Source organism: Pseudomonas sp. B19(2017) (genome assembly GCF_002113165.1).
Lineage (GTDB): Bacteria > Pseudomonadota > Gammaproteobacteria > Pseudomonadales > Pseudomonadaceae > Aquipseudomonas.
Genome location: NZ_NEJR01000013.1, coordinates 115,343 through 159,849, shown reverse-complemented (window position 1 = coordinate 159,849; position 44,507 = coordinate 115,343). Strand labels below are relative to the sequence as shown.

General features: G+C 63.2%; 41 protein-coding genes (1 of these 41 cut by a window edge). 21 read left to right on the top strand and 20 right to left on the bottom strand.

All coding sequences use genetic code 11. From position 1 onward, the window contains the following. Nucleotides 1-445: 445 nt before the first annotated feature. On the bottom strand, nt 446-1,645 hold the full coding sequence (gene tyrS, locus CAF70_RS18290) for a tyrosine--tRNA ligase (protein ID WP_085626280.1): 1,200 nt from the start codon (nt 1,643-1,645) through the stop codon (nt 446-448). A 213-nt stretch (nt 1,646-1,858) separates the two neighbouring features. Between tyrS and CAF70_RS18285 the strand changes: the two genes are divergently transcribed. Together CAF70_RS18285 and CAF70_RS18280 are read left to right on the top strand one after the other, a co-directional pair. Further along, complete coding sequence (locus tag CAF70_RS18285) at nt 1,859-3,280, top strand: peptidoglycan DD-metalloendopeptidase family protein (protein ID WP_085626279.1); 1,422 nt, start codon at nt 1,859-1,861, stop codon at nt 3,278-3,280. 4 nt (nt 3,281-3,284) lie between these two features. After that, a complete protein-coding gene (locus CAF70_RS18280) occupies nt 3,285-4,376 on the top strand; it encodes an anhydro-N-acetylmuramic acid kinase (protein WP_085626278.1) in 1,092 nt (363 codons plus the stop codon). A 59-nt stretch (nt 4,377-4,435) separates the two neighbouring features. Here CAF70_RS18280 and erpA read toward each other — a convergent pair whose 3' ends face one another. Both erpA and argC read right to left on the bottom strand, forming a co-directional pair. Beyond that, nucleotides 4,436-4,786, bottom strand: coding sequence for an iron-sulfur cluster insertion protein ErpA (gene erpA / locus CAF70_RS18275; protein ID WP_015268740.1), 351 nt, complete (start codon nt 4,784-4,786; stop codon nt 4,436-4,438). 146 nt (nt 4,787-4,932) lie between these two features. Next, nucleotides 4,933-5,967 (bottom strand): N-acetyl-gamma-glutamyl-phosphate reductase, encoded by a 1,035-nt coding sequence (argC, locus tag CAF70_RS18270; protein WP_025337480.1) that lies wholly within the window; start codon nt 5,965-5,967, stop codon nt 4,933-4,935. Between the two features lie 142 nt (nt 5,968-6,109). Here argC and hemJ point away from each other — a divergent pair, with 142 nt between their 5' ends. The 6 genes from hemJ (at nt 6,110) to CAF70_RS18240 (ending at nt 10,536) form a co-directional block, all read left to right on the top strand. Next, on the top strand, nt 6,110-6,535 hold the full coding sequence (gene hemJ / locus CAF70_RS18265) for a protoporphyrinogen oxidase HemJ (RefSeq protein ID WP_003258833.1): 426 nt from the start codon (nt 6,110-6,112) through the stop codon (nt 6,533-6,535). A gap of 28 nt (nt 6,536-6,563) precedes the next feature. After that, complete coding sequence (locus CAF70_RS18260; protein ID WP_085626277.1) at nt 6,564-7,520, top strand: nitronate monooxygenase family protein; 957 nt, start codon at nt 6,564-6,566, stop codon at nt 7,518-7,520. Between the two features lie 67 nt (nt 7,521-7,587). Further along, complete coding sequence (locus CAF70_RS18255; protein ID WP_085626276.1) at nt 7,588-8,370, top strand: SDR family oxidoreductase; 783 nt, start codon at nt 7,588-7,590, stop codon at nt 8,368-8,370. 63 nt (nt 8,371-8,433) lie between these two features. Beyond that, entirely contained in the window at nt 8,434-8,772 is a 339-nt protein-coding gene (locus CAF70_RS18250) for a histidine triad nucleotide-binding protein (RefSeq protein ID WP_012316537.1), read from the top strand. A 65-nt stretch (nt 8,773-8,837) separates the two neighbouring features. Further along, nucleotides 8,838-9,485, top strand: a complete 648-nt coding sequence (gene coq7, locus CAF70_RS18245; protein WP_003258825.1) for a 2-polyprenyl-3-methyl-6-methoxy-1,4-benzoquinone monooxygenase — start codon at nt 8,838-8,840, stop codon at nt 9,483-9,485. A gap of 10 nt (nt 9,486-9,495) precedes the next feature. Continuing rightward, on the top strand, nt 9,496-10,536 hold the full coding sequence (locus tag CAF70_RS18240; protein WP_085626275.1) for a DUF2157 domain-containing protein: 1,041 nt from the start codon (nt 9,496-9,498) through the stop codon (nt 10,534-10,536). Between the two features lie 138 nt (nt 10,537-10,674). Here CAF70_RS18240 and CAF70_RS18235 read toward each other — a convergent pair whose 3' ends face one another. After that, nucleotides 10,675-11,097, bottom strand: coding sequence for an OsmC family protein (locus CAF70_RS18235; protein ID WP_004376171.1), 423 nt, complete (start codon nt 11,095-11,097; stop codon nt 10,675-10,677). Nucleotides 11,098-11,288: 191 nt separating this feature from the next. Here CAF70_RS18235 and crp point away from each other — a divergent pair, with 191 nt between their 5' ends. Then, nucleotides 11,289-11,933 (top strand): cAMP-activated global transcriptional regulator CRP, encoded by a 645-nt coding sequence (crp, locus tag CAF70_RS18230; RefSeq protein ID WP_085626281.1) that lies wholly within the window; start codon nt 11,289-11,291, stop codon nt 11,931-11,933. Here the strand turns inward: crp and CAF70_RS18225 are convergent. From CAF70_RS18225 to CAF70_RS18210, 4 genes are all read right to left on the bottom strand, one after another. Further along, the gene (locus CAF70_RS18225; protein ID WP_085626274.1) at nt 11,930-12,634 is read right to left on the bottom strand and encodes a lipoate--protein ligase family protein; all 705 of its coding nucleotides are present in this window, start codon (nt 12,632-12,634) and stop codon (nt 11,930-11,932) included. The genes crp and CAF70_RS18225 overlap by 4 nt on opposite strands. A 163-nt stretch (nt 12,635-12,797) precedes the next feature. After that, the gene (gene trpC / locus CAF70_RS18220) at nt 12,798-13,631 is read right to left on the bottom strand and encodes an indole-3-glycerol phosphate synthase TrpC (RefSeq protein ID WP_085626273.1); all 834 of its coding nucleotides are present in this window, start codon (nt 13,629-13,631) and stop codon (nt 12,798-12,800) included. Continuing rightward, nucleotides 13,628-14,677: an anthranilate phosphoribosyltransferase gene (gene trpD, locus CAF70_RS18215; protein ID WP_085626272.1), complete on the bottom strand. Its 1,050-nt coding sequence runs from the start codon at nt 14,675-14,677 to the stop codon at nt 13,628-13,630. The genes trpC and trpD overlap by 4 nt, the downstream gene beginning before the upstream one ends. Before the next feature lie 9 nt (nt 14,678-14,686). Further along, a complete protein-coding gene (locus tag CAF70_RS18210; RefSeq protein WP_085626271.1) occupies nt 14,687-15,280 on the bottom strand; it encodes an aminodeoxychorismate/anthranilate synthase component II in 594 nt (197 codons plus the stop codon). Between the two features lie 369 nt (nt 15,281-15,649). Here CAF70_RS18210 and estP point away from each other — a divergent pair, with 369 nt between their 5' ends. Further along, nucleotides 15,650-17,530 carry an esterase EstP gene (gene estP, locus CAF70_RS18205; RefSeq protein ID WP_085626270.1) on the top strand — a complete coding sequence of 627 codons (1,881 nt, stop codon included), beginning with the start codon at nt 15,650-15,652 and terminating at the stop codon, nt 17,528-17,530. 133 nt (nt 17,531-17,663) lie between these two features. Here estP and trpE read toward each other — a convergent pair whose 3' ends face one another. The 9 genes from trpE to CAF70_RS18160 all read right to left on the bottom strand — a co-directional run bounded on the left by trpE (nt 17,664) and on the right by CAF70_RS18160 (nt 28,743). Then, the gene (gene trpE, locus CAF70_RS18200) at nt 17,664-19,145 is read right to left on the bottom strand and encodes an anthranilate synthase component I (protein WP_061550910.1); all 1,482 of its coding nucleotides are present in this window, start codon (nt 19,143-19,145) and stop codon (nt 17,664-17,666) included. A 69-nt stretch (nt 19,146-19,214) separates the two neighbouring features. Continuing rightward, complete coding sequence (locus CAF70_RS18195) at nt 19,215-20,033, bottom strand: phosphoglycolate phosphatase (RefSeq protein WP_085626269.1); 819 nt, start codon at nt 20,031-20,033, stop codon at nt 19,215-19,217. Next, nucleotides 20,030-20,704 carry a ribulose-phosphate 3-epimerase gene (gene rpe, locus CAF70_RS18190; RefSeq protein WP_085626268.1) on the bottom strand — a complete coding sequence of 225 codons (675 nt, stop codon included), beginning with the start codon at nt 20,702-20,704 and terminating at the stop codon, nt 20,030-20,032. Before rpe ends, CAF70_RS18195 begins: the two co-directional genes overlap by 4 nt. 218 nt (nt 20,705-20,922) lie before the next feature. Then, nucleotides 20,923-21,750, bottom strand: coding sequence for an ABC transporter permease (locus CAF70_RS18185; RefSeq protein WP_085626267.1), 828 nt, complete (start codon nt 21,748-21,750; stop codon nt 20,923-20,925). Nucleotides 21,751-21,761: 11 nt separating this feature from the next. Beyond that, nucleotides 21,762-23,009, bottom strand: coding sequence for an ABC transporter permease (locus tag CAF70_RS18180; protein WP_085626266.1), 1,248 nt, complete (start codon nt 23,007-23,009; stop codon nt 21,762-21,764). A 212-nt stretch (nt 23,010-23,221) separates the two neighbouring features. Then, nucleotides 23,222-24,256, bottom strand: a complete 1,035-nt coding sequence (locus tag CAF70_RS18175; RefSeq protein ID WP_085626265.1) for an ABC transporter substrate-binding protein — start codon at nt 24,254-24,256, stop codon at nt 23,222-23,224. 40 nt (nt 24,257-24,296) lie between these two features. After that, nucleotides 24,297-25,421, bottom strand: a complete 1,125-nt coding sequence (locus CAF70_RS18170; protein ID WP_085626264.1) for an ABC transporter ATP-binding protein — start codon at nt 25,419-25,421, stop codon at nt 24,297-24,299. Between the two features lie 294 nt (nt 25,422-25,715). Further along, entirely contained in the window at nt 25,716-26,348 is a 633-nt protein-coding gene (locus tag CAF70_RS18165) for a response regulator transcription factor (protein WP_170929296.1), read from the bottom strand. 7 nt (nt 26,349-26,355) lie between these two features. Beyond that, complete coding sequence (locus CAF70_RS18160) at nt 26,356-28,743, bottom strand: PAS domain S-box protein (protein ID WP_085626263.1); 2,388 nt, start codon at nt 28,741-28,743, stop codon at nt 26,356-26,358. 94 nt (nt 28,744-28,837) lie between these two features. Between CAF70_RS18160 and CAF70_RS18155 the strand changes: the two genes are divergently transcribed. Then, the gene (locus CAF70_RS18155) at nt 28,838-29,836 is read left to right on the top strand and encodes an alpha/beta hydrolase family protein (protein ID WP_085626262.1); all 999 of its coding nucleotides are present in this window, start codon (nt 28,838-28,840) and stop codon (nt 29,834-29,836) included. Nucleotides 29,837-29,944: 108 nt separating this feature from the next. Here the strand turns inward: CAF70_RS18155 and CAF70_RS18150 are convergent, their stop codons facing one another. Genes CAF70_RS18150 through CAF70_RS18140 form a run of 3 tightly spaced genes read right to left on the bottom strand, consistent with a single transcriptional unit; the run spans nt 29,945 to nt 32,398 of the window. Continuing rightward, the gene (locus tag CAF70_RS18150; protein WP_085626261.1) at nt 29,945-30,709 is read right to left on the bottom strand and encodes a TerB family tellurite resistance protein; all 765 of its coding nucleotides are present in this window, start codon (nt 30,707-30,709) and stop codon (nt 29,945-29,947) included. 1 nt (nt 30,710) lies between these two features. After that, nucleotides 30,711-31,382 carry an N-acetylmuramate alpha-1-phosphate uridylyltransferase MurU gene (gene murU / locus CAF70_RS18145; RefSeq protein WP_085626260.1) on the bottom strand — a complete coding sequence of 224 codons (672 nt, stop codon included), beginning with the start codon at nt 31,380-31,382 and terminating at the stop codon, nt 30,711-30,713. Next, entirely contained in the window at nt 31,379-32,398 is a 1,020-nt protein-coding gene (locus tag CAF70_RS18140) for an aminoglycoside phosphotransferase family protein (protein WP_085626259.1), read from the bottom strand. The genes murU and CAF70_RS18140 overlap by 4 nt, the downstream gene beginning before the upstream one ends. 130 nt (nt 32,399-32,528) lie before the next feature. On the opposite strand from CAF70_RS18140, the gene CAF70_RS18135 reads away from it, so the two are divergent. From CAF70_RS18135 to CAF70_RS18090, 10 genes are all read left to right on the top strand, one after another. Further along, complete coding sequence (locus tag CAF70_RS18135; protein WP_085626258.1) at nt 32,529-35,330, top strand: LPS-assembly protein LptD; 2,802 nt, start codon at nt 32,529-32,531, stop codon at nt 35,328-35,330. After that, a complete protein-coding gene (gene surA, locus CAF70_RS18130) occupies nt 35,311-36,630 on the top strand; it encodes a peptidylprolyl isomerase SurA (RefSeq protein ID WP_085626257.1) in 1,320 nt (439 codons plus the stop codon). Before CAF70_RS18135 ends, surA begins: the two co-directional genes overlap by 20 nt. Next, nucleotides 36,627-37,616, top strand: a complete 990-nt coding sequence (gene pdxA, locus CAF70_RS18125; RefSeq protein WP_085626256.1) for a 4-hydroxythreonine-4-phosphate dehydrogenase PdxA — start codon at nt 36,627-36,629, stop codon at nt 37,614-37,616. The genes surA and pdxA overlap by 4 nt, the downstream gene beginning before the upstream one ends. Then, the gene (rsmA, locus tag CAF70_RS18120) at nt 37,613-38,416 is read left to right on the top strand and encodes a 16S rRNA (adenine(1518)-N(6)/adenine(1519)-N(6))-dimethyltransferase RsmA (protein WP_085626255.1); all 804 of its coding nucleotides are present in this window, start codon (nt 37,613-37,615) and stop codon (nt 38,414-38,416) included. Before pdxA ends, rsmA begins: the two co-directional genes overlap by 4 nt. A gap of 206 nt (nt 38,417-38,622) precedes the next feature. After that, nucleotides 38,623-39,003, top strand: coding sequence for a Co2+/Mg2+ efflux protein ApaG (gene apaG, locus CAF70_RS18115; protein ID WP_012270198.1), 381 nt, complete (start codon nt 38,623-38,625; stop codon nt 39,001-39,003). After that, the gene (locus tag CAF70_RS18110) at nt 39,003-39,869 is read left to right on the top strand and encodes a symmetrical bis(5'-nucleosyl)-tetraphosphatase (RefSeq protein ID WP_085626254.1); all 867 of its coding nucleotides are present in this window, start codon (nt 39,003-39,005) and stop codon (nt 39,867-39,869) included. Before apaG ends, CAF70_RS18110 begins: the two co-directional genes overlap by 1 nt. Before the next feature lie 14 nt (nt 39,870-39,883). Beyond that, on the top strand, nt 39,884-40,216 hold the full coding sequence (glpE, locus tag CAF70_RS18105) for a thiosulfate sulfurtransferase GlpE (RefSeq protein ID WP_085626253.1): 333 nt from the start codon (nt 39,884-39,886) through the stop codon (nt 40,214-40,216). Between the two features lie 282 nt (nt 40,217-40,498). Then, on the top strand, nt 40,499-42,421 hold the full coding sequence (locus CAF70_RS18100; RefSeq protein ID WP_015268718.1) for a PrkA family serine protein kinase: 1,923 nt from the start codon (nt 40,499-40,501) through the stop codon (nt 42,419-42,421). Between the two features lie 130 nt (nt 42,422-42,551). After that, entirely contained in the window at nt 42,552-43,823 is a 1,272-nt protein-coding gene (locus CAF70_RS18095) for a YeaH/YhbH family protein (protein WP_013970586.1), read from the top strand. Beyond that, nucleotides 43,820-44,507, top strand: the 5' end (the start) of a protein-coding gene (locus CAF70_RS18090; RefSeq protein WP_085626252.1) for a SpoVR family protein. 881 nt of this gene lie beyond the right edge of the window; only the first 688 of its 1,569 coding nucleotides appear in the window; its start codon is at nt 43,820-43,822; its stop codon lies beyond the right edge, outside the window. The genes CAF70_RS18095 and CAF70_RS18090 overlap by 4 nt, the downstream gene beginning before the upstream one ends.

The following is a 44,507-nucleotide window of genomic DNA, read 5'->3' as shown; positions in this document are numbered from 1 at the left end:
CTTCAAACACTTGACTCGCTGCGATCTCTCGTAGCGGGAGGCGAATCATACAGCGTTTAGAAGCGCTGTCAACCACCATCTCAACCGCTGTCGATCATTCGATCGTAGCCCTTACAACTTCGCCTTGACTATCTAACTCATTGAATCTCAAGGAGTTTTTCGTTCCGGCGTCGCTGGAAGTGGGGCGCATTATAAGGGGATTCAGAAGGGGGTCAAGGGTTAATTTCATTTATTTGAAATACTCCAGGCGAAGACCTTATCAAGGCCATCAGGTGCTCGCCATAACACTTTCAGCGCCTACGGCAGGCACATCACAAAGCCAATACCATCTCAAGACAGGCCCATAGCCGCCCTGACGCACCCGACAACCAAAAGCCAAAACCCAAAAACAAAACGGGGAGGCCTACCGGCCTCCCCGCTTCCATATAGCTACACCCGCCGACTATCACTCAGCCTTGAGGGTAACCCGGGCAAACGACTTCTTGCCCGCCTGGCACACATGCGTCGCACCCAGCGCAAACACGAAATCGCGATCAACCACCGCACCATCAACCTTGACCGCACCGCCGCTCAGCAAATCCCGCGCCTGCGCCGAGTTCTTCACCAGGCCAGCCCGGTTCAACACGGCAGCAATCGGCAGGTTTTCCGCCGCAGCCACTTCGACTTCCGGCAGGTCTTCCGGCAGCTCGCCTTCCTTCATACGGTTACCTGCGGCGCGGTGAGCATTGGCCGCAGCCTCTTCACCATGGAAGCGTGCAACGATCTCTTCAGCCAGCTTGATCTTGATGTCGCGAGGGTTGGCACCATTGGCAACATCGGCACGGAACTGCTCGATCTCTTCCATCGAACGGAAGCTCAGCAGCTCGAAGTAGCGCCACATCAGGGTATCCGGGATCGATACCAGCTTGCTGTACATCACCCCTGGTGCTTCCTGGATACCAACATAGTTACCCAGCGACTTGGACATCTTCTTCACGCCGTCGAGCCCTTCGAGCAGCGGCATGGTCACGATGTTCTGCGCTTCCTGGCCATAGGCACGCTGCAGCTCACGCCCCATCAGCAGATTGAACTTCTGATCGGTCCCCCCCAACTCGACATCCGCCTTGAGCGCCACCGAGTCATAGCCCTGCACCAGCGGGTAGAGGAACTCGTGGATCGCGATCGGCTGGTTGGTGGTGTAGCGCTTGTCGAAGTCATCACGCTCGAGCATGCGCGCCACGGTGTACTGCGACGCCAGGCGAATGAAGTCGGCCGGGGTCAGCTTGTCCATCCAGGTGGAGTTGAAGGCGACCTCGGTCTTGGCCGGGTCGAGGATCTTGAACACCTGCTGCTTGTAGGTCTCGGCGTTATCCAGCACCTGCTCGCGGGTCAGCGGCGGGCGCGTCGCGCTCTTGCCGCTCGGGTCGCCGATCATGCCGGTGAAGTCACCGATCAGGAAGATGACCTGGTGCCCCAGATCCTGGAACTGGCGCAGCTTGTTGATCAGCACCGTGTGCCCAAGGTGCAGGTCAGGCGCGGTCGGGTCGAAGCCGGCCTTGATGCGCAGAGGCTGGCCGCGCTTGAGCTTCTCCACCAGTTCCGACTCGACCAGTACTTCTTCCGCACCGCGCTTGATAAGCGCCAGCTGCTCTTCAACCGACTTCATAGACAAACCCGCAAGGCTCAGATTCAGGGGGAGCCAACCATACAAGATCGGCCGTCAATTACAAGTTTCGCAAAGGAATGTGACCCGAACGCAGGCTTGCGGCGTCTACGCGCCCTTGCGTGAAAATGGATTTGGTTATATTTTATACAGTTATTTCATCTTCATCATGTCATTCATCTTTTCCATTTCACTTTTTTCAAAGTCACCTTGCCCATGACCAACGAACCGCCTAAAGCGCCCCCGCTTTATCCGAAAAGCCATCTGTTGGCCGCCAGCGGCATCGCCGCCCTGCTCAGCCTGGCCCTGCTGGTGTTCCCCTCCAGCGAAGTGGAAGCCAAGAAAACCACCCTCAACCTCGAGCTGGAAAGCCCTGCCGAACAGTTGAAGGACGAATCCCGCGCTGCACCCCTGGTGCAGGCCGAAGGTGAGCAAGGCTCGCCATTCGCCCAGATCGAAGACGCCGCCCCCGAAACCCAGAAGGTCGAGCAGGAAGCCCCTGCCGCTGCACCGGTCGTCGAAGCCGCCAAGGCGCCCAGCCACCGCGAAGTCACCGTGGCCCGTGGCGATACCCTTTCGACCCTGTTCGCCAAGGTCGGCCTGCCGACCAATGCGGTGCACGACCTGCTGGCCAGCAACAAGCAGGCCAAGCAGTTCAGCCAGCTCAAGCATGGCCAGGTGCTGCAGTTCGAGCTCGACAAGGACGGCCAGCTGGCCAGCCTGCATAGCAAGGTCAGCAACCTCGAAACCATTCGCCTGACCAAGACCGACAAGGGCTATACCTTCAACCGCGAAATCAGCAAGCCGTTAGTACGTACCGCCTACGCCCACGGCGTGATCAAAAGTTCGCTGTCGGCCTCGGCCCAGCGCGCCGGTCTGTCCCACAGCATGACCATGGACATGGCCCGCGTGCTGGGTTACGACATCGATTTCGCCCAGGATATTCGCCCGGGCGATGAATTCGACGTGGTCTATGAGCAGAAGGTGATGGACGGCAAGGTCGTCGGTACCGGCAACATCCTGTCCGCGCGCTTCACCAACCGCGGCAAGACCTACACCGCCGTGCGTTATACCAACAAGCAGGGCAACACCAGCTACTACACCGCCGATGGCAACAGCCTGCGCAAGGCATTCATCCGTACCCCGGTCGATTTCGCCCGCATCAGCTCGCGTTTCTCCGCCGGCCGCAAGCACCCGATCCTGAACAAGATCCGTGCCCATAAAGGTGTCGACTACGCCGCCCCACGCGGCACGCCGATCAAGGCAGCCGGTGACGGCCGCATCGAGCTGGCCGGGCGCCGCGGTGGTTATGGCAACACAGTGATCATCCAGCACGGCAACCGCTACAAGACGCTGTACGGCCACATGCAGGGCTTTGCCAAGGGCATCAAGACCGGCAGCTCGGTCAAGCAGGGCCAGATCATCGGCTATATCGGCACTACCGGCCTGTCCACCGGCCCGCACTTGCACTACGAGTTCCAGGTCAACGGTGTGCACGTTGACCCGCTGAGCCAGAAGGTGCCGATGGCCGACCCGATCGCCAGAAACGAGCGTCAGCGTTTCCTGCAGCAGAGCCAGCCCCTGATCGCCCGCATGGATCAGGAAAAGGCCACCCTGCTCGCAGCGAACAAGCGCTAAGCCCATGGCGCTCTACCTGGGGGTGATGTCCGGCACCAGCCTCGATGGCCTGGACATTGCCCTGATCGATCAAGGCGAGCAGCTCGAACTGCTCGCCACCCATTACCTGCCCATGCCCGGCGACCTGCGCCGGGACCTGCTAAGCCTTTGCAGCAGCGGCCCTGACGAGATCGCCCGCGCCGCACTGGCAGAAAACCGCTGGGCCAGCCTGGCAGGCGAAGGCATCCGCCAGCTGCTGGCAAAGCAAGGGCTGCAGGCCGATGCCATTCGCGCCATCGGCAGCCACGGCCAGACCATCCGCCACGAACCCGCACGCGGTTTTACCGTGCAGATCGGCAACCCTGCGCTGTTGGCCGAGCTTACCGGCATCAGCGTGGTCGCTGACTTCCGCCGTCGCGATGTGGCGGCCGGTGGCCAAGGCGCGCCACTGGTGCCGGCCTTCCATGAAACCCTGTTCAGCCACCTCGGCCAGCGCCTGGCCATCCTCAACGTGGGCGGTTTCAGCAACCTCAGCCTGATCGAACACGACAAGCCAGTCCACGGCTTCGACTGCGGCCCGGGCAACGTGCTGCTGGACGCCTGGATCGAGCGCAAGCGCGGCCAGGCCTACGATGCGGATGGGGCCTGGGCTGCCTCGGGTGTGGTGCTGCCCGAATTGCTCAGCGCACTGCTAGCCGATCCGTTCTTCGCCGGTAGCGGCCCGAAGAGCACCGGCCGCGAAGTGTTCAACCTGGCTTGGCTGGATAGCCACCTGGCCCGCCTGCCCGCTTATCACGATGAGGATGTGCAGGCGACATTGCTGGAGCTGACCGCACGCAGCATCATCGACTCACTGCGCAATGCCCAGCAAGGCACCGAAGCCCTGCTGGTCTGCGGTGGCGGCGCGCGCAACGGCGCCCTCATGGCACGCCTCGGCCAGTTACTGCCCGACGCCCGTGTCGCCAGCACAGGCGCCCATGGTGTTGACCCGGACTGGGTCGAAGCCATGGCCTTCGCCTGGCTGGCCCACTGTTGCCTGGAAGGCATCGCCGCCAACCGCCCAAGCGTGACAGCGGCCAAGGGCCTGCGCGTACTCGGCGCAATCTACCCGGCCTGAGCACTACCCCGGAACGCAAAACGCCGCGCAATTGCGCGGCGTTTTCGTATGGCCAGGCCTCAGATCGAGAACGAGGAACCGCAGCCGCAGGTGGTAGCAGCATTCGGGTTCTTGATCACGAAGCGCGAACCTTCCAGGCCTTCCTGGTAATCCACTTCGGCGCCAGCCAGGTATTGGAAGCTCATCGGGTCAACCACTAGGGAAACACCCTCGCGCTCTACGATGGTATCGTCTTCGGCTACGTCTTCATCGAAGGTGAAGCCGTACTGGAAGCCCGAGCAGCCGCCACCGGTGACGAACACTCGCAGCTTCAGACGATCGTTGCCTTCCTCGGAAACCAGGTTCTTCACCTTTTGTGCAGCGCCGTGGGTGAATTCCAAAGCCGTGGGGGTGAAGGTTTCGACGCTCATGTTGATTCTCCCGGCGCGGTAGCCGCCATAAAACTCGATGACGCGCATTATCCGCTTTCCCGAGAAAATCGGTCAAGAATTGTGCGGCTTTAGTCGCGACATACAAAAAGGCCCGCACGACGCGGGCCTTTTAGAACGCTGGCTGCTTATGGCAGCAAGCCTGCGTGGGACAGGCCCATGCGCTCATCCAGGCCGAACAGGATGTTGAGGTTCTGCACCGCCTGGCCGGACGCGCCCTTGACCAGGTTGTCGATCACCGACAGCACCACCACCAGGTCGCCACCCTGCGGGCGATGAACGGCAATGCGGCAGACGTTGGCGCCGCGCACGCTGCGGGTCTCCGGATGGCTGCCAGCCGGCATGACGTCGACGAACGGTTCATCGGCGTAGCGCTTCTCGAACAGCGCCTGCAGGTCGACCGAGGTGTCGGCGACGGTAGCGTACAGGGTCGCGTGAATGCCACGGATCATCGGCGTCAGGTGCGGAACGAAGGTCAGGCCGATATCCTTGCCGGCGGCCAGGCGCAGCCCCTGGCTGATTTCCGGCAGGTGGCGATGACCCTTGACGGCGTAGGCCTTCATGCTTTCGCCAGCTTCGCAGAACAGCGAACCCACCGCCGCGCCACGGCCAGCGCCACTGACACCCGACTTGCAGTCGGCGATCAGGCGCGACGGGTCGGCCAGTCCAGCCTCCAGCAACGGCAGGAAGCCCAGCTGGGTGGCGGTCGGGTAGCAACCCGGCACTGCGATCAGGCGCGCTTGGCGAATCTTCTCGCGGTTGACTTCAGGCAGGCCGTACACCGCGTCCTTGAGCAGCTCTGGCGCACCGTGCGGCTGGCCGTACCACTTGCCCCACTCGGCGGCGTCCTGCAGGCGGAAGTCGGCCGACAGGTCGATCACCTTGGTACCGGCCGCCAGCAGCTCGCCGGCCAGGGCGTGGGCAACACCATGCGGGGTGGCGAAGAACACCACATCACAGGCGGCCAGGGTCTTGCTGTCCGGCACGCTGAATGCGAGCCCGTCATAGTGGCCGCGCAGGTTCGGGTACATGTCCGCCACTGCAACGCCTGCCTCGGAGCGCGAAGTGATGACCGCCACTTCAGCCTGTGGATGCTGTGCCAGCAGACGCAACAGTTCGACGCCGGTGTAACCCGTGCCGCCGACGATACCGACCTTGATCATAACGCTTGCCCCTTATCAACGAGCCGTCTGGAAAGCGCACGATAATAGGGGCGCAAGGCGCCTGTAACAACTCTCCGGGTGACCCTTCGGGCGCTTGACCACTACTATCTGACGACCGTGTATTACCTGAAGGAACTCCCCCATGCTTTACCTATGGATCAAAGCGCTGCATATCGTCAGCGTGGTCTGCTGGTTCGCAGGTCTTTTCTACCTGCCGCGGCTGTTCGTCTACCACGCCCAAAGCCAGGACAGCATCAGCCAGGAACGCTTCGTGACCATGGAGCGCAAGCTGTTTCGCGGCATCATGAACCCGGCGATGATCGCCACCTACGTGTTCGGCGCGTGGATGCTCTACCTCACGCCCGGCTGGCTCAGCCAGGGCTGGCTGCATGCCAAGCTGACCCTGGTCATCCTGCTGACTGTCTACCATCACATGTGCGGCGCACAGCGCAAACGCTTCGCCAGCGGCAGCAACACCCGCAGCCACGTCTACTACCGCTGGTTCAACGAAGTACCCGTGCTGTTCCTGCTGGGTATCGTAATTCTGGTGGTGGTCAAACCGTTCTGACATAGCCACCCGCTCAAGGAGCCTTGCCATGTCGCTACCTGCCTCCCTCGAACAACGCCTGCGCCTGCCTGTGGTTGCAGCACCGATGTTCCTGATCTCCAACCCCAGGCTGGTACTGGCCTGTTGCGCCAGCGGCGTGGTCGGCAGCTTCCCGGCCCTGAACCAGCGTGACAGCGCCGGCTTCAAGGCCTGGCTGGAGGAAATCGAGGCAGGCCTGGCACTGCTGCAGGCGCCAGCGCCTTACGCCGTCAACCTGATCGTCCACCCGACCAACCCGCGCCTGCAGGCCGACCTGGCCTTGTGCGTGGAACACCGCGTGCCGATCGTCATTACCAGCCTGGGCGCGGTCAAGGAACTGGTCGATGCCGTGCACGGTTACGGCGGCCTGGTGTTCCACGATGTCACCACCCGCCGCCACGCCGAGAAAGCCGCCGAAGCCGGTGTCGATGGCCTGATCGCCGTCGCCGCCGGCGCAGGCGGGCATGCCGGCACCTGGAGCCCGTTCGCCCTGGCCGCGGAAATTCGCCAGTTCTTCGACAAGACCCTGCTGCTGGCCGGCTGCCTCAACCACGGGCACGAGATTCTCGCCGCGCAAATGCTGGGCGCCGACCTTGCATACATGGGCACCCGCTTCATCGCCACGGCCGAAAGCCAGGCCCCGGGCGCCTACAAGCAGATGCTGCTCGATGCCCATGCCGCCGACATCATCCACACCCCGGCGGTGTCCGGCGTCCCTGCCAGCTTCTTGCGCCCGAGCCTGGAGCAGGCCGGCTACGACATGAACGCCCTCAAGGACGGCCACGAGCAAGGCAAGCTCAAACCGCTCGACGACGAAGCCAAGGCCTGGAAGACCGTGTGGTCGGCGGGCCAGGGGGTCGGCGGTATCGACGACCTGCCCAGCGCCAGCGCGCTGATCGGGCGGCTGCATGACGAGTACCGGAACGCTCTGGAACGCTGCCAGGCCCTGCGCGCGCGTACCTTGTAGCAAAAGGCAACACCTTGCCCGGCCAAGCTGTACACTAGGCGCCCTCTTCAGCCCCCAGGAGCCCTGCATGACCCGTTACGCCATGATCACTGGTGCTTCCAGCGGCCTGGGCCTGGCCCTGGCGGAAGCCCTGGCGCGGCGCGGGCGCAACCTGATCCTGGTGGCACGCCAGCGTGAAACGCTGGAGCCAGTGGCCATCGAGCTAACCCAACGCTTCGGTGTCGAGGTGTTGTTCCGTGCCTGCGACCTCAGCCAGCCGTTACGCCTTTCGGGCTTCGTGCTGGAACTGGAAGAAGGCGAGCGGCGCATCGACCTGCTGGTCAATTGTGCCGGCCTGCGCACCTACGGGCCATTCCTGGCCCATGAGTGGGCCGACGAGCAGGACCTGCTGGAAGTCAACGTGCTGGCCCTGAGCCGCCTGTGCCACGCCATCGGTAACCTGATGGCGGTGCAGGGTGGCGGGCAGATCCTCAATGTCGCCGGGCTTGCCGGGGTGGCGCCTGGCCCGTGGATGGCCACCTATGCCGCCAGCAAGGCCTATGTGCTGAGCTTTTCCCAGGCCTTGCGTGAAGAACTCAAGCGCACCGGCATCAAGGTCTCGGTACTGTGCCCCGGCCCGGTGCGCTCCTCGCGCCGGCGCATTCCACGGCTGGATGGCAAGCCGCGCTGCCTAAGCCCTGAGGAAGTGGCGCTGTACACTGTGCGCGCGCTGGACAAGAACCGCGCACTGATCCTGCCCGGCCGGCGCAACCGCTGGCTGGCGTTCGCCCCGCGCCTGCTGCCGCGCTGGCTGGTGCGCAAGCTGGCCGGGGCGATCCACCGCCGCTATTGCCCGGTCGGCATGGAATAGCCACTGGGCGAGTGGCGCCCGGCTGAGTACACTCGGCCCGACCCTCACCATGGAGCAAGTGCTGTGGACGATTTATTCATCAAGATCATCAACCGGGAAATCCCGGCGAAGATCATCTACGAGGACGACCAGGTTCTGGCGTTCCACGATATCGCCCCCCAGGCGCCGGTGCATTTTCTGGTCATTCCGAAAAAGCACATCCGCACCCTCAATGACTTGACCGAAGAAGACAAAGGCCTGGCTGGCCACATCTTGTTCACCGCCCAGCGCCTGGCCAAGGAACTTGGCTGCGAGGACGGCTTCCGCGTGGTCATGAACTGCAACGAGCAAGGCGGCCAGACCGTCTACCACATCCACATGCACGTGCTTGGCCAGCGCCAGATGCACTGGCCGCCGGGCTGATCCACGGCAAGCGACCCTGCCACTATTGCGGTAAACTGTCGGGCACATTCTTGCGGAGGTGCCCGATGGCTACCGAACGTCACTACTCGCCGCTTGACCGCTTGTTGCTGCAGGCCGATACCGCCATGCGCACCTTGCTGCCCTTCAGCGGCCAACCCGCCCGCCCGTCGCCGGCCATCGTACAGCCGGACGTCGACCTGGACGAGCAGCAGGCCCGCCATGTTGCCGGGCTGATGCGTATCAACCACACCGGTGAGGTCTGCGCCCAGGCGCTGTATCAGGGCCAGGCCCTGACCGCCAAGCTGCCTGAGGTACGCAAGGCCATGGAACACGCCGCCGAGGAAGAAGTGGACCACCTGGCCTGGTGCGAACAGCGTATTCGCCAGCTGAACAGCCACCCCAGCGTGCTCAACCCGTTGTTCTACGGCATGTCGTTCGGTATCGGCGCACTCGCCGGGCTGGTCAGCGACAAGGTCAGCCTGGGCTTCGTCGCCGCAACCGAGCACCAGGTGTGCAAGCACCTCGACGAACACCTTGAGCAAATCCCGCAGGAAGACGAAAAGTCCCGGGCCATCCTGGAACAGATGCGCGTCGATGAGGAACAGCACGCCGAGTCTGCACTGGAAGCCGGCGGTTATCGCTTCCCCGCCCCTGTCCGCTTTGGCATGAGCCTGTTGGCCAAGGTCATGACCAAGAGCACCTACCGTATCTGAAGGCATCACCATGACGGACCGTTTCGACGCCAAGGACCTGGCGCGCGCCGTGCAAGCCGGCATTCTCCAGCCGGGCCAGGACCAGGCCCTGCTGGCCTTCCTGCGCCAGCAACCGGCACAACGTGGCAGCTTCCAGCTGGCCCATGTCGCTTTTTACTTTGGCGCCCTGCTCATCATGGCCGCAATGGGCTGGTTGCTCACCGAAGCCTGGATGCGCATCGGCGACTGGGCGCTGCTGGTCATCGCCAGCCTCTATATCCTGTTGCTCACGCTGTTCGCCGTTAACCTGCAACGGCGCGCCCAACCCGTCGCGGCCGGGGTACTGGCGGCGGTAGCGGTCAGCATCGTGCCGCTGGCGGTATTCGCCATCGAACGGCTGGCCGGCTGGTGGCCGATGGATGATGCGCAGGCCAGCTATCACCAGTACTACACCTACGTGCAGGGCGGCTGGCTGGCAATGGAAGCGGCCACAGTACTCGCCGGGTTGTTGATGCTGAGGCTGATTCCCTACCCGTTCATCGTCATGCCGATTGCCGTGGCCTTGTGGTTCATGTCGATGGACCTGAGCGAATGGTTCTTCGGTTCGCCATTCAGCTGGGAGCAACGCCGCGAGGTTTCGTTGTGGTTCGGGCTGGGGATGCTGGCCGTGTTCGTCGCAGTGGATGGTCGCACCCGTGAAGACTACGCCCACTGGGGCTACCTGGCCGGGCTGGCGGCATTCTGGGGCGGGCTGACGCTTGTGGACAGCGGCAGCGAGTTGGGCAAGGCCCTGTACTGCCTGATCAATATTGCCCTGATGGGTATGGCAGTGCTGTTGCGCCGGCCGGTGTTCATGGTGTTCGGGGCGTTGGGCGTGGCAGCTTACCTGGGGTATCTGTCGTACGAGGTATTTGCCGAGTCGCTGCTGTTCCCGGTGGTGGTAACCCTGATCGGGCTGGGGGTTATCGGGTTGGGGCTGGTTTACCAGAAGCGGCGGGAGCGGTTGAGCCGGGTGCTGCGCGGTTGTTTGCCGGGATGGGTGCGGGCTGCACTGCCTGCACTTCGTAGCTGAAATTGTCGGGGCCGCTCCGCGCCCCATCGCCGGCAAGCCAGCTCCCACCGCGACCGCATTGACCTCAAGCCATGTGCTATTCCTGTGGGAGCTGGCTTGCCGGCGATGGGCTGCAACGCAGCCCCGAACATTTACTGTTCAACCCAGCTCTACAATCTCGTACCCGTGGGTAATCTCAACCCCGGCACGCTCGAGCATGATCGAGGCCGAGCAATACTTCTCCGCCGACAGCTCCACCGCACGCTTGACCTGAGCCTCTTTCAGCCCACGCCCCTTCACCACGAAGTTCATGTGGATCTTGGTAAACACCTTCGGGTCTTCGCTCGCACGCTCCGCCTCAAGGAACGCCTCGCAGCTTTCCACCGCCTGGCGCGATTTCTTCAGAATGCTGACCACGTCGAAGCTGCTGCAACCACCCAGGCCCAGCAACAGCATTTCCATCGGGCGCACACCCAGGTTGCGGCCGCCGGCCTCGGGCGGGCCGTCCATCACGACGACATGGCCGCTCCCCGATTCGCCGAGGAACATCGCCTCACCGGCCCACTGGATACGTGCCTTCATCTACCCGGACTCCTGATATTCGGAAAAGGGTGTCAGCTTAGACCTTGTGCGGCCGTGGGAAAAGTACGAGTCGTGTCGGTTTAGTACCGAAACATCCTGTAGTGTCTGATAAGCTGGCGCCAAATGACTGGCGCACTCCGCCAGCCAACCTTTATAAAAAGCCTATGCGTCGTATCGAACAGGATTTCGTGATGGTTGCCTCCGCCCTACCCGCAAAGATCAAGAACATCGACAGGCTGCTCGCGCACTGCCAGCGCCGCCGCTATACCGCCAAAAGCAACATCATGTGCGCCGGCGACCGGGCCGAGACACTGTCGTTCATCATCAACGGTTCGGTCACCATCCTCATCGAAGACGATGAAGGCCATGAAATGATCATCGCCTACCTCAACAATGGCGACTTCTTCGGCGAGCTGGGCCTGTTCGAACCGGCCGAGGGTGACCAGCAGCGCAGTGCCTGGGTGCGCGCCAAGACCGAATGCGAAGTAGCCGAAATAAGTTACGAAAAGTTTCGAGAACTGGCGCGCCAGGACCCGGAAATCCTGTACGCCCTGGGCAGCCAGATGGCCCAGCGCCTGCGCAACACCACGCGCAAGGTCGGCGACCTGGCGTTCTTCGACGTTACCGGGCGCGTCGCCCGTTGCCTGCTGGAGCTGTGCAAGCAACCCGACGCCATGACCCACCCCGACGGCATGCAGATCAAGATCACCCGTCAGGAAATCGGCCGTATCGTCGGTTGCTCCCGGGAAATGGTCGGCCGCGTCCTCAAGGACCTGGAAGAACGCAGCCTGGTGCAGGTCAAAGGCAAGACCATGGTGGTCTACGGTACCCGCTAGTCCCTCGGCAGGCCGGCCAGCACTTTGGCATAGGCCTGCGACAGGCGCTCGAACCAGGGCGCCGCGGGTGCCACTTCGTGCAGGGCAATATGCGCATCGGCGCGGCAGCGCTGCTCCAGTTCGCAGCACTCGTTGAAGCGGTTGACCGCTGCCACCATCGCCTCCCGCTCGTTATCCAGCAGCAGCGCCCCGTGCACCAGCACCACCGGGCGCTTGCCGCCCAGCCCCTGGCGCCAGCGTTGGGCAGTGCCCACCAGTTTGCGACCATTGAGGTTGACGTTGTAGCGGCCGTCGCAGAAGGCCCCGTCGATTTCGCCGACCGACGCCACCCCGCCCCACTCGCGCAGCACCTCGCACAGCGGCAGGCACAGCCGCTCGTAGGCGTTTTCGATACGGCCATGGTCACCTTCGCTGCGCGGGGCGACATAGACCAGGGCGACGTTCACGGTGGCGTGCGACTGTGGCACCGGCTCGCCGCCGGTTTCGCGCAGCAGCACCGGCCAGCCGGCAATCGCCAGCTCCGCGCAGGCGGCTTCGAAGTTGTCCACACGGCTCATGCGCCGGGGCATGACCAGGGCGTGGTCGGTCGGGCGCCAGAACAGCACGCCACTGTCGCGCTCGCCGCGGCAGACGGCGGCCAGCAGTTCCTGTTCGGCGTGCAGGCCTTGTTCGACGGTCAGGGCAAGGGGGTGATCGGTCATTGATCCACCTATGTTGTTATTGATGGCCTCTTCGCGGGCATGCCCGCTCCCACAAGTGCATCACAGGTGAAAAGGCGGTGACCATCCTGTAGGAGCGGGCGCGCCCGCGAAGGGGCCATGGCAGGCATATAAAAAAGCCGGCAACAACGCCGGCTTCGCTTGATCAGTCCAGTTGCTGAACAGTCTTCTTCACCTGGTCCGGGAAGAACAACCGTTGCAGTTCCAGCCCTGGCTGTTCGGCGCGCATGAACGCCTCACCCACCAGGAACGAATAGACCTCATTGATCGCCATCAGCTCCACATCGGCCCGGTTCAGGATGCCGCTCTCGGTAATCGCCAGGCGGTCACGCGGAATACGCGGCAGCAGATCGAGGGTGGTTTCCAGGCTGACCTCGAAGGTGTGCAGGTTGCGGTTGTTCACCCCCACCAGCGGTGTATCCAGGGTTTTCAAAGCGCGCTCCAGTTCATCGCCGTCATGCACTTCTACCAGCACGTCGAGACCGACATCCTTGGCCGTGGCCGCCAGTTCGGCCATTTTCACGTCATCCAGCGCCGACACGATCAGCAGCACACAGTCCGCACCAAGGGCCCGGGCTTCGACGATCTGGTACGGGTCGACCATGAAGTCCTTACGGATCACCGGCAGCGACACCGCGGCGCGGGCCTGCTGCAGGTACTCGTCGGCGCCCTGGAAGTAGTCCACGTCGGTCAGTACCGACAGGCAAGTCGCCCCGCCCTTCTCGTAGCTGACGGCGATTTCCGCCGGCACGAAGTTTTCGCGGATCACGCCCTTGCTTGGCGAAGCCTTCTTGATTTCGGCAATGACCGCCGGCTGCTTGCGCGCGGCTTGCTCGATCAGGGCTTTGGCAAAGCCACGCGGGGCGTCGGCAGCCTTGGCCAGGCCCTCCAGTTCGGCGAGGCTGACGCGCGCGCTGCGCTCGGCCACTTCCTGAAACTTGCGGGCAATGATCCTTTCCAGCACCGTCGGCACACTCATGCTTCGTTCTCCACCTTGAATACTGCAGTAAAGGCACCCAGCTCCTGCAGCTTCTCCCAGGCCAGCCCGGTGTGCAGTACGTCGTGGGCCAGTTCAACCCCGGCTTTCAGGCTCATGGCATGGTCGGCGGCATACAGCGCCGCGCCCGCATTGAGCACGATCATCTCGGCAGCCTTCTGGCCATTTTCGGTCTTGCGTCGGCCCAGCGCATCGCGGATCAGCTCCAGCGACGCCTGCGGGTTCTCGACGGCCAGACCGTGCAGGCTCTGGCTTTTCATGCCGAGGTCTTCCGGCTCAACCCAGTACTCGGTGATTTCGCCATGCTTCAATTCGGCGACGAAGGTAGGCGCGGCCAGGCTGAACTCGTCCAGGCCGTCCTTCGAGTGCACCACCAGCACGTGCTTGCTGCCCAGGCGCTGCAGTACTTCCGCCAACGGGCGGCACAGGGTCTGGGCGAATACACCGACCACCTGGTGCTTCACCCCGGCCGGATTCGTAAGCGGGCCGAGCATGTTGAACAGGGTACGCAGCCCCAGATCGCGACGCGGGCCTGCAGCGTGCTTCATGGCCGAGTGATGGCTTTGCGCGAACATGAAGCCGATGCCCAGGCTATCGATGCAACGGGCCACCTGGGTTGGCGTCAGGTTAAGGTAGATCCCGGCGGCTTCCAGCAGGTCGGCACTGCCGCTCTTGCCCGACACTGCGCGGTTGCCATGCTTGGCCACGGTGCAACCCGCCGCCGCCAGAACAAACGACGAGGCGGTCGACACGTTGAAGATGTTGGCACCATCACCGCCGGTACCGACGATATCGACCACGCCATCGAGACTTTGCAGTTCGACCTTGTCAGCCAGCTCGCGCATCACCGACACCGCACCGACAATCTCGTCGATGCTTTCGCTCTTCATGCGCATGCCCATCAGAAAAGCACCGATCTGCGCTTCGCTGCACTGGCCGGTCATGATCTGGCGCATGACGTCGCGCATTTCTTCGGTGGAAAGGTCCAGTTGGCCGACGATACGGCTCAACGCGCTCTTGATATCCATGTTCGATCCTTAGCGGCGGCCGCCGGTCTGCTTGAGGAAGTTGGCGAACAGTTCGTGGCCCTGTTCGGTCAGGATCGACTCGGGGTGGAACTGCACCCCTTCGATATTCAGTGTCTTGTGGCGCAGGCCCATGATCTCGTCGACCGAACCGTCGGCATGGGCGGTCCAGGCGGTCACTTCCAGGCACTCGGGCAGGGTTTCGCGCTTTACCACCAGCGAGTGGTAACGGGTCACGGTCAACGGGTTGTTGAGGCCGGCGAACGCACCCAGGTCACGGTGATATACCGGGCTCGTCTTGCCGTGCATCACCTGGCGGGCACGCACCACGTCACCGCCAAAGGCCTGGCCGATGGACTGGTGGCCCAGGCACACGCCCAGGATTGGCAGCTTGCCGGCAAAATGCAGGATGGCCTCGATGGACACGCCCGCCTCGCTCGGCGTGCACGGGCCCGGAGATACGACGATGCGCTCGGGGTTGAGGGCTTCGATCTGGGCGATGGTCATTTCGTCATTGCGAATGACCTTGACCTCGGCACCCAGCTCGCCAAGGTACTGAACGACGTTGTAAGTAAATGAGTCGTAATTGTCGATCATCAGTAACATCGGGTTAAACCTCTTGAATCTACTGACTTCAGAATTCGAACCTTCCTGCCCCCGCCAACAGGCGCGGCTTGGCCACAGGGGGCGGTAGAGAGGAAGGCAAACGGGGGCGGGCCGGACGGGCCGGCAGGGGATAAAGTCAGGCGCGCCAACGCCAACGGGCGTGGGCCTTGATAACGCGCATCAAGAGTTTGCTGACGATCAACACAGGATAGGTCTCGCTCATACGTCACGGCACAGTAGCCTACCGGGGCGGCGGGCGCAATATGCCTGTAAACACGGGGAAACGAATGGACTTGGGAGGGATGCACTGCGATTTGCTATGGTCGATCGGGTTGTCCTTCATAACAACAAAGAAAAGGATGTTCACCGATGCGAAAAGCACCGTTATTGCGCTTTACCCTCGCCTCACTGGCACTGGCCTGCAGCCAGGCGTTCGCAGCGCCCTCGCCCTACTCCAACATGATCGTATTCGGCGACAGCCTCAGCGACTCGGGGCAGTTTGGCGGCATACGCTTCACCAACCGCGATGCCAACGGCAATTATGCCCCGGTGTCGCCGATGATCCTTGGCGGGAAGCTCGGATTGGACCCGACAGCGCTGGGCCCTTCCACGTCCCCCATCAACCCGACGCTGGGGATTCCCGACGGCAACAACTGGGCCGTTGGCGGCTATACCACCCAGCAGATCCTGGATTCGATCACCACCACATCCGAAACCATCATTCCACCAGGGCGCCCCGGCGCCGGGCTGGTACTGCGAGAAAAGCCGGGCTACCTGGCCAACGGCCTGCGTGCCGACCCCAACGCGCTGTACTACCTGACCGGCGGCGGCAACGACTTCCTGCAAGGCCTGGTCAACAGTCCGGCTGATGCCGTAGCTGCAGGGGCCCGCCTGGCCGCCAGTGCCCAAGCCCTGCAGCAAGGTGGCGCCCGCTACATCATGGTCTGGCTGCTGCCCGATCTGGGGCAGACGCCGAACTTCAGCGGTACGCCGCAAGAGAACCCGCTGTCGCTGCTGTCCGGTGCCTTCAACCAGTCGCTGCTCGGCCAACTGCGACAGATCGATGCCGAGATCATTCCACTGAACATCCCGGTGCTACTGAGCGAAGCACTGGCCAGCCCCGAGCAGTTCGGCCTGGCCACCGGCCAGAATCTGGTCGGCACCTGTTACAGCGGTGAAGGCTGCGTGGAAAACCCGGTGTATGGCGCCAACGGCACCACGCCGGACCCGACCAAGCTGCTGTTCAACGACTCGGTGCACCCGACCATCGCCGGCCAGCAACTGATTGCCGACTACGGCTACTCGATCCTTTCCGCCCCGTGGGAACTTACCCTGCTGCCCGAAATGGCCCACGCCAGTGTGCGCGCCCACCAGGACGAATTGCGCAACCAGTGGCAGACACCCTGGCAGGCGGTGGGCCAGTGGCAAGCCTTTGTCGCCAGCGGCGCCCAGGACCTGGACTTCGACGGCCAGCGCAGCGCAGCCAGCGGCGATGGGCGCGGCTACAACCTGACCCTGGGTGGCAGCTACCGCCTGAACGATGCCTGGCGCCTGGGCCTGGCCGGCGGCGTGTACCGGCAGAAACTGGAGGCCGGCGCACAGGACTCGGACTACAAGCTGGACAGCTACCTGGCCAGCGCCTTCGCCCAATACCGCCATGACCGCTGGTGGGCCGATGCGGCGCTGACCGCCGGGCATCTTGATTACAGCGACCTCAAGCGCACCTTCGCCCTTGGCGTGAACGACCGCAGCGAAAAGGGCGACACCAATGGCGAGGCCTGGGCGATGTCGGGGCGGCTGGGCTACAACCTGGCGGCCGAGGGCAGCAGTTGGCAGCTGGCGCCGTTCATCAGCGCCGACTATGCGCGGGTTAAGGTGGATGGCTATGACGAGAAGAGCGGGCGCTCGACGGCATTGGGCTTCGATGACCAGGAACGTACCTCACGTCGTTTGGGCGTGGGGTTGCTGGGCAGTGTGCAGGTGCTGCCGAGTACCCGGCTGTTCGCCGAGGTGGCGCAGGAGCATGAATTCGAGGATGACCAGCAGGATGTGACGATGCACCTGACCAGCCTGCCGGCGAATGACTTTACCCTGACCGGGTATACGCCGCACAGCGACCAGACCCGGGCGAGCCTGGGGGTGAGCCATGAAGTGGTGGCGGGGGTGCATTTGCGCGGCAACTACAACTGGCGCAAGAGTGATGAGTTGACGCAGCAGGGAGTGAGTTTGGGCGTCAGCGTCGACTTTTGAATTGATGGGGCCGCTTTGCGGCCCTTCGCGGGCTCGCCCGCTCCCACAGGTACTGCACAGGCCTTGCAGCATGTGATCACCCTGTGGGAGCGGGCATGCCCGCGAAGGGCTGCAAAGCAGCCCCGATCAACATTTATTTGGCCGAAGTCTGCTCAGCCAGCGCCACCGCGCGGAACATCGCCCGGCGCTTGTTGATGGTCTCTTCCCACTCCAGCGCCGGCACCGAGTCGGCAACGATGCCGCCCCCCGCCTGCACATGCAGCTCACCGTCCTTGATCACGGCAGTACGGATCGCAATGGCGGTATCCATGTTGCCATTCCATGCGAAGTAACCGACGGCGCCACCGTAAACCCCACGCTTGACCGGCTCCAGCTCGTCGATGATCTCCATCGCACGAATCTTCGGCGCACCCGAAAGCGTACCGGCCGGCAGGATCGCCCGCAGCGCGTCCATCGCCGTCAGCCCTTCGCGCAGCTGGCCGGTGACGTTGGAGACAATGTGCATCACGTTGGAGTAACGCTCGATCACCATCTTTTCGGTCAGGCGCACGCTGCCGGTCGAGGAAACGCGACCAACGTCGTTACGGCCCAGGTCGATCAGCATCAAATGCTCGGCAATTTCCTTGTCATCCGACAGCAGGTCGTCTTCCAGCGCGCGGTCGGCCTCTTCGGTAGCACCACGCGGGCGGGTGCCGGCAATCGGGCGAACGGTGACCAGGTTGTCCTCGACGCGCACCAGCACCTCGGGCGAGCTGCCGACCACATGGAAGTCACCAAAGTTGAAGAAGTACATGTACGGCGTCGGGTTGAAGCAGCGCAGCGCGCGATACAGGTCGATTGGCGCAGCCTTGAAGTCGATCGACATGCGCTGCGACGGCACCACCTGCATGCAGTCACCGGCGAGGATGTATTCCTTGATACGGCCGACGGCGTTCTCGTAATCCTCGCGGGTGTAACTGGAGCGGAACTCCGGTTCGGCAGCCTGCGGGCCACTCAGGTCCAGGCCACGGCGTGGGGTGATCGGCTGACGCAGGGTTTCCAGCAGGCCTTGCAGGCGCGCCTGGCCCTGTTCGAAAGCCTGCTCTTGAGCCGGGTCGACCAGCACGATCGCGTGCATCTTGCCCGCCAGGTTGTCGAACACCACCACCGCATCGGACACCATCAGCAGGATATCCGGCACGCCCAGCGGGTCCGGGTTGGGGCTGGCGCCCAGGCGCTTTTCCACATAGCGCACGCAGTCGTAGCCGAAGTAGCCGACCAGGCCGCCGTTGAAGCGCGGCAGGCCGGGGATATCGGCAACCTTGTAACGGTCCTTGAAGGTTTCGACGAAGGCCAGCGGGTCTTCGACATCGTGGCTTTCCACCTCCACGCCATCCTGCAGGATGCTGACGTGGTAACCGTGCACACGCATCACGGTGCGCGACGGCAGGCCAATCATCGAGTAACGGCCCCACTTCTCGCCGCCCTGCACCGATTCGAGCAGGTACGAGTTGGGCTGGTCGGCCAGTTTCAGGTAGATCGACAGCGGCGTGTCAAAGTCGGCCAGGGTTTCGCAGGCCAGGGGAATGCGGTTGTAGCCGGCAGCGGCCAGGCGCAGGAATTCTTCGCGGGTCATGGGTAGCCTCGTGGCAAGCAGCAATAGGTCAGGCAAACGGACGGGCCGGCACGCGCCGGCAGGCTGAAGTCAGGCGCGCCAACGCCAACGGGCCAGGGCCTTGATGACTTTCATCCAGAATTTGCCGGTAACCGCCACGGTGGACTCTCTGTCTTGTGAGGCTTGAAGGTCCGCCAACGTTATCCCAGTGGCCAGGTCTGCGCAACCGGGCAGCAATGCGCGCAGGTCGTCGATCACCAGGCTGGGGGCTTCGTCGTGGATCGGCCGGCCATGGTTGTAGCCGTAGGTCAGGCCCACGCACTGCACGCCAGCCGCCTTGGCCGCCAGCACATCGCTGCGCGAATCGCCGACGAACAGCGACTGTTGCGGGGTAACGCCGGCCATCTGCATGACGAACAGCAGTGCCGCCGGGTCGGGCTTTTTCTGTGGCAGGGTGTCGCCGCCGATGATCCAGCGGAAGTAGCTGCCAATCTTCATCTGGTCCAGCAACGGGCCAACGAAGCGCTCGGGCTTGTTGGTGATCAGCGCCATCTCCACGCCCCGCTTGCGCAGCCAGCGCAGGGCGTCCTGCACTCCGGGGTAGACCACGGTCAGTTCGTGGCTTTCGGCATAGGCGTCCATGAACAGCGCCAGCGCCCGGTCGGCCAGCGCATCGTCCACACCGGCGTGGTCGATGCCACCGGCCAGCGCCCGGCGCACCAGCACCTGGGCGCCGTTGCCCACCCAATGGCGCACCGCTTCCAGGCCGGCGGGCGGGCGCCCCAGTTCGAGCAGCATGCGGTCCACGGCGGCTGCCAGGTCTGGCACGGAATCGATCAGGGTACCGTCCAGATCGAACATCACCAGCCTGGGCAGCGTCCCCGGGAACAGCTGCTCGAAGCCGCTCATGGGCGGGCCTGAGCCAGTTCGGCGCGCATCCTGGCGATGACTTCCTGGTAGTCCGGGGCGTTGAAGATCGCCGAGCCGGCCACGAAGGTGTCGGCGCCAGCGGCAGCGATCTCGCGGATGTTGTTGACGTTGACGCCGCCGTCGATTTCCAGGCGGATGTCACGGCCACTGGCGTCGATCAGCGCACGCGCCTCGCGCAGCTTGTCGAGGGTACCAGGAATGAACTTCTGCCCGCCGAAGCCCGGGTTGACGCTCATCAGCAGCACCATGTCGACCTTGTCCATCACGTATTTCAGGGCTTCCAGGCTGGTGGCCGGGTTGAACACCAGGCCGGCCTTGCAGCCACCGTCCTTGATCAGCTGCAGCGAGCGGTCGATGTGCTGCGAGGCTTCCGGGTGGAAGGTGATGTAGGTGGCACCCGCTTCGATGAAATCACCGATGATGCGGTCGACGGGGCTGACCATCAGGTGCACGTCGATCGGGGCGGTGACGCCGTACTTGCGCAGGGCGGTGCAGACCATCGGGCCGATGGTCAGGTTGGGGACGTAGTGGTTGTCCATGACATCGAAGTGGACGATGTCGGCACCCGCGGCCAGTACCTTGTCGACGTCCTCGCCCAGGCGGGCGAAATCGGCAGAGAGAATGGAGGGGGCAATAGCGTAGGGCTGCATGGCGCACCTGTTGGCAGAATCACGGTGGCGCGCATTGTAACCCAGGGAAGCGGATGAAGGCTGATTGGTATCAACGGGTTTCGACCAGCTGTTTCAGCCTGAATTGACCTCTTCGCGGGCACGCCCGCTCCCACAGGTACCCCCAAAAGGCCCGAGGGCAGTGGAAACCCTGTGGGAGCGGGCGTGCCCGCGAAGAGGCCAGTTCAGACAACTGACAATCAGGCCGGTTGCTGGGTCCTCAGCTTCTCGCTACGCCCACGCAACCACTCCAGGGTCAGCAGCAACACCACCGAGAAGGCAATCAGCAAGGTCGCAGCCGCCGCAATGGTCGGGCTCAGGTTTTCACGAATGCCACTGAACATCTGCCGCGGCAGGGTGGCCTGTTCCGGCCCGGCCAGGAACAGGGTCACCACCACTTCGTCAAACGACGTGGCAAAGGCGAACAACGCCCCCGAAATCACCCCGGGCGCGATCAGCGGCAGGGTCACACGGCGGAAGGCCAGCAGCGGCGAGGCACCCAGGCTGGCCGCCGCGCGCACCAGGTTGTAGTTGAAGCCCTGCAAGGTCGCCGACACGGTAATGATGACGAACGGCACACCCAGTATCGCATGCACCAGGATCAGCGAGGTGAAGCTGTTGCCCATGCCCAGCGGGGCGAAGAACAGGTAGCTGGCTACACCGATGATCACCACCGGCACCACCATCGGCGAAATCACCAGCGCCATCACCAGCGACTTGCCCGGGAAGTCGCCACGGGTCAGGCCGATGGCTGCCAGGGTGCCGAACACCATGGCCAGCACCGTGGCCGCCGGGGCGACGATGATGCTGTTCTTCAAGGCCCGCATCCATTCGGCCGAGGCGAAGAAGTCCTGGTACCACTGCAGCGAGAAGCCCTGCAGCGGGTATACCAGGAAACTGCCACTGTTGAACGACAGCGGCACGATCACCAGCACCGGCAGTATGAGGAACAGCAGGATAAGGCCGCAAAGAATGCGCAGGCTGTAGAACCACACCCGCTCCACGGGCGACATGTAAGGGCTCAGCATGACAAGTCTCCTCAGCTCAGGCGCAGGCGGCTGGCGCCGACCAGCCAGCTATAGATCAGGTACAACAGCACGGTCGCCAGCAGCAACAGCCCGCCCAGCGCGGTGGCCATGCCCCAGTTGATGCTGGTGTTGGTATAGAAGGCCACGAAGTAGCTGACCATCTGGTCGTTCGGGCTGCCCAGCAGTGCCGGGGTGATGTAGTAGCCGATGGCCAGGATGAACACCAGCAGGCAACCGGCGCCAACACCGGCGTAGGTCTGCGGGAAGTACACCCGCCAGAAGCTGGCGAACGGGTGGCAGCCCAGCGAGATCGCCGCACGCATGTAGCTGGGCGAAATACCCTTCATCACGCTGTACAGCGGCAGGATCATGAACGGCAGCAGGATGTGCACCATCGAGATGTACACGCCGGTGCGGTTGAACACCAGTTCCAGCGGTTGGTCGATGATGCCCATGGCCATCAGCGCGCTGTTGATCAGGCCACCCGACTGCAGCAGTACGATCCACGCCGCCACCCGCACCAGGATCGAGGTCCAGAACGGCAGCAGCACCAGGATCATCAGCAGGTTGCTTTGCCGGGTCGGCAGGTTGGCCAGCAGGTAGGCCAGCGGATAGGCCAGCACCAGGCAGATGGCGGTAATCACCACACCCATCCACAGGGTGCGGGCGAAGATGTCCAGGTAGATGGCCTGGTCCGGGGTGGCTTTGGCCAGTTCGCCAAGGTCATCGATACGGTGGTCGAGCGAAGCCAGCAGGTAGAACGAGGTGACCGTGCTGGTGTTGCGGCGGATCGCCTGCCAGTAGGCCGGGTCGCCCCAACGCTCGTCGAGCGCCTGCAAGGCATCTTTATAGGAAGCGGGCTCGCTCTTGAACGGTAGCGCCCGCGCGGTCTTGGCCAACAGGCTGCGGTAGCCGGCCAGCTCCATGTTCAGGCGCTTGGACAGGTCGCCCAGGGTCTGCTTCTTGCGCGATTCGGCCAAGTCCTGACTCAACGCCTTGTACACGTCCTCGCCCGGCAAGCTCTTGCCATCCCACTGGGTGATAACGCCCACCGTGCGCGGCAGGCCGCCAACCACTTCCGGGTTGCCGACGCTCTTGTACAGCAGCGCCGCGATGGGCACCAGGAACACCAACAGAAGAAACAGCGCCAGCGGCGCGATCAATGCCTGCGCCTTCCAGCGGTTGACCCGCTCGGCGTGCTTGAGGCGCTGCTTGAGACTTGGACCTGCGCCTTCTTTGAGGGGCACTGCAATGGCCATGGCGAACTCCGCGATACGAACTGAAAATGGGGCTGCTGCGCAGCCCATCGCCGGCAAGCCCGGCTCCCACAGGTACTGCACTGATTTCGAGACTTCCGATCCCTGTGGGAGCTGCCCCCTGCAGGTACTGCACTGGCCTCGGGGATGGCGCGGTCCCTGTGGGAGCTGGCTTGCCGGCGATGGGCCGCAAAGCGGCCCCCCGCACTGGTCGTTTACTTCTTCGCCGCCCAGGCGTTGAAGCGTTGCTCCAGCTGCTCGCTGTTGTCGGCCCAGAAGGCCACGTCGATCTGCACCTGGTTGGCAATGTTCTCAGGCGTGGTCGGCATGTCCTTCTTCACTTCATCCGACAACAGGCTCACGGCCTTGGAATTGGCCGGGCCGTAGGCGATGTTCTCGGAGTAGGTCTTCTGCTGCTCAGGCTGTACGCTGAAGGCAATGAATTTCTTCGCTTCCTCGACATTCTTGGCGCCTTTCGGGATGGCCCAGGCGTCGAAGTCATAGATGCCGCCGTTCCACACCACCTTCAGGTTGCTTTCTTTCTGCACTGCAGCGATGCGACCGTTGTAGGCCGAGCTCATGACCACGTCACCCGAGGCCAGGTACTGTGGCGGCTGGGCGCCGGCTTCCCACCACTGGATGCTTGGCTTGAGTTCGTCGAGCTTCTTGAAGGCGCGGTCCACGCCCTCTTTGGTGCCCAGCACCTGGTACACATCCTTCGGCGCCACTCCGTCGGCCATCAAGGCGAATTCCAGGGTGTACTTGGCGCCCTTGCGCAGGCCGCGCTTGCCCGGGAATTTCTTGGTGTCCCAGAAATCGGCCCAGCTGGTCGGTGCGGTCTTCAGCTTGTCGGCGTTGTAGGCCAACACCGTGGACCATACGAAGAAGCCCACACCGCAGGGCTGGATGGCACCCGGCACATAGTCACTTTCATTGCCGAACAGGGCCGGGTCGAGCTCTTCGAACATCCCCTCGTCACAGCCGCGGGCCAATTCTGGCGACTCCACTTCCACCAGGTTCCACGACACGCTCTTGGTGTCGACCATCGCTTTGACCTTGGCCATTTCGCCGTTGTACTCGCCTGCGACGATCTTGCCCTTGCCGGCCTTTTCCCACGGCTCGTAGAACGCCTTGACCTGGGCTGCCTTGTTGGCGCCACCGAACGAGACCACGGTAAGGTCTGCGGCCATGGCCTGGCCGGCGGCGAACAGCCCCAGGGCCAGGGCGGTCAGTTTCAACTGCTTGCGCATTATTATTCTCTCCACAGTACAGGGTTGGTGAAGCAATCCATCAATGGGCTTCGGCAATCGGATCGAGCGCGCGGGCGTGCTCCACCTCCCAGCCCAGCGGTACCACATCGCCCACGGCCAGGGCCGGGTCGAGCTCGGCAATCGGCTGTTTCACGAAGAAGTCGCCCTTGCCGCAAACTTCCAGGCGCACCCGCACGTGGTCGCCCAGGTAAATGAATTCGGCCACCCGGCCCGAGAAGCGGTTCACGCAGCTTTCGCTATGGCCGTTCAGGCGCACGCGCTCCGGGCGGATCGACAGGGTCACCGGCTCGCCGGCCTGGCCGACATTCACCGCCAGCGCCTCGACCCGCTCGCCACGCGGCAACTGCACCTGGCAGCGCTTGCCATCACTGGCGAGCAAAGTGCCGTTGATGCGGTTGTTCTCGCCGATGAAGTTGGCGACGAAGGTGTTGCAGGGTTCTTCGTACAGCGTGCGCGGGTCGGCGATCTGCTGGATTTCGCCTTGATGGAACACCGCCACGCGGTCGGACATGGTCAGCGCTTCACCCTGGTCGTGGGTCACGTACACCACGGTCACGCCCAGGCGCTGGTGAATGTGCTTGATCTCCATCTGCATGTGTTCACGCAGCTGCTTGTCGAGGGCGCCCAGCGGTTCGTCCATCAGCACCAGCTGCGGCTCGAATACCAGTGCCCGGGCCAGGGCCACCCGCTGCTGCTGGCCGCCGGACAGCTGGCCGGGGTAGCGCTTGGCGAAGGCGTCGAGCTGGACCATGTTCAGCACCCGCTTGACCCGTTCGCTGATGTCGGTCTTGCTCAGGTTGCGCACGGTCAGCGGGAAGGCCAGGTTCTCGGCCACGGTCATGTGCGGGAACAGCGCGTAGTTCTGAAACACCATGCCGATATCGCGCTTGTGTGGCGGCACGTTGTTGATCGACCGCCCGGCCAGCTGGATTTCACCGGCGGTAGGGGTTTCGAAGCCGGCCAGCATCATCAGGCTGGTGGTCTTGCCCGACCCGGACGGGCCGAGCAGGGTGAGGAACTCGCCCTTGCGAATATTCAGATTGAGGTCTTTGACGATCAGCGACTCGCCGTCGTAGCTCTTCTGCACACCACGGAAGCTGACCAGCGTTTCGCTGGTTGCAGCGTTCGACTTCGCCTCGCTCATGCCTGCACCTTCTTGTTGGATGACTGCGTAGGCAAAGACTAGACAAGCGGCAAGCGCCGGGAAATCGGGGGTGCTGAGAGAATGCCATCATCCGGATGGAAGATTTTTTGTAGGGATTCCCCTACAACGATGGCGGGTTTTGAATGCTCATCCGCGCCACCCGCCAAACCTGTGGGAGCGGGCTTGCCTGCGAAGGGGCCGGTTCAGCCATGGAGATCGGCAGGTCAGGCCCTTTCGCGGGCACGCCCGCTCCCACAGGGGCCTCGGTAAGTTCAAAGAGCAGGCATGTCGCAATCAGACCAGCTTGTGCTCCATGGCGTACTTCACCAGCTCGGCCAGCGAGTTCACCTTCAGCTTCTGCATCAGGCGCGCCTTGTGGGTGCTGATGGTCTTGCTGGACAGCGCCAGCTGCTGAGCGATGTCGTTGACGTTGGCGCCCTGGGCCAGGCGTTCGAACACCGAAAACTCCCGCTCCGACAGCAGCGTATGCAAGGGCCGCGACTCGGTCAGGCCGACTTCGAAGACCATGCGGTCAGCCAGCGCCGGGTCGATATAGCGCCCGCCAGCGGCAACCCGGCGAATCGCGGTCAGCAACAGCGCCGGGTCGCTGTCCTTGGTAGCATAACCCGCCGCCCCGGCCTTCAGCGCCCGCGCCGCCATCTGCGCTTCATCGTGCATCGACAGCATCAGGATTGCCGGCGCATCGTGCAACGCACGGATCCGCGGGATCGCTTCCAGGCCGTTCACGCCCGGCATAGAGATATCCAGCAACACCACTTCGCACGGCGTGTGGCGCAGGGTTTCCAGCAACTGCTCGCCATTACCGGCCTCCCCCGCCACCTGCATGTCCTTGGCCAGGCCAATCAACTGCTTGATGCCCTCACGGACAATGGTGTGGTCTTCGGCCACCAGCACTCGAATCACGATCGCTCTCCTACTCCAACGGTATGGCTACGCTCAGGCTGGTGCCTTCGCCCGGTTCACTTTCCAGCGCCATGCTGCCGCCCAGCATCAGCACCCGCTCGCGCACCCCTACCAGGCCAAACGAGGTGGGCCGGGGCTGGTCACGGCAAAAGCCCTGGCCGTCATCGCTGACAGTCATGCGCAATTGCCCGTGCTCACGCACCAGTTCGATCTCCACACTGTGCGCCTGGGCATGGCGCATCACGTTGGTCAGCGCCTCCTGGAGGATACGGAACAGCCCGGTGGCCTTGGCATCGCTCAATGCTGGCAGATTATCCGGTACTTGCACCAGGCAGGGGATTTGCGTACGTGCCTCGAAACGCCGTGCCTGCCATTCGATGGCCGAAGCGATGCCGGCATCGAGAATCGGCGGGCGCAAGGCGGTGGCCACGTCGCGCACCAACTGGAACAGTTGGGCGATCAGGCGCTTCATACTGGCCAGGCGCTCGTTCAGGCCCGGGTCCAGCTCGGCAAAAGCCAGCTCGCACATCGACACCTCCAGTTTCAGCACGGTCAGCATCTGCCCCAGTTCATCGTGCACTTCCCGGGCGATACGGGCCTTTTCTTCCTCCCGCACACTCTCGAGGTGGGCCGACAGTTCGCGCAACTGCTCTTGGGACCTGGCCAGGGCCAGCTCGGCCCGCTTGCCCTGGGTGATGTCCCACACCACGCCGTCCCACACCACCTGGCCGTTGCCCAGGCGCCGGGTGCTGGCCTTGATGTCGGCCCAGCGCTGCTCCCCCTGGCGGGTAAGGATGCGCCCCTGCCAGGACCAGTCCTGGTCGCTGGCCAGGGCCAGGTCCTGCACCCGGTGGTAATCGGCTCGGTCGTCGGGATGTACCAGATTGCGCAGGCCCATCTGCGGGTGCTGGATCTCGCTGGGCGCGTAACCCACCAAGGCCTCGCTGCCCTCGCTGATGTAGGGGAACTCCAGATCGCCTTCGGCCGGGTCGCGCTCCAGGCGAAACACCAGCCCTGGCACGTTGCCGGCAATGCCCTTGAGCCGCGCCTCGCTTTCGCGCAGGGCCGCCAGGGCGCGGTGGCGCTCGGTGACGTCGGCGAGGTAGACCACCAGGTATTCGGAATCACGAAACCGCAGAAAACTCAACGACAGCTCGACCGGAAGCAGGCTGTGGTCAGCCCGCAGGCACTGCGTCTCGAACTGGCCGACACCGCCCGCCCCGGTGCGCGCGCCCCTCCACAGCTCCAGCCAGCGGTCCATGCTCAGGCCGGGTTCAAAGTCGCTCAGTGGCCGCTCCAGCAGCGCGCCTTCGCCGTAACCCAGCATGCGCTCGGCGGCATGGTTGGCGTAGCGCACGTGGCTGTCCCAGTTGACCCAGAGGATGCCTACCGTGCTCTGATCGATGGCGAACTGGCTCAGGCGCAATGCTTCTTCGCGCACCTGCCGCTCCACCAGGCTCTCTCGCGTCGCCAGCAGGCTGCGCTCCAGCTGGCGCTGCTGGCGACGCTGCCATACCAGGGTGGCCAGTGCGCACAACAGCAGCATGCCCGACAGCAAGGCCAGGTTCTGCCAGAAACCGGTCGACTCGCTCAGCCGTGGGTATTTTGGCTGCAGCCAACGCTGGTGCAGTTGCTCCAGCTCCTTGGCCGGCAGCGCCTGCAGACCACGCTCGAGCACATCGGCCAGCAGCGGCCAGTCGCGCCGCGAACCGATGCGCAACAGCTGCGGGAGGCCGATATCACCGACCACGGCCAGCTCGCCGAACTCGCTCTCGCGCGACAGGCGGCTGAGCTGGGCTTCGTCCAGCACGGCGAAACTGGCCTGGCCACCCACCACCAGCTGCAGGGCCTCGCGCTCGTTGGGCACCCCTTGCAGGTTGAGGTTGCTGTAGTTGCCACGCAGGTAGTCCGCCAGCTGGCTGGGCATGCGTACCGCCACCCGCTGCTCGGCCTCGAGCGTTTCCAGGTCCACGGCCATGGTCCCGGTGCGCGGCCCAACCACCAGTTGCGGCACACGCATGTAAGGGTCGCTGAACAGCCACAGACGCAGGCTGGCGGGGGTCTGGGTAAGCCCTGGGGCAAAGTCGATTTCGCCGGCCTGCAGAGCATGCTCGAGGCTGGCCTGGTCGGCGAAGTTGCGCCAGGTAAGGTCCAGCCGCAGCGCCTGCGCCAGGCTGCTGACCAGCTCCACGTTGGCCCCGTACAGCTGCTGCAAGCGCCGGTCGAACTGAGCGTAGGGGGCCTGCAATACCAGGCCGACACGCAGGCTGCGGTGTGTATCCAGCCATTGCTGCTGGGCCGGTTCCAGGGCAACCGTGGGCACCGCCTCGGGGCTGGCCAATGCAATCAAGGGCAGCCACAAGCAGCCGATAACCAACAGGCGACGCATTCGCTTCATCTACACGCTCGTCTTGGCAAAGCGGCCATGCAGCATGGCCGTCACGGGCAAATACTATTAGGCTGCCGGTATCATTCTGGCCCTGGGTTGACTCATGTCCACACTTTATCGCACGACGCTGGCAATGTGCTGCCTGGCCTCGATCCTTCCACTCGGCGCCCTGGCCGCCGATGTCGAAAAACCCTCCACCGCCACCGAGGCACCCCCTGCCCAAGCCCCTCGCCCACCGCTGCTGGAGCGTAGCCAGGAGGATGCCCAGGCGCTTGAGCGGCTGGTGCCCAAGGCCGAGCAGCAAACCCTGCAGGCCGGCGCCGACAACTTCCTGGCCCTGTGGAAACCGGCCAACGACAGCGATCCGCAGGGGGCGGTCATCATCGTCCCGGGGGCTGGCGAAACGGCTGACTGGCCGAATGCGGTCGGCCCGCTGCGGCAGAAGTTTCCCGATATCGGCTGGCACAGCCTGAGCATCAGCCTGCCCGACCTGCTCGCCGACACCCCGCAGGCGCGGGTCGAGGCCAGGCCGGCTGCCCAGCCGGGGCCAGACAAGGGCGAAAGCGCCCCGGCCAAGGACGTGCCGGCCGATGCCAATGCCAACGTCGCCCAAGCTACGGCGGCCGATGCAGACACCGCAGAGAGTACCGACGCCAAACAGGCCAGCGAGCAAACCGACCCGGCCGATGCCGAGCGCGTTTTTGCCCGCCTGGATGCCGCGGTGGCCTTTGCCCAGCAGCACAACGCCCGCAGCATCGTGCTGATTGGCCACGGCAGCGGCGCATATTGGGCGGCCCGCTACCTGAGCGAGAAACAGCCACCGCAGGTGCAAAAACTGGTGATGGTCGCCGCGCAGACCCCAGCGCGGGTGGAGCATGACCTGGAAAGCCTGGCCCCGACCTTGAAAGTGCCGACTGCCGACATCTACTACGCCACCCGCAGCGCTGACCGCAATGCCGCCGCGCAGCGCCTGCAGGCCAGCAAGCGCCAGAAGGACAGCCAGTACCGGCAGTTGTCGCTGATTGCCATGCCGGGGAACAAGGCGGCCGAGCAGGAGCAGCTGTTCCGCCGGGTGCGGGGCTGGATGAGCCCGCAGGGGTAAGGTTTGCCATGATGGCCCTATCGCCGGCAAGCCAGCTCCCACAGGTACCCCACAGTATTCAAGATCTGTGCAATACCTGTGGGAGCTGGCTTGCCGGCGATAGGGGCATCAAAGCCCCCGCCGCTTGCGGATCATGGCATAAGCCTGATGCAACTCCCGGGTCCGCTCGGTCGCTTCACGCACCTGCGCCTCGCTGGCACCGGTGCCAGCCAGCTTGTCCGGGTGGTGCCGGCTGACCAGCCGACGATACGCCTGCTTGACCTTGTCGCCATCGGTGTCTGCCTCGACCGCCAGCAAGCGCAACGCCGCCGCATAGGTCATGGCCACCCCTTCCGGCCCCGCCTTGCGCGGCTCATACTCCAGCGACATGGCCTGCACCTGTCGCCGGCTCAGGCCCAGTTTCTGCCCCCAGTCCAGCAACAGTTCACGCTCTTTGTTGCCCATCTTGCCGTCAGCCCAGACCATGCGCCAACAGGCACGCAGGGTGCCTTCGGCGGCATGCGGCTGCTGGCGAATGCGCCGCAAGTGCCCACCCAGCCGGTCCTTGCCCGCCTTGCCACGGTTGAACGCGGCTATCGCGCGTAGCCGGGCCGCTTCGGTCAGGTCCAGGCGCACCATCTCCTGGCGCGCCTGCTGGATATGCTGCTCACCCACCCGGCCATCGCACTTGGCCAGGCGCCCGAGCATCACGAACAGCAACTCGTCGTCCCGCAAGGCCGGGCGCCCGCTGAGGCGTTCGCGCATGTCCTCCCAGCCTTGCAAACGCAGGCGGCGATCAATGGCCTGCCCCAGCAACGCGCCGAGCAAAGCCCCGGGGATGCTGGCAACGGCAAAGCCGGCACCGGCACCAATCACCGTGCTTGGCCACCACATGTCAGGCGCGCTCGCCAATCAGGCGCTCGGCCTCGGCCAGGCGTTCGAGCGTACCGACGTCCACCCAGTGCCCACGGTAGTGCTCGCCACTGACCTGGCCCGCAGCCATGGCCTGGCGCAGCAACGGCGCCAGCTTGAAGGCACCGGGCTGGCAGCCTTCGAACAGCGCCGGGTGCAACACCGAAAGGCCGCTGAAGGTCAACGTGCCAGGCGCATCGTCACCATCGACCACCCGCTCGCCCACCAGGCGGAAGTCGCCGCGGCCATGATGGCCAGGGTTATCGACCAGCACCAGATGAGCCAGGCCTTGCGGGGGGGCCTGCAGGCGCGCGAAATCGTAGTCGGTCCAGATATCGCCGTTCACCAGCAGGAACGGCGCATCTCCCAGCAGTGGCAGGGCCTTGAAGATGCCGCCGCCGGTTTCCAGCGGCTCGCCTTCGGGCGAATAGCGAATGCTCATGCCGAAACGGCTGCCGTCGCCCAGGTGGTCCTCGATCTGCTGGCCGAGCCAGGCATGGTTGATCACCACCTCGGTGACGCCCGCCGCAGCCAGGGCTCGCAGGTGGTACTCAATCAGTGGCTGGCCGGCGACAGCGACCAGCGGTTTGGGGGTGTGCAGGGTCAGCGGGCGCATGCGCTCGCCTTTGCCCGCAGCCAGAATCATTGCCTTCATGCACGCGCTCCGGCCTGCAACTCGGCAATCAGCTCACCCAGCTCCGCCAATTCGGGCCGACGGCTGATCACTTCTTTTATATAGGCGAAGAAGCGCGGCACGTCGCCCAGGTAGCGGGGTTTGCCGTCACGGTGGCAAATACGGGCGAAGATACCGATCACCTTCAGGTGGCGCTGCACACCCATCAGGTCGCTGGCACGCTGGAACGCTTCGAAGTCGGCCTGCACCGGGATCCCGGCAGCCTGCGCCTGCTGCCAGTAATCGCGCAACCAGCCCTCGACACGCGCCTGCGGCCAACTGAGGAAGGCGTCCTTGAACAGGCAGGTGATGTCGTAGGTGACCGGGCCGTACACGGCATCCTGGAAGTCCAGCACGCCGGGGTTGGGCGTGCTCTGCATCAGGTTGCGCGGCATGTAGTCGCGGTGCACCAGCACCTTGGGCTGGGCCAGGGCGCTGTCGATCAGCATCTGGCTGATACGCTGCCAGCTGGCTTGCTGCGCTTCGCTGAAGGTAACGCCAAGTTCACGCCCCACGTACCACTCGGGAAACAGTTCGACCTCGCGGCGCAGCAGGGCGTCGTCGTAGCTCGGCAACTCGGCGTCCATTGGTAGACGCTGAAACTTGAGCAACGCGTCGATGGCGTCGGCGAACAGGCCGTCGGCATTGTCCGCATCAATGATATCAAGGTATGTCTGGTGGCCCAGGTCACCCAGCAGCAGGAAGCCACGCTCCAGGTCCTGGGCGTGGATCAGCGGTACATGCACGTTGGCGCTGGCCAGCAGGTGGTCGATGGCGACGAACGGTCGGCAGTTTTCCTGCGGCGGTGGCGCATCCATGATCACGAAGCTGTGGCCAGCGCCCTGCCAGCGGAAATAACGGCGGAAGCTGGCGTCGCTGCTGGCCGCGGTCAGGCTGCCTGCGGGCACCTCGCCCCAGGCGTTTTTACGGAAAAGATCATTGAGCTGCTCATCGAGCCAGACCGTCAGTTGTTGCAGGCGTACATCGTGTTCAGGCATTACAAGGGTCTCCGACGGCCCTAGCCGTCAAGCGGGTCATGCTTTATTATCCAGCATCTTTTTCAGACCATCGAGAGGCGTGCGGCCCCACACGCGGGCAGATGGCACGCAGGAAGCCCGGACTAATAAGATGGCATTGAAATCCCCCGCGTTTCGTAGAAAGTTTCCGTTGCTGGTAACCGGCGGTCTGCTGGCCCTGCAACCTCTGGCCACGTCTTACGTGGTGGCAGCCGAACAGTTCGACTGCCAAGTGTCCGCCTCCGGTGGTTGGGACTGCAAGCCCAAGACCCCAGTCAACAACCTGCCGCCGCGCCCGGTGCACGAGGGTGCTGCCGTCAGCACCGGCACCGAAGCCGCGAGCGAAGGCGAAACTGCCGACCGGCCGATGCTGGTCACCGAGGCCAAAGGCCGTGCGCTGAAGTCGCGCAGCGAAGACTACAGCCACCTGGACTGGGTTCCGCGTGAAAAGCTCACTGCCGCGCAGCTGGCCGAAACCGGCCCGTACTGCGGTGGCGCGTACATCGAGCCAACCCGCCCGGGTATGGCCGACACCACGCCGAAGGACGAGTCGCCGACCTACATCAACGCCAAGGTGTCCAAGTACCAGCAGGAGCAGCAGATCGCTACCCTCGCCGGTGACGTGGTGATGCGCCAGGGCAGCATGCAGGCCGAAGCCGACGAGGCCAACCTCTACCAGACCGAAAACCGTGGCGAGCTCAAGGGCAACGTCAAGATCCGTGACAACGGTTCGCTGGTGGTCGGTGACGAGGCACAGATCCAGCTCGACACGGGCGAAGCCCAGGTCGACAACGCCGAATACGTGATGCACAAGTCGCACATCCGCGGCAGTGCCCTGTACGCCAAGCGTGGCGAAAACGCCATCATCCGCCTCAAGGACGGTACGTACACCACCTGCGAACCGGGCAGCAACGCCTGGCAGCTGAAGGGCAACAACATCACCCTGAACCCGGCCACCGGTTTCGGTACCGCGACCAACGTTACGCTGCGGGTCAAGGATTTCCCGGTGTTCTACACACCGTACATCTACTTCCCGATCGACGACCGTCGCCAGTCCGGCTTCCTGCCGCCATCGTTCAGCAGCACCAGCGACACAGGCTTCATGCTGGTCACGCCGTACTACTTCAACCTGGCGCCGAACTACGATGCCACGTTGTACCCGCGCTACATGACCAAGCGCGGCCTGCTGATGGAAGGCGAGTTCCGTTACCTGACACCTTCCAGCGAAGGCCAGTTCGGTGGCGCGTACCTCAACGACAAGAACGACGACCGCAAAGACCAGACTGACTACAAAGAACAGCGCTGGATGGTCAACTGGCAGCACAAGGGCGGGCTGGACGAGCGCCTGATGGCCGAGGTGGACTACACCGACATCAGCGACCCGTTCTACTTCCAGGACCTGGAATCCGATCAGATTGGCGTTGAAACCCAGGACCTGCTGAACCAGCAGGGTGCTCTGACCTACCGTGGTGACAGCTATACCGCACGGTTGAACGTGCATGCCTACGAGATGGCGACCATCTCGAAGATCACGCCGTATGATCGCCTGCCGCAGATTACCTTCAATGGCAAGCTGCCATACGAACCGGGCGGGCTCAATCTTGCCTATGAAACCGAGGCAGTCCGTTTCGATCGTGACCTGAAAGACGACTTCGTATTCAATGAAGACGGCGTTCCCGACACTTCGGCTGGTGCACCTGGCCGTCGCCTGGACCAGAACGTCAGTGGCATTGCCCGCGCCAACGGCAACCGCTTCAACGTTGCACCGTCGATAAGCCTGCCGATGGAAGCCAGCTACGGCTACCTGACCCCCAAGCTGAAGTACGCGTACACCCACTACGATCTGGACCTGGACAGCCAGGGCAAAGCCCAGGCAATCGCACAGTCGGCCAACCCGGCGTACGGCAGCTACAACAGTTCGCTGAACCGCGACATCCCGATCTTCAGCGTAGACAGCGGGCTCTACTTCGACCGCAATACCTCGTTGTTCGGCAACAATTACAAGCAGACCCTCGAACCGCGCATGTACTACCTCTACGTCCCGTACAAGGACCAGAAGGACATTCCGCTGTTCGACTCGGGTGAAACCCTGTTCAGCTACGACTCGCTATTCCGTGACAACCGCTTCAGCGGTACCGACCGTATCGGTGACGAGAACAAGCTGTCGCTGGGCGTGACAACCCGCTGGATCGAGGACAATGGCTTCGAACGCCAGAACTTCAGCATCGGTCAGGCGTACTACTTCAAGGACCGCAAGGTCCAGTTGCCAGGCATCAACTACCGTACCCGTGACGATGCGAAGTCCGATGTATCGCCGTACGCGCTGATGTACAACTACTTCTTCAACCGCGACTGGCGCTTCAATTCGGACTTCAACTGGGACCCGGACAGCCGCAGCACCCGCTCGGGCAGCGCGATGTTCCACTACCAGCCTGAAGACAACCCGAACAAGGTGGTCAACCTCGGTTATCGCTACCGTAACGACACTATCTCCTACGACTCCACGACCGGTACCTGGAAAGTGGGCGGTGGCGACTACGGTGTTCCTGGTAGCCCGAACTACATCAAGGACTACTACAAGATCCAGCAGCATGACTTCTCGGTCATCTGGCCGATCGTTCCGCAGTGGAGCGTCATCGCTCGCTGGCAGCATGACTACAACCGCAACCGGACCCTGGAAGCCATGGGCGGTTTCGAGTACGACAACTGCTGCTGGAAGCTGCGCCTGATCAACCGCTACTGGATCGACTACGACGACTTCAGCCAAGCCCTCCCGGCTAACGAAAAGGGCGACCACGGCATCTTCCTTCAGATCGTCCTGAAAGGCCTCGGTGGTGTAGTCGGCAACAAGGTCGAGTCTTTCCTCGACCAAGGCATTCAAGGTTACCGTGAACGTGAAGACCAAGCTTATTGATCGACTGCGCCCGGCGTTGCTGGGCGTTGCATTGCTGAGTGGCGCGGTGCATGCCGCGGTACAACCTCTTGATCGCGTGGTGGCCATCGTCGACAACGACGTGGTCATGCAAAGCCAGCTGGACCAGCGCGTCCGCGAGGTTCAGCAAACCATCGCCAAGCGCGGCGGCGGCATGCCGCCCGCCGGCGCGCTGGACCAGCAGGTGCTGGAGCGCCTGATCGTCGAGAACCTGCAGTTGCAGATCGGCGAGCGCTCCGGCATCCGCATCACCGACGAAGAACTGAACCAGGCCATGGGCACCATTGCCCAGCGCAACGGCATGTCGCTGGAGCAGTTCCACGCCGCCCTGGCCCGTGACGGCCTGTCGTTCGACGACGCCCGTGAGCAGGTCAAGCGCGAGATGATCATCAGCCGCGTGCGTCAGCGCCGCGTGGCCGAGCGCATCCAGGTGTCCGAGCAGGAAGTTAAGAACTTCCTCAACTCCGACCTCGGCAAGATGCAGATGTCGGAAGAATACCGCCTGGCCAACATCCTGATCCCGACCCCGGAAGCGGCCAACTCGGAAGCCATCCAGGCCGCCGCACGCCAGGTTGGCGATGTGTACCAGCAGCTCAAGCAGGGCGCGGACTTCGGCCAGCTGGCCATTGCCCGCTCCGCCAGCGAAAACGCCCTGGAAGGCGGCGAGATGGGCTGGCGTAAGGCCGGCCAGCTGCCGCCAGACTTCGCCAAGATGCTCAGCAGCATGGCGGTAGGCGACATCACCCAGCCAATTCGCATCCCCAACGGCTTCATCATCCTCAAGCTCGAGGAGAAGCGTGGGGGCAGCGAGAACGTGCTGCGTGACGAAGTGCATGTGCGCCACATCCTGATCAAGCCAAGCGAAATCCGCAGCGATGCGGCCACCGAGCAACTGGCCGAGCGCCTTTACGATCGCATCAAGAACGGCGAAGACTTCGGCGAGCTGGCCAAGAGCTTCTCGGAAGACCCGGGTTCGGCGCTCAACGGCGGCGACCTCAACTGGGTTGACCCGAACAGCCTGGTACCGGAGTTCCGCGAGCAGATGGCCAACGCCGCCCAAGGCGAAGTCACTCGCCCGTTCAAGACCCAGTACGGCTGGCATGTCCTGGAAGTGCTGGGCCGTCGTGCCACCGACAGCACCGAGCAGGCGCGTGAGCAGCAGGCCATGAACGTACTGCGCAACCGCAAGTACGATGAAGAGCTGCAGACCTGGCTGCGCCAGATCCGCGACGAGGCCTACGTTGAAATCAAGCTGCCTGGCGCTGACCAGGCCGCCCAGTGAAGCCGCTGCGCTTCGCCGTCACCCCCGGCGAGCCGGCCGGCATAGGCCCCGACCTGTGCCTGCTGCTCGCCGCAGACGCCCAGCCCCACCCCCTGATCGCCATCACCAGCCGTGACCTGCTCGCCGAGCGGGCCACACAGCTGGGGCTGGCCGTCAACCTGCTGCCGGTAGCGCCGGGCCAATGGCCCGAGCAGCCGGCGCCAGCGGGTAGCCTGTACGTCTGGGATACCACCTTGGCGGCCCCGGTAGTGCCAGGCCAGCTCGACAAAGCCAATGCGGCGTTCGTGCTGGAAACCCTGACCCGTGCCGGGCAAGGCTGCCTGGACGGGCATTTCGCCGGGATGATCACCGCCCCGGTACACAAGGGAGTGATCAACGAAAGCGGTATCGCCTTCTCCGGGCATACCGAATTCCTCGCCGAACTCACCCACACCGCGCAAGTGGTGATGATGCTGGCTACCCGTGGCCTGCGCGTGGCCCTGGTAACCACGCACCTGCCGCTGCGCGACATTGCCGACGCCATCACTGCCGAGCGCGTCGAGCGTGTAACCCGTATCCTGCATGCCGACATGCGCGACAAGTTCGGCATTGCCAACCCGCGCATCCTGGTATGTGGCCTCAACCCGCACGCGGGCGAGGGCGGCCACCTGGGCCGCGAGGAAATCGACATCATCGAGCCGACCCTGGCCCGCCTACGTACCGAAGGCATGGACCTGCGCGGACCACTGCCGGCCGATACCCTGTTTACCCCCAAATATCTGGAGCACTGCGACGCGGTGCTGGCGATGTACCACGACCAGGGCCTGCCCGTACTCAAGTACAAAGGCTTCGGTGCTGCGGTCAACGTGACCCTGGGCCTGCCGATCATCCGCACCTCGGTTGATCACGGCACCGCCCTTGACCTGGCCGGCACCGGCAAGGTCGACACCGGCAGCCTGCGCGTCGCGCTGGAAACCGCCTACCAGATGGCCGAGAACCGACCATGAACGAGCAATACCAACACCGGGCGCGCAAGCGCTTCGGCCAGAACTTCCTGCATGACGCCGGCATCATCGACCGCATCCTGCGTGCCATCAACGCCAAGGCTGGCGAACACCTGCTGGAAATCGGCCCGGGCCAGGGCGCCCTGACCGAAGGCCTGCTGGGTAGCGGCGCACAGCTGGACGTGGTGGAGCTGGACAAGGACCTGGTGCCGATCCTGCAGCACAAGTTCGCTGGCCGTAGCAATTTCCGCCTGCACCAGGGCGACGCCCTGAAGTTCGACTTCAACCAGCTGGGCGTGCCACCGCGCAGCCTCAAGGTGGTGGGCAACCTGCCCTACAACATCTCCACCCCACTGATCTTCCACCTGCTCAGCCATGCCGGGCTGATTCGCGACATGCACTTCATGCTGCAGAAGGAAGTGGTCGAGCGCATGGCCGCCGGCCCTGGCGGTGGTGACTGGGGGCGTTTGTCGATCATGGTGCAATACCACTGCCGCGTGGAGCACCTGTTCAATGTAGGCCCAGGTGCCTTCAACCCGCCGCCGAAAGTGGACTCGGCCATCGTCCGCCTGGTGCCGCACGAAGTGTTGCCACACCCGGCCAAAGACGCAAAGCTGCTGGAGCAGGTGGTACGCGAAGCCTTCAACCAGCGCCGCAAGACCCTGCGCAATACCATGAAAGGCCTGCTCGACAGTGCCGCCATCGAGGCTGCAGGCGTGGACGGCAGCCTGCGCCCCGAACAGCTGGACCTGGCGGCCTTCGTGCGCCTGGCTGACCAGTTGGCCGATCAGCCCAAAGCCTGATACAAGCTGATCCGGCCCCTTCGCGGGCACGCCCGCTCCCACAGGTAAAGCCCCCCCTTCAAATGTGGTGGGATCCTGTGGGAGCGGGCGTGCCCGCGAAGAGGCCAGCACAGACAACACTAATCCCCAAGCCCTTCCACCGCTGGCCCTCCCCCCTCTCAATGGCCTAGACTGCATTATTGCGTCAGTTCGCCCAAGGCCCTTGCATGTCCGACCCCCGCTATCAGATCGACGTCAGCGTCGTGACCCGTTACCTCAAAGAACAATCCGACCCCGAAAACAGTCGTTTCGCTTTCGCCTACACCATTACTGTGCAGAACAATGGCTCGCTCAAGGCCAAGCTGCTGTCGCGCCACTGGCTGATCACCAACGGTGACGGCGAGGTCGAGGAAGTGCGCGGCGCCGGTGTAGTCGGCCAACAGCCCAACATCGATCCGGGCCAGAGCCACACCTACAGCAGTGGCGCGGTTATCAGCACCCGCGTGGGCACCATGCAGGGCAGCTACCAGATGTTCGCCGAAGACGGCAAACGCTTCGATGCCGAGATCGCCCCCTTCCGCCTGGCGGTGCCCGGGGCGCTGCACTGATGGCTACCTACGCTGTCGGTGACCTGCAGGGCTGCCTGCAGCCACTCAAGTGCCTGCTCGACCGGGTCAGCTTCAACCCCGCCGTCGACCGCCTGTGGCTGGTCGGCGACCTGGTCAACCGCGGCCCCGAGTCACTGGAAACCCTGCGCTTCCTTTATTCGATCCGCCAGTCGCTGGTGTGCGTGCTGGGCAACCATGACCTGCACCTGCTGGCTGCCTGGCACGACGTCGAACGCCTGAAGAAAAGCGACACCCTGCGCGAGATCATCGAAGCACCGGATGCCGACCAGCTGCTTGACTGGCTGCGCCAGCAAAAGCTGCTGCATTACGACGAACCTCGCGGCATTGCCCTGGTTCACGCAGGCATTCCACCACAATGGACCTTGGGCAAAGCCCTGGAGCTGGCCGCCGAGGTCGAGGAAGTGCTGCGCGACGACGAACGCCTGAAACTGTACCTGGACGGCATGTACGGCAACGAGCCGAACAAGTGGAGCAAGAACCTCAGTGGCATAGAACGCCTGCGGGTCATCACCAACTACTTCACACGCATGCGCTTCTGCACCGCCGAGGGCAAGCTCGACCTCAAAAGCAAGGAAGGCCTGGAGACCGCGCCCAAAGGTTACAAGCCCTGGTACGCACACAAAGGCCGCCGCTCACGCCACGTGAAGATCATCTTTGGCCACTGGGCCGCCCTGCAAGGCCAGGTCGACGAGCCCGACGTCATTGCCCTGGACACCGGCTGCGTGTGGGGCGGCGCCATGACCCTGTACAACGTCGACAGCGGCGAATACCACCACTGTGATTGCGCCGACGACGGCCCCCTGCGCCAACCGGCACAACCCACTACACTTAACGACCACACCTGAAGGAAGTAGTACCCATGAGCGAATTCAAGCGCATCCCTCCCGAGCAGGCCTTGGAGCTTCGCAAGAAAGAAGGTGCGGTCGTCGTCGACATTCGCGACCCCCAGGCTTTCGCCGCCGGGCATATCAGCGGTGCCAAGCATCTGGATAACCATTCCGTTGCCGAGTTCATCCGCAATGCCGACCTCGACGCCCCAACCCTGGTGGTGTGCTACCACGGCAATTCCAGCCAGAGCGCTGCCGCCTACCTGGTGAACCAGGGCTTCTCCGACGTGTACAGCGTGGACGGCGGCTTTGAGCTGTGGCGCACCACTTACCCGGCCGAGACCGCCCAGGGCACTGCCGAATAAATTTTTCATTTCCACTGCAGCCCGCGCCACGTGCGGGCTTGCGGCTTATCTGACGAACGGTCGTTCGCAACTTCTCCGCCCCTCGCCCTTGACCTTGCGGATAACCAACTATTCTTAAGCGCAGGCCATCCAAAAAAGGGGAGAGCCGGTACACCGGCGTGCGGGTCATCGGTAGCGTTACAGGGTGTTCTGGGGGGTATACAGCAGCCGGCCAACCCGGTTGCATGCCAGCATCAGCTGACTGATCCGGCGTCGTCTCCACGTATCGAGCGAGGTGACGTCATGAGTATTTTTAGCCACTTCCAACAACGTTTCGAGTCTACGCGCCAGGAAGAACTCTCGCTGCAGGAGTACCTCGAGCTGTGCAAAGAGGATCGCAGTGCCTACGCATCGGCGGCCGAACGGCTGTTGCTGGCCATCGGTGAGCCGGAGCTGATCGACACCTCAACCAACTCCAGACTGTCGCGTATCTTCTCCAACAAGGTTATTCGCCGCTATCCGGCCTTTGCCGACTTCCATGGCATGGAAGAGTGCATCGACCAGATCGTGTCCTACTTCCGCCACGCCGCCCAAGGCCTGGAGGAAAAGAAACAGATCCTCTACCTGCTGGGCCCGGTGGGCGGCGGTAAGTCGTCGCTGGCCGAAAAACTCAAGCAGCTGATGGAAAAGGTACCGTTCTACGCCATCAAGGGCTCGCCGGTATTCGAGTCGCCCCTGGGGCTGTTCAACGCCACCGAAGACGGGGCCATCCTCGAGGAAGAGTTCGGCATCCCGCGGCGCTACCTGAACACCATCATGTCGCCCTGGGCCACCAAGCGCCTGCAGGAGTTCGGCGGCGACATCAGCAAGTTCAAGGTGGTGAAGCTGTACCCGTCGATCCTCAACCAGATCGCTATCGCCAAGACCGAACCCGGCGACGAGAACAACCAGGATATTTCGGCCCTGGTCGGCAAGGTCGATATCCGCAAGCTCGAGGAATTCCCGCAGAACGACGCCGACGCCTATGCCTATTCGGGCGCGCTGTGCCGGGCCAACCAGGGCCTGATGGAATTCGTCGAGATGTTCAAGGCCCCGATCAAGGTCCTGCACCCGTTGCTCACCGCCACCCAGGAAGGCAACTACAACAGTACCGAAGGCCTCGGCGCCATTCCCTACTCCGGGATTCTGCTGGCCCACTCCAACGAATCGGAGTGGCACACCTTCCGTAACAACAAGAACAACGAGGCGTTCATCGACCGGATCTACATCGTCAAGGTGCCGTATTGCCTGCGCGTCAGCGACGAAATCAAGATCTACGACAAGCTGCTGATCAACAGCTCGCTGGCCAAGGCCCACTGCGCGCCAGACACGCTGAAGATGCTCGCCCAGTTCACTGTGCTGTCGCGGCTGAAAGAGCCGGAAAACTCCAACATCTACTCGAAGATGCGGGTGTACGACGGGGAGAATCTCAAGGACACCGATCCAAAGGCCAAGTCGATTCAGGAATACCGCGATGCCGCCGGCGTCGACGAAGGCATGAACGGCCTGTCGACCCGCTTCGCCTTCAAGATCCTGTCCAAGGTGTTCAACTTCGACCCGCATGAAGTGGCCGCCAACCCGGTGCACCTGCTGTATGTGCTGGAGCAGCAGATCGAGCAGGAACAGTTCCCGGCCGAAGTGCGCGAACGCTACCTGCGCTACCTGAAGGAGTACCTGGCGCCACGCTACATCGAGTTCATCGGCAAGGAAATCCAGACCGCCTACCTGGAGTCCTACAGCGAATACGGCCAGAACATCTTCGACCGCTACGTGCTGTACGCCGACTTCTGGATCCAGGACCAGGAATACCGCGATCCGGAAACCGGCGAAATCCTCAACCGTATCGCCCTCAACGAAGAACTGGAGAAGATCGAGAAACCGGCCGGCATCAGCAACCCGAAAGATTTCCGCAACGAAATCGTCAACTTCGTGCTGCGCGCCCGTGCCAACAACAATGGCAAGAATCCGAGCTGGCTGAGCTACGAAAAATTGCGGGTGGTGATCGAGAAGAAAATGTTCTCCAACACCGAAGACCTGCTGCCAGTCATCAGCTTCAACGCCAAGGCAAGCAAGGAGGACCAACAGAAACACAACGACTTCGTCACGCGCATGGTGGAACGTGGCTACACCGACAAACAGGTTCGTCTGCTGTCGGAATGGTACCTGCGGGTCAGGAAATCGCAATAAAGCGACAAGCTACCCACCGCGCGCCCAGGGCTGCTACACCAGCCCTGGGCGCCGGCAGCTGCTTTGCTGCCTTTACGTGCAGCAGTTCGTAGCTTGAAGCGTGCAGCTGTTCCCAGCTACCGGAGGGACCATGAGCTACGTTATAGATCGACGCCTGAACGGCAAGAACAAGAGCACGGTGAACCGCCAGCGCTTCCTGCGGCGGTACCGCGAACATATCAAGAAAGCCGTCGAAGAGGCGGTGAGCCGCCGTTCCATCATGGACATGGAACATGGCGAGCAGATCAGCATTCCGGGGCGCGACATCGACGAACCGGTGCTGCACCATGGTCGCGGGGGCAAGCAGACCATCGTGCACCCAGGCAACAAGGAGTTCACCGCCGGTGAACACATCCCCAGGCCACAGGGCGGCGGCGGTGGCAGCGGCCGTGGCAAGGCCGGCAACTCCGGCGAGGGCATGGACGACTTCGTCTTCCAGATCACCCAGGAAGAATTCCTCGAGTTCATGTTCGAGGACCTCGAGCTGCCCAACCTGGTCAAACGTCACCTGACCGGGGCCGACACCTTCAAGACCGTGCGCGCCGGTATCGCCAACGAAGGCAACCCGTCACGCATCAACATCGTGCGCACCCTGCGTTCGGCCCATGCCCGGCGCATCGCCCTGACCGGCAGCAGCCGCGCACTGCTGCGCGAAGCGCAGAAGGAACTCGCCCGCCTGAAGGTCGAGGAACCGGATAATTTCACCGATATCCAGGAGGTCGAACACGAGATCGAACGCCTGAAGGCACGTATAAACCGCCTGCCCTTCCTCGACACCTTCGATCTCAAGTACAACCTGCTGGTCAAGCAGCCCAACCCCAGCTCCAAGGCGGTGATGTTCTGCCTGATGGACGTGTCCGGCTCGATGACCCAGGCCACCAAAGACATCGCCAAACGCTTTTTCATCCTGCTGTACCTGTTCCTCAAGCGTAACTACGATCGCATCGAAGTGGTATTCATCCGCCACCACACCAGCGCCCGTGAAGTCGACGAGGAAGAATTCTTCTATTCGCGGGAAACCGGCGGCACCATCGTTTCCAGCGCGCTCAAGCTGATGCAGGAGGTCATGGCCGAACGCTACCCGGCCAGCGACTGGAACATCTACGCCGCCCAGGCCTCCGACGGCGACAACTGGAACGACGATTCGCCGATCTGCCGCGACATCCTGGCCAAGCAGATCATGCCGCATGTGCAGTACTACACTTACGTTGAAATCACCCCGCGTGAACACCAGGCGCTGTGGTACGAATACGAGCGCATCGGCGAAGCCTTCCCCGACACGTTCGCCCAGCAGCAGTTGGTATCGGCCGGTGACATCTACCCGGTCTTCCGTGAACTCTTCCAGCGCAGGTTAGCCACATGACCGCCAGAGCACAGAGACGCCAACCTATTTCCACCGGGTCCGAGTGGACGTTCGAACTGATCCAGACCTACGACCGGGAAATCAGCCGCCTGGCCGAGCGATACGCCCTGGACACCTACCCCAACCAGATCGAGGTGATTACCGCCGAGCAGATGATGGACGCCTACGCCTCGGTCGGTATGCCGCTGGGTTATCACCACTGGTCCTACGGCAAACAGTTCCTCAGCACGGAAAAATCTTACAGCCGTGGCCAGATGGGCCTGGCCTACGAGATCGTCATCAACTCCGATCCATGCATCGCCTACCTGATGGAAGAAAACACCATGTGCATGCAGGCACTGGTGATCGCCCATGCCTGCTACGGCCATAACAGCTTCTTCAAGGGCAACTACCTGTTCCGCACCTGGACCGACGCCAGCTCGATCATCGACTACCTGGTGTTCGCCAAGCAGTACATCGCCCAGTGCGAAGAGCGCCATGGCATCGATGCCGTTGAAGACCTGATCGACTCCTGCCATGCCCTGATGAATTACGGCGTCGACCGTTACAAACGGCCTTATCCGATTTCCGCCGAAGAGGAGCGGCGGCGGCAAAAAGAGCGCGAGGAGCACCTGCAGCGGCAGATCAATGACCTGTGGCGGACCATTCCGAAGAGTGCCGACAAGGGCAGCGAGCGCGATGATG

Excerpts from the sequence above, each read along its gene's own strand:
- CAF70_RS18210 (WP_085626271.1), bottom strand. The coding sequence starts at position 15,280 with ATGTTACTGATGATCGACAATTACGACTCATTTACTTACAACGTCGTT.
- apaG (WP_012270198.1), top strand. The coding sequence starts at position 38,623 with ATGTCCGACCCCCGCTATCAGATCGACGTCAGCGTCGTGACCCGTTAC.
- CAF70_RS18225 (WP_085626274.1), bottom strand. The coding sequence starts at position 12,634 with ATGACCGATCACCCCCTTGCCCTGACCGTCGAACAAGGCCTGCACGCC.
- CAF70_RS18175 (WP_085626265.1), bottom strand. The coding sequence starts at position 24,256 with ATGCGCAAGCAGTTGAAACTGACCGCCCTGGCCCTGGGGCTGTTCGCC.
- estP (WP_085626270.1), top strand. The coding sequence starts at position 15,650 with ATGCGAAAAGCACCGTTATTGCGCTTTACCCTCGCCTCACTGGCACTG.
- trpE (WP_061550910.1), bottom strand. The coding sequence starts at position 19,145 with ATGACCCGCGAAGAATTCCTGCGCCTGGCCGCTGCCGGCTACAACCGC.
- rsmA (WP_085626255.1), top strand. The coding sequence starts at position 37,613 with ATGAACGAGCAATACCAACACCGGGCGCGCAAGCGCTTCGGCCAGAAC.
- CAF70_RS18240 (WP_085626275.1), top strand. The coding sequence starts at position 9,496 with ATGACGGACCGTTTCGACGCCAAGGACCTGGCGCGCGCCGTGCAAGCC.
- CAF70_RS18160 (WP_085626263.1), bottom strand. The coding sequence starts at position 28,743 with ATGAAGCGAATGCGTCGCCTGTTGGTTATCGGCTGCTTGTGGCTGCCC.
- rpe (WP_085626268.1), bottom strand. The coding sequence starts at position 20,704 with ATGCAGCCCTACGCTATTGCCCCCTCCATTCTCTCTGCCGATTTCGCC.
- CAF70_RS18095 (WP_013970586.1), top strand. The coding sequence starts at position 42,552 with ATGAGCTACGTTATAGATCGACGCCTGAACGGCAAGAACAAGAGCACG.
- hemJ (WP_003258833.1), top strand. The coding sequence starts at position 6,110 with ATGCTTTACCTATGGATCAAAGCGCTGCATATCGTCAGCGTGGTCTGC.
- CAF70_RS18255 (WP_085626276.1), top strand. The coding sequence starts at position 7,588 with ATGACCCGTTACGCCATGATCACTGGTGCTTCCAGCGGCCTGGGCCTG.
- tyrS (WP_085626280.1), bottom strand. The coding sequence starts at position 1,645 with ATGAAGTCGGTTGAAGAGCAGCTGGCGCTTATCAAGCGCGGTGCGGAA.
- CAF70_RS18150 (WP_085626261.1), bottom strand. The coding sequence starts at position 30,709 with ATGTGGTGGCCAAGCACGGTGATTGGTGCCGGTGCCGGCTTTGCCGTT.
- argC (WP_025337480.1), bottom strand. The coding sequence starts at position 5,967 with ATGATCAAGGTCGGTATCGTCGGCGGCACGGGTTACACCGGCGTCGAA.
- CAF70_RS18235 (WP_004376171.1), bottom strand. The coding sequence starts at position 11,097 with ATGAAGGCACGTATCCAGTGGGCCGGTGAGGCGATGTTCCTCGGCGAA.
- CAF70_RS18285 (WP_085626279.1), top strand. The coding sequence starts at position 1,859 with ATGACCAACGAACCGCCTAAAGCGCCCCCGCTTTATCCGAAAAGCCAT.
- CAF70_RS18280 (WP_085626278.1), top strand. The coding sequence starts at position 3,285 with ATGGCGCTCTACCTGGGGGTGATGTCCGGCACCAGCCTCGATGGCCTG.
- CAF70_RS18170 (WP_085626264.1), bottom strand. The coding sequence starts at position 25,421 with ATGAGCGAGGCGAAGTCGAACGCTGCAACCAGCGAAACGCTGGTCAGC.
- CAF70_RS18110 (WP_085626254.1), top strand. The coding sequence starts at position 39,003 with ATGGCTACCTACGCTGTCGGTGACCTGCAGGGCTGCCTGCAGCCACTC.
- coq7 (WP_003258825.1), top strand. The coding sequence starts at position 8,838 with ATGGCTACCGAACGTCACTACTCGCCGCTTGACCGCTTGTTGCTGCAG.
- murU (WP_085626260.1), bottom strand. The coding sequence starts at position 31,382 with ATGAAGGCAATGATTCTGGCTGCGGGCAAAGGCGAGCGCATGCGCCCG.
- crp (WP_085626281.1), top strand. The coding sequence starts at position 11,289 with ATGGTTGCCTCCGCCCTACCCGCAAAGATCAAGAACATCGACAGGCTG.
- trpC (WP_085626273.1), bottom strand. The coding sequence starts at position 13,631 with ATGAGTGTGCCGACGGTGCTGGAAAGGATCATTGCCCGCAAGTTTCAG.
- CAF70_RS18260 (WP_085626277.1), top strand. The coding sequence starts at position 6,564 with ATGTCGCTACCTGCCTCCCTCGAACAACGCCTGCGCCTGCCTGTGGTT.
- CAF70_RS18155 (WP_085626262.1), top strand. The coding sequence starts at position 28,838 with ATGTCCACACTTTATCGCACGACGCTGGCAATGTGCTGCCTGGCCTCG.
- erpA (WP_015268740.1), bottom strand. The coding sequence starts at position 4,786 with ATGAGCGTCGAAACCTTCACCCCCACGGCTTTGGAATTCACCCACGGC.
- CAF70_RS18185 (WP_085626267.1), bottom strand. The coding sequence starts at position 21,750 with ATGCTGAGCCCTTACATGTCGCCCGTGGAGCGGGTGTGGTTCTACAGC.
- trpD (WP_085626272.1), bottom strand. The coding sequence starts at position 14,677 with ATGGATATCAAGAGCGCGTTGAGCCGTATCGTCGGCCAACTGGACCTT.
- CAF70_RS18100 (WP_015268718.1), top strand. The coding sequence starts at position 40,499 with ATGAGTATTTTTAGCCACTTCCAACAACGTTTCGAGTCTACGCGCCAG.
- CAF70_RS18140 (WP_085626259.1), bottom strand. The coding sequence starts at position 32,398 with ATGCCTGAACACGATGTACGCCTGCAACAACTGACGGTCTGGCTCGAT.
- CAF70_RS18180 (WP_085626266.1), bottom strand. The coding sequence starts at position 23,009 with ATGGCCATTGCAGTGCCCCTCAAAGAAGGCGCAGGTCCAAGTCTCAAG.
- CAF70_RS18195 (WP_085626269.1), bottom strand. The coding sequence starts at position 20,033 with ATGAGCGGCTTCGAGCAGCTGTTCCCGGGGACGCTGCCCAGGCTGGTG.
- glpE (WP_085626253.1), top strand. The coding sequence starts at position 39,884 with ATGAGCGAATTCAAGCGCATCCCTCCCGAGCAGGCCTTGGAGCTTCGC.
- CAF70_RS18135 (WP_085626258.1), top strand. The coding sequence starts at position 32,529 with ATGGCATTGAAATCCCCCGCGTTTCGTAGAAAGTTTCCGTTGCTGGTA.